The organism is Acetobacterium malicum subsp. dehalogenans DSM 11527 (assembly GCF_000472665.1).
Classification (GTDB): domain Bacteria; phylum Bacillota; class Clostridia; order Eubacteriales; family Eubacteriaceae; genus Acetobacterium; species Acetobacterium malicum.
Window position 1 is genome coordinate 57,672 of sequence record NZ_AXAC01000016.1, and the last position, 40,908, is coordinate 98,579.

45 protein-coding genes, 1 tRNA gene, 1 pseudogene and 1 riboswitch (1 of these 48 cut by a window edge) are annotated in these 40,908 nt (G+C 43.8%); of the genes and pseudogenes, 33 read left to right on the plus strand and 14 right to left on the minus strand.

The window, feature by feature from the left end; translation table 11 throughout:
* The 4 genes from A3KS_RS0107640 to A3KS_RS0107655 form a co-directional block, all read left to right on the plus strand.
* Window positions 1–106, plus strand: partial view of an L-fuculose-phosphate aldolase gene (locus A3KS_RS0107640; protein WP_026394418.1) — the final stretch only. It extends 563 nt beyond the left edge of the window; 106 of the gene's 669 nt are visible here — the last part of the coding sequence; its start codon lies beyond the left edge, outside the window; its stop codon occupies window positions 104–106.
* A 126-nt stretch (window positions 107–232) separates the two neighbouring features.
* Window positions 233–1,279, plus strand: coding sequence for a GGDEF domain-containing protein (locus A3KS_RS0107645; RefSeq protein ID WP_026394419.1), 1,047 nt, complete (start codon window positions 233–235; stop codon window positions 1,277–1,279).
* 23 nt (window positions 1,280–1,302) lie between these two features.
* A complete protein-coding gene (locus A3KS_RS0107650; RefSeq protein WP_026394420.1) occupies window positions 1,303–2,562 on the plus strand; it encodes a chloride channel protein in 1,260 nt (419 codons plus the stop codon).
* A 28-nt stretch (window positions 2,563–2,590) separates the two neighbouring features.
* Entirely contained in the window at window positions 2,591–3,823 is a 1,233-nt protein-coding gene (locus tag A3KS_RS0107655) for a chloride channel protein (protein WP_026394421.1), read from the plus strand.
* Window positions 3,824–3,991: 168 nt separating this feature from the next.
* On the opposite strand, the gene A3KS_RS0107660 is transcribed toward A3KS_RS0107655, so the two are convergent.
* Entirely contained in the window at window positions 3,992–4,537 is a 546-nt protein-coding gene (locus A3KS_RS0107660) for an HdeD family acid-resistance protein (RefSeq protein ID WP_026394422.1), read from the minus strand.
* 211 nt (window positions 4,538–4,748) lie between these two features.
* Between A3KS_RS0107660 and A3KS_RS0107665 the strand changes: the two genes are divergently transcribed.
* The 5 genes from A3KS_RS0107665 to A3KS_RS0107685 all read left to right on the plus strand — a co-directional run bounded on the left by A3KS_RS0107665 (window position 4,749) and on the right by A3KS_RS0107685 (window position 6,459).
* The gene (locus A3KS_RS0107665; protein WP_051355739.1) at window positions 4,749–5,168 is read left to right on the plus strand and encodes a DUF6325 family protein; all 420 of its coding nucleotides are present in this window, start codon (window positions 4,749–4,751) and stop codon (window positions 5,166–5,168) included.
* Window positions 5,169–5,465: an SHOCT domain-containing protein gene (locus A3KS_RS0107670; RefSeq protein WP_026394424.1), complete on the plus strand. Its 297-nt coding sequence runs from the start codon at window positions 5,169–5,171 to the stop codon at window positions 5,463–5,465.
* A 14-nt stretch (window positions 5,466–5,479) separates the two neighbouring features.
* Window positions 5,480–5,761 carry a hypothetical protein gene (locus A3KS_RS0107675; RefSeq protein ID WP_026394425.1) on the plus strand — a complete coding sequence of 94 codons (282 nt, stop codon included), beginning with the start codon at window positions 5,480–5,482 and terminating at the stop codon, window positions 5,759–5,761.
* Window positions 5,722–6,135 (plus strand): hypothetical protein, encoded by a 414-nt coding sequence (locus tag A3KS_RS0107680; RefSeq protein ID WP_026394426.1) that lies wholly within the window; start codon window positions 5,722–5,724, stop codon window positions 6,133–6,135. The genes A3KS_RS0107675 and A3KS_RS0107680 overlap by 40 nt, the downstream gene beginning before the upstream one ends.
* Before the next feature lie 78 nt (window positions 6,136–6,213).
* The gene (locus A3KS_RS0107685) at window positions 6,214–6,459 is read left to right on the plus strand and encodes a phospholipase D-like domain-containing protein (protein WP_026394427.1); all 246 of its coding nucleotides are present in this window, start codon (window positions 6,214–6,216) and stop codon (window positions 6,457–6,459) included.
* A gap of 154 nt (window positions 6,460–6,613) precedes the next feature.
* Here the strand turns inward: A3KS_RS0107685 and A3KS_RS0107690 are convergent, their stop codons facing one another.
* From A3KS_RS0107690 to A3KS_RS0107725, 8 genes are all read right to left on the minus strand, one after another.
* The gene (locus A3KS_RS0107690; protein WP_026394428.1) at window positions 6,614–7,654 is read right to left on the minus strand and encodes an ABC transporter substrate-binding protein; all 1,041 of its coding nucleotides are present in this window, start codon (window positions 7,652–7,654) and stop codon (window positions 6,614–6,616) included.
* A gap of 14 nt (window positions 7,655–7,668) precedes the next feature.
* Window positions 7,669–8,448, minus strand: coding sequence for an ABC transporter permease (locus tag A3KS_RS0107695; RefSeq protein WP_026394429.1), 780 nt, complete (start codon window positions 8,446–8,448; stop codon window positions 7,669–7,671).
* Window positions 8,445–9,290 (minus strand): ABC transporter permease, encoded by an 846-nt coding sequence (locus tag A3KS_RS0107700; RefSeq protein WP_026394430.1) that lies wholly within the window; start codon window positions 9,288–9,290, stop codon window positions 8,445–8,447. The genes A3KS_RS0107695 and A3KS_RS0107700 overlap by 4 nt, the downstream gene beginning before the upstream one ends.
* Window positions 9,277–10,341: an ABC transporter ATP-binding protein gene (locus tag A3KS_RS0107705; protein WP_026394431.1), complete on the minus strand. Its 1,065-nt coding sequence runs from the start codon at window positions 10,339–10,341 to the stop codon at window positions 9,277–9,279. Before A3KS_RS0107705 ends, A3KS_RS0107700 begins: the two co-directional genes overlap by 14 nt.
* Window positions 10,342–10,593: 252 nt before the next feature.
* Window positions 10,594–11,661, minus strand: coding sequence for an HD-GYP domain-containing protein (locus A3KS_RS20535; RefSeq protein ID WP_035355669.1), 1,068 nt, complete (start codon window positions 11,659–11,661; stop codon window positions 10,594–10,596).
* Window positions 11,662–11,825: 164 nt separating this feature from the next.
* A complete protein-coding gene (locus A3KS_RS0107715; protein ID WP_026394432.1) occupies window positions 11,826–12,542 on the minus strand; it encodes an ABC transporter ATP-binding protein in 717 nt (238 codons plus the stop codon).
* Window positions 12,526–13,233, minus strand: coding sequence for an ABC transporter permease (locus tag A3KS_RS0107720; protein ID WP_026394433.1), 708 nt, complete (start codon window positions 13,231–13,233; stop codon window positions 12,526–12,528). Before A3KS_RS0107720 ends, A3KS_RS0107715 begins: the two co-directional genes overlap by 17 nt.
* Before the next feature lie 60 nt (window positions 13,234–13,293).
* A complete protein-coding gene (locus tag A3KS_RS0107725) occupies window positions 13,294–14,151 on the minus strand; it encodes an ABC transporter substrate-binding protein (protein ID WP_026394434.1) in 858 nt (285 codons plus the stop codon).
* 104 nt (window positions 14,152–14,255) lie between these two features.
* A riboswitch (molybdenum cofactor riboswitch) is annotated at window positions 14,256–14,372 on the minus strand.
* 322 nt (window positions 14,373–14,694) lie between these two features.
* Here A3KS_RS0107725 and A3KS_RS0107730 point away from each other — a divergent pair.
* The 3 genes from A3KS_RS0107730 to A3KS_RS0107740 are packed head-to-tail and all read left to right on the plus strand — an operon-like array spanning window position 14,695 to window position 17,801.
* Window positions 14,695–14,934, plus strand: coding sequence for a (2Fe-2S) ferredoxin domain-containing protein (locus tag A3KS_RS0107730; protein ID WP_026394435.1), 240 nt, complete (start codon window positions 14,695–14,697; stop codon window positions 14,932–14,934).
* Complete coding sequence (locus A3KS_RS0107735) at window positions 14,935–16,638, plus strand: [Fe-Fe] hydrogenase large subunit C-terminal domain-containing protein (RefSeq protein ID WP_026394436.1); 1,704 nt, start codon at window positions 14,935–14,937, stop codon at window positions 16,636–16,638.
* Window positions 16,638–17,801, plus strand: coding sequence for a SpoIIE family protein phosphatase (locus A3KS_RS0107740; protein WP_026394437.1), 1,164 nt, complete (start codon window positions 16,638–16,640; stop codon window positions 17,799–17,801). Before A3KS_RS0107735 ends, A3KS_RS0107740 begins: the two co-directional genes overlap by 1 nt.
* Before the next feature lie 182 nt (window positions 17,802–17,983).
* Here A3KS_RS0107740 and A3KS_RS0107745 read toward each other — a convergent pair whose 3' ends face one another.
* Both A3KS_RS0107745 and upp read right to left on the minus strand, forming a co-directional pair.
* Window positions 17,984–19,321: an APC family permease gene (locus A3KS_RS0107745; RefSeq protein ID WP_026394438.1), complete on the minus strand. Its 1,338-nt coding sequence runs from the start codon at window positions 19,319–19,321 to the stop codon at window positions 17,984–17,986.
* Between the two features lie 86 nt (window positions 19,322–19,407).
* The gene (gene upp, locus A3KS_RS0107750) at window positions 19,408–20,037 is read right to left on the minus strand and encodes a uracil phosphoribosyltransferase (RefSeq protein WP_026394439.1); all 630 of its coding nucleotides are present in this window, start codon (window positions 20,035–20,037) and stop codon (window positions 19,408–19,410) included.
* Between the two features lie 168 nt (window positions 20,038–20,205).
* On the opposite strand from upp, the gene A3KS_RS0107755 reads away from it, so the two are divergent.
* Entirely contained in the window at window positions 20,206–20,454 is a 249-nt protein-coding gene (locus tag A3KS_RS0107755; protein ID WP_026394440.1) for a glutaredoxin domain-containing protein, read from the plus strand.
* Window positions 20,455–20,466: 12 nt separating this feature from the next.
* A complete protein-coding gene (locus A3KS_RS0107760; RefSeq protein ID WP_026394441.1) occupies window positions 20,467–20,688 on the plus strand; it encodes a YdbC family protein in 222 nt (73 codons plus the stop codon).
* Window positions 20,689–20,939: 251 nt separating this feature from the next.
* Here A3KS_RS0107760 and A3KS_RS0107765 read toward each other — a convergent pair whose 3' ends face one another.
* Window positions 20,940–21,443 (minus strand): MogA/MoaB family molybdenum cofactor biosynthesis protein, encoded by a 504-nt coding sequence (locus tag A3KS_RS0107765; RefSeq protein ID WP_026394442.1) that lies wholly within the window; start codon window positions 21,441–21,443, stop codon window positions 20,940–20,942.
* A gap of 9 nt (window positions 21,444–21,452) precedes the next feature.
* On the minus strand, window positions 21,453–22,127 hold the full coding sequence (locus A3KS_RS0107770) for a HesA/MoeB/ThiF family protein (protein ID WP_026394443.1): 675 nt from the start codon (window positions 22,125–22,127) through the stop codon (window positions 21,453–21,455).
* Between the two features lie 156 nt (window positions 22,128–22,283).
* On the opposite strand from A3KS_RS0107770, the gene A3KS_RS0107775 reads away from it, so the two are divergent.
* The 7 genes from A3KS_RS0107775 (at window position 22,284) to A3KS_RS0107805 (ending at window position 29,117) form a co-directional block, all read left to right on the plus strand.
* Window positions 22,284–23,507 carry a molybdopterin molybdotransferase MoeA gene (locus tag A3KS_RS0107775; protein WP_026394444.1) on the plus strand — a complete coding sequence of 408 codons (1,224 nt, stop codon included), beginning with the start codon at window positions 22,284–22,286 and terminating at the stop codon, window positions 23,505–23,507.
* Between the two features lie 43 nt (window positions 23,508–23,550).
* Window positions 23,551–25,491: a molybdopterin biosynthesis protein gene (locus tag A3KS_RS0107780; RefSeq protein ID WP_026394445.1), complete on the plus strand. Its 1,941-nt coding sequence runs from the start codon at window positions 23,551–23,553 to the stop codon at window positions 25,489–25,491.
* Window positions 25,492–25,519: 28 nt separating this feature from the next.
* Window positions 25,520–26,479, plus strand: coding sequence for a GTP 3',8-cyclase MoaA (gene moaA, locus A3KS_RS0107785; protein WP_026394446.1), 960 nt, complete (start codon window positions 25,520–25,522; stop codon window positions 26,477–26,479).
* 1 nt (window position 26,480) lies between these two features.
* Window positions 26,481–26,978, plus strand: a complete 498-nt coding sequence (moaC, locus tag A3KS_RS0107790; protein WP_026394447.1) for a cyclic pyranopterin monophosphate synthase MoaC — start codon at window positions 26,481–26,483, stop codon at window positions 26,976–26,978.
* A 19-nt stretch (window positions 26,979–26,997) separates the two neighbouring features.
* The gene (locus tag A3KS_RS0107795) at window positions 26,998–27,435 is read left to right on the plus strand and encodes an MOSC domain-containing protein (RefSeq protein ID WP_026394448.1); all 438 of its coding nucleotides are present in this window, start codon (window positions 26,998–27,000) and stop codon (window positions 27,433–27,435) included.
* Between the two features lie 229 nt (window positions 27,436–27,664).
* Window positions 27,665–27,853, plus strand: coding sequence for a hypothetical protein (locus A3KS_RS0107800; RefSeq protein WP_026394449.1), 189 nt, complete (start codon window positions 27,665–27,667; stop codon window positions 27,851–27,853).
* A gap of 22 nt (window positions 27,854–27,875) precedes the next feature.
* Window positions 27,876–29,117, plus strand: a complete 1,242-nt coding sequence (locus A3KS_RS0107805) for a serine hydroxymethyltransferase (RefSeq protein WP_026394450.1) — start codon at window positions 27,876–27,878, stop codon at window positions 29,115–29,117.
* A 183-nt stretch (window positions 29,118–29,300) separates the two neighbouring features.
* Here A3KS_RS0107805 and A3KS_RS0107810 read toward each other — a convergent pair whose 3' ends face one another.
* Entirely contained in the window at window positions 29,301–30,596 is a 1,296-nt protein-coding gene (locus tag A3KS_RS0107810) for an MFS transporter (protein ID WP_026394451.1), read from the minus strand.
* A 286-nt stretch (window positions 30,597–30,882) separates the two neighbouring features.
* Between A3KS_RS0107810 and mtpB the strand changes: the two genes are divergently transcribed.
* The 12 genes and pseudogenes from mtpB (at window position 30,883) to A3KS_RS0107870 (ending at window position 40,594) form a co-directional block, all read left to right on the plus strand.
* Window positions 30,883–32,340, plus strand: coding sequence for a proline betaine:corrinoid methyltransferase (mtpB, locus tag A3KS_RS0107820; protein WP_026394452.1), 1,458 nt, complete (start codon window positions 30,883–30,885; stop codon window positions 32,338–32,340).
* A gap of 166 nt (window positions 32,341–32,506) precedes the next feature.
* The gene (locus tag A3KS_RS0107825; RefSeq protein WP_026394453.1) at window positions 32,507–33,139 is read left to right on the plus strand and encodes a cobalamin B12-binding domain-containing protein; all 633 of its coding nucleotides are present in this window, start codon (window positions 32,507–32,509) and stop codon (window positions 33,137–33,139) included.
* Window positions 33,140–33,274: 135 nt separating this feature from the next.
* Window positions 33,275–34,078 carry a methyltetrahydrofolate cobalamin methyltransferase gene (locus A3KS_RS0107830; RefSeq protein WP_026394454.1) on the plus strand — a complete coding sequence of 268 codons (804 nt, stop codon included), beginning with the start codon at window positions 33,275–33,277 and terminating at the stop codon, window positions 34,076–34,078.
* A gap of 153 nt (window positions 34,079–34,231) precedes the next feature.
* Window positions 34,232–35,707 carry a glycine betaine uptake BCCT transporter gene (locus A3KS_RS0107835; RefSeq protein WP_026394455.1) on the plus strand — a complete coding sequence of 492 codons (1,476 nt, stop codon included), beginning with the start codon at window positions 34,232–34,234 and terminating at the stop codon, window positions 35,705–35,707.
* A 62-nt stretch (window positions 35,708–35,769) separates the two neighbouring features.
* Window positions 35,770–36,417 carry a DUF1638 domain-containing protein gene (locus tag A3KS_RS0107840; RefSeq protein ID WP_026394456.1) on the plus strand — a complete coding sequence of 216 codons (648 nt, stop codon included), beginning with the start codon at window positions 35,770–35,772 and terminating at the stop codon, window positions 36,415–36,417.
* Between the two features lie 264 nt (window positions 36,418–36,681).
* Window positions 36,682–38,055, plus strand: coding sequence for a trimethylamine methyltransferase family protein (locus A3KS_RS0107845; RefSeq protein WP_026394457.1), 1,374 nt, complete (start codon window positions 36,682–36,684; stop codon window positions 38,053–38,055).
* Window positions 38,039–38,719 carry a cobalamin B12-binding domain-containing protein gene (locus A3KS_RS0107850; RefSeq protein WP_026394458.1) on the plus strand — a complete coding sequence of 227 codons (681 nt, stop codon included), beginning with the start codon at window positions 38,039–38,041 and terminating at the stop codon, window positions 38,717–38,719. The genes A3KS_RS0107845 and A3KS_RS0107850 overlap by 17 nt, the downstream gene beginning before the upstream one ends.
* A 16-nt stretch (window positions 38,720–38,735) precedes the next feature.
* A pseudogene (locus tag A3KS_RS24270) lies at window positions 38,736–38,903 on the plus strand (GntR family transcriptional regulator); the annotation flags it as partial.
* 63 nt (window positions 38,904–38,966) lie between these two features.
* A complete protein-coding gene (locus A3KS_RS0107855; protein ID WP_026394459.1) occupies window positions 38,967–39,413 on the plus strand; it encodes a UTRA domain-containing protein in 447 nt (148 codons plus the stop codon).
* A gap of 22 nt (window positions 39,414–39,435) precedes the next feature.
* Window positions 39,436–40,119: a GntR family transcriptional regulator gene (locus tag A3KS_RS0107860; RefSeq protein ID WP_026394460.1), complete on the plus strand. Its 684-nt coding sequence runs from the start codon at window positions 39,436–39,438 to the stop codon at window positions 40,117–40,119.
* A gap of 13 nt (window positions 40,120–40,132) precedes the next feature.
* Window positions 40,133–40,405 (plus strand): DUF1294 domain-containing protein, encoded by a 273-nt coding sequence (locus A3KS_RS0107865; RefSeq protein ID WP_026394461.1) that lies wholly within the window; start codon window positions 40,133–40,135, stop codon window positions 40,403–40,405.
* A gap of 104 nt (window positions 40,406–40,509) precedes the next feature.
* A tRNA-Leu gene (locus tag A3KS_RS0107870) sits at window positions 40,510–40,594 on the plus strand.
* Window positions 40,595–40,908 lie beyond the last annotated feature (314 nt).

Genomic DNA, 40,908 nt, shown 5'->3' on the forward strand with positions numbered 1-40,908 from the left:
CATTGGTGATCCGGTGATTCTGGATGAAAAAGAAATGAAAAAAATGATTGTAAAGTTTGGCAGTTCCTACGGACAAAAAGCGTCACAGGACGAATTGGCAGATTAAGCAGTTCGGTCAACTTAATGAACAGACCGGTTTCTGGCAGTGCCTGCGAAACTAGGGTCTAATCATATCAAAAAGGCTTCGGATCGTTTGCGTCGCGGATCAGAATTCATTAGCGGGAGAGGGTTCATGGAAAGAATAAAAAAGATCGCCGATTTAAAGAAAAACTACTTTGAAAATAAAACGACATCTCCGGAAAGTAAGGTCGCATCACGGGTCAAAGTTGTCATTTGTCTGATTTTATACTTTACTGCCATTGTTCTTGAATTACGTTTGTCAGCGACAACGAGTATTGCCGGTGTTGTGGCACAGCTACAGGTGATGGTGTCGGTCTATCTGGTGGTCGCCATCAGAGACAAGGGTTATCAGATTGCAGTAGTGATCAATATTCTGGTAGCTTTGATCGTCGCATTCATTGTGGTTATTGGCGCCGGAAATCTGAGTGCCATACCGGGGGTAATCGTACCGATCTGCACGATAATTACGATCAGTATTATTACATTTTATGAAAAAGGGTTTGAAAGTAAGTTGATCGAAGCAACCGAACAGAAAAAGGAGCTTAGTAACCTATACGATGAACTGGCAAGTACGGAAAAGAAAATTTTACAGCAGAATGTCAAGCTGAAGGAACTTAACAGAAAAATGAAACAGCGTGAGGTCAGACTTAATTACCTTGCCTTTACCGATGTTTTAACCGGATTGCCAAACCGTGAAATGCTAATTAATAAGCTGGATTTTCTGGTAGATCGGTCGCCAGAGCAGTGCGAGCATTTTGCAGTGGTGTTTATTGATCTGGATAATTATAAAAAGATCAATGACTATAAAGGGCATTATATCGGCGATTTATTGATGAAAGCGATTGCTGATAGAATTAAGAAAATCGTCTTTCAACAGGATATGCTGGGACGTTTGGGTGGTGATGAATTTACGCTGATTATCCAACGTAATTTGACTGAACTGGAAATTTTTGAGTATGTCGAAAAAATCCGGACCGCATTGCTGGAGACCTTTGTAATTGAAAATATGGATTTGAATATCAGTGCCAGCTTCGGCGTTGCGCGCTATCCCCAGGATGGGATCAACGCCGCCGAACTGCTGAATTATTCAGATATCGCGATGTACAAGGCGAAAGAATTTGGAAAAAACCGGGTGCAATTCATCAATGAGCGGGTTTAAAGACCGACTGACAGGAGGACAACGTGGGGAGTAAGTTTAAAGAAACAGCCGTGATGACTTTATTTGTGGCGGTGCTGGGCGGAACCATCGGTGGGATAACCTGGGCACTGCTTTTCATCATGAATCTGGGGATCAATTTTTTATGGACGGATGTTAGAAATGCTGTGGATCTTACCCTCTATCCGGTAATTATCTGTGCCTGCGGTGGTCTGCTCATCGGGCTGTGGGAGCAGCGGTTTGGGCCCTATCCCCGGGAAATGGCGGAGATTTTGAAGGATGTTAAAAAGGGGGAACAGATTCCCTACAATAATTTACATATTATTGGCATATCAGCTCTGTTGCCGCTGATATTTGGGGGCAGTCTGGGGCCGGAAGCCGGCCTAACTGGCGTGATTGTCGGGTTATGTTTCTGGTTTTCGGACCGGTTTAAGTATGTTATTTCAGAAACTGATGAACTACCTCAGATCGGTATGGCTGCAACCATTGGTGTTATTTTCGGAGCACCGCTGTTTGCCTTTGTACAACAAATTGAAGATGAAAACAAACCGGCAGCAATTCCCAAAAATCTGAAAATGTTAATGTATTTTGTGGGGATCATTAGTGGTTATGGGGTATTAACCATACTACAGAACATTTTTGGTGGGAGGCTGGGTTTGGGACATTTTCCTGCCATTGAAAAAATATCGGGCACGGAATGGGCAGCAGCGATTCCTCTGGCACTTGTTGGGGTAGGAGCGGGCATGCTCTACTATCTGTTTATGAAGATGACCAAGGCCGCGGTTAAACCATTGGCGCAGAAGATCCTGACTCGGTGTATTCTCGGTGGTGTGATCCTTGGTGGGGTGGGAATTTTTCTGCCTTACACGATGTTTTCCGGCGAACACGAAATGGTTGAGGTGATGAACTCCTGGCCGAGCATGGGTTTTGCCATGTTGCTCCTAACTGGAATTGTCAAACTATTAATGGGCAATATCTGCCACGAAATGGGCTGGCGGGGCGGTAACATTTTTCCCACCATTTTTTCGGGGGTATCGATTGGTTATGCCTGTGCCTTGCTACTGCCCGTTGATCCGATCTTTTGTGTGGCGGTGGTGACTGCCGCCTTAACGGCGACAGTGATGCGAAAACCCCTGGCAGTGATTCTACTGCTATTGATTTGTTTTCCCATTAACGGCATTATTCCAATGACCATCGGTGCGGTGATCGGCGGTGCCATTCCGGTGCCTAAATGGATTGCGGTTGCGGAAAATCAGGAAAATGGGTTAATACAGCAACACCAATAAAAGTTACAGTAAAAAAGCGGAGGTGAATATGAGCCTTAAATTTAAAAAGAACCTGGTCATGATTCTGGTCGTCGGATTTTTAGGTGCGGTTATTGGCGGTGTTACCTGGCTGTTGCTTTTTTTATTAAACCTCGGCATTGACTTTCTCTGGTCATTCATCCCGGCAAGAATTGACCTTACCTTTTATCCGCTGATGATTTGTGCTCTTGGCGGTCTGCTGGTCGGTTTATGGGAAAAGCGCTTTGGACCCTATCCCAGAGAACTTTCGGAAATCATGGCAGAGATGAAAACGGGCCAAAAGATTCCCTATAATAATCTCCATATCATTGGTGTGGCGGCCTTGCTACCGCTGATTTTCGGGGGAAGTCTGGGGCCTGAAGCTGGGTTGTCAGGAATTATTGTGGGGTTATGTTTCTGGTTTTCTGACAAGTTGAAATTTACCCTGACGGAAGTTGAGGAAATTGCCGAAATCGGTATGGCAGCCACGATGGGGGTTATTTTCAATTCACCGCTGTTTGGATTTATCAATCAGATAGAGGATGATGACAGTATCAGTAGAATACCGAAGAATACCAGGATGCTATTATATTTTGTTGGTATTCTTGGTGGTTTTGGAGCATTCCGGTTTTTGTCTGACCATATTGGCGGGGGATCAGGCCTGGGAAATTTTCCCGCCATTGAAACCCTGGGAAACACGGAATGGACTCTGGTTATCCCCTTAGCTTTGGTTGGCAGTTTGCTGGGAATGCTTTATTTTGTTTTTAAGGGCCTGGTTAAACTGGCAATCCGGCCACTTAAGGACAAGGTAGTGGTCAAAGCTGTTTTGGCTGGGGTAATCCTTGGCGGTGTCGGAATGTTCTTACCCTATACCATGTTTTCCGGGGAACACCAGTTGTCTGAGCTGATGCATGGCTGGGAAAGTATTGGTGTGGCGCTGCTTCTTGTGACCGCCATTGTCAAGCTGCTGATTACCAATGTTTGTCTGGAAATGGGCTGGCGGGGCGGACATATTTTTCCGGTTATTTTTGCCGGGACAGCGATTGGTTACGCCTTTGCAATGATACTGCCGATTGATCCAATCTTCTGCGTAGCAGTGGTTACTGCTGCCCTCACGGGTGCGATTCTTCGAAAACCCTTGGCGGTGATCTTGTTACTGCTGATCATGTTTCCGATTAATGCGGTAATCCCCATGGCCATTGGGGCTGTTATTGGCGGAGCCATCCCGATTCCAGTATTTCCAGGGCTGGGAGAAAAAGAATGAGCGGCAAATCGGTAAGTGGAATTTTATCATAAAATTGGCGAAAAGCAAAACAATAACATAATCAAGGGATTAAACCAGATTTTAAGATAAATAAAAAACAAAAGATGTCTCAGACTCGAGACATCTTTTGTTTGCTTTAACAGAGTTTAAATGGTGGCAAGACGTTGTTTATTGTTCGCCAGGGTGGGATGACATGGTGGATGCGAAAAGAGCAATTCCGCCAACAATTAAATAGATTCCGGCAATGATCGAGAAGGCAAAAAGCATGACGTAGGGGTTAAAGAGAAAGAAAAATCCGAGCAGGGTATTGATGATCCCGGCTGCCAGTAGCCACCCGGTTCCGGAACCGCCCTGTTTTTTTAGTACGGACGAAGCGGTGATCTGATTAATACCGGTGAATAAGGTCATAAACGCCAGCATAAAGCCAAAGGTTTCAGCTCGGGAAAGAGCTGGGGCAAAAACCAGTAAAAAGCCAAGAATCACAGCCATGATGCCTGAAGTGAGACTCCAACCGTTTTTTACTTCACTCTTGGCGTAGTCATAGATAAGAAATACACCATAAACCATCAGACCGATGACAAAGATCCAGATCATCATATTCAAGAAAAATTGCGGAGCTACAAATACCCCAATGCCAAGCAGTACCATGATGATTGAAGCGGTAATGCCTACTCCTTTGTGACCCTTGGTAGCATTACCAATTACATTTTCCATTTTCAGACCTCCTGTTTAAAATTATTTCGGTGAACTGTTATCAGTTCTATTCTATAAATTCCCATTTTTAAAAGTATTAAACAAAATTATAAAAAATGCTAAATTGATATTCTTTTGGGTAGATAGATAACAGCTTGACATGATAAATAACGTGATGAAAATATCAAAATAGGTAGGATATATCATAAGAATATACGGAAGGGAGAAAAATATGCGTGGCCCAATTGATTACATTGTTTTGGAGTTTGAGGGAAACCACTTTAAAGGTGAGGTATTGAATGCCTTGACTGATGCTGTAAATAAAAGAATCATCAATGTACTGGATCTGGCATTGATTTACAAAGATCAAAACGGGAATGTCTCGGCACTTGAACTCAATAACCTGGGTGAAGAACTGGCCCGTTCGATAGAGGGGTTGCATCGGGAACGAGCTGGACTGATCAGCATTGAAGATACCGAAGAGGTCGGAGAGGTACTGGACCTGAATAATTCAGCCGGATTATTGATCATCGAGCATTTGTGGGCAAAAGATCTTAAGAAGGCATTGATCAATGCCAATGGCAAACTGGTTTCGGAAGGCCGAATCCATCCCGATGCGGCTGCAGAGTTAGATAAAGAGGAGGAAAATTAAATGGCTGGATTACTAAGAGGAATTGCCCGAACTGCAGTTATTTCCGGGACGGCCACAGCAGTATCAAACAATGTCAGCCGTCGTCAGGCTCAGCGGTTTGCTGAAAAAGATCAGCAGGCTTATGTCCAGCAGCAACAGGCCTATCAGCAGCAAGCTCCGCAACAGCAAAGCTATCAGGAAGATGTGGACTTTGACGAACAACTGGCGCAATTATCCAAACTGGGACAGTTGCGGGATCAGGGGATTCTAACTCCGCAGGAGTTTGAGGCCAAGAAGCGACAGATTTTAGGCGTTTAACGGAAACCAGCGCGATGTATAATTTTAGTGAACTGCTGATCCTTTTTACCGGTGTGCTTTTCCTGGTGGTGATATTCAGCTTTATTAATGAAAAAACGATAAAATTACCCTATGAAATCGGATTGGTTGTTTTTGGATTCGGATTCTGTCTGATCCTGATCTTATTGCAACAAATGCATGCATTGACGCTGCCGGAAGAATTGCTGGATTTGCTCAAACAATTCAATTTTAATGATTTTCTGGTTCACGGGGTTTTGTGTTTTATGATTTTGGGGGGGTTACCGACAATCTGTTAAATGGCATCCTGTTTCTACTGGTCGGTCTATTGTTTGTGGATATCCGGAATATGGAAGGATTTTCGACAATGGGAATTCTGGTAACAATCATTGGTGCGATTCTGATCAACACCATGGCTCGAGTCGTCGGTGTTTTTGGAAATATCGCCTTGGCAAAAAAATTGCCCCTTGATATGTCAAAATTCGGCTTTACTGTTTTTTTCACCTGGGCAGGTTTAAAAGGTGGCCTGTGTCTGGCTTTAGTGATGGGAACCGGAACTGTTCTTGCCTCGGATACCTATAACATTTTTCTGATTGCTACCTATGCCATCGTTTTGTTCACCACGGTATTCCAGGGACTCACAGTCGGGAAGGTCTATCAAAAACTCAAGTAAGAAAAACTGAGATTTAGAAATGGAGGTGAAAATGATTGGATTAAAAAGTATTATTAAAATTAATTCAAAATGACCGCCATGTTTCTCAATATCTGGGAATACGTCACAAAAGAACAAACGAAGTTGATGGATTATCGCAGTTTGACCTGGAATTATGAGTATGGAACATGGATTCATAATTCCGATACAGTGATGGATATCAAAGAAGATTTGTTAGACATTATTGAAGTAAGTCGCGAGGTTTTGTACTCGGACTGGAAGAAGTCGTATTTCTTAAAAAAAGTTAGTCAATCTATTTTAAGGATTGCGGCACCGTTGCTGTAAGGTGATTTTGGCAATAAATTAAATGCGCTGGAGGTTAAGTTGTTTAACTTTCCAGCGCATTTATTTTGTGGTCCGACATGGGTGTAATGTAAACATTACAAAGATGAGTGTGCGAACATTGTCACACTAAAAAATTTTACTGTGGTAAGCTACATTATTTAGATACGTTAATCTCGGTCCAAGCCCGGTTATAGATGTCCATCACATCACTGGGCAGATCCTTGAAGATCTCGCTACGGGTCAGATCTTCCTTGTCGATGTTAAAACCGGAATTGTTTGACCAGCTGGCATCAAGCAGGGCCAGAGCCGGGGTATTCGGTGAGGAATAACCCACATATTCGATATTCCGGGCAGCGATTTCCGGGGTCAACATGAAATTGATAAATTGTTCAGCCAGCTCCGGATTTTGAGCATTTTTGGGAATGACAAAATTGTCATAAAAAGCATTGGAGCCTTCCTTGGGAACGGCAAAATCGAGATTATCGGTTTCACTCATGATAATGGCCGCATCGCCAGAGTAGACCACGGCCATGGCGGCGTCGCCACTGGCCATCAGGCTTTTGACGTTATCGGTGACATAGGCCATGACCAGCGGCTTCTGGGCGATCAGAGCATCCCGGGCAGCATTGATATTGGCTTCGCTGGTTTCATTCATGGAGAAACCCAGTCGCTTCAAAGAGGCGCCCATGCTGTCGCGGATGCTGTCATACATCAGAATTTTGGAAGCGTATTTATCATTCCAGAGTAGATTCCAGCTATCCACCGGATCGGTGACCTGAGCGGTGTTATAGACAATCCCTAAAACCCCATAGAAATAGGGCACTGAGTATTGATTGCCCGGATCGAAGGGGAGATTCTGGGCCGAGGCATCAATGTTGGCCAGATTGGGGATATTGTCTTTAGCGATCGGCCGGAGCATGTCTTCGCTGATTAGTCGTTCAATCATATAGTCGGATGGGACCAGCACATCGTAGGTGTCCGATGAGTTCTTGACCTTGACATACATATCCTCGTTGGATGTAAAGGTTTCGTAATTGACCCGACAATTATACTCTTCTTCAAATTGGGCGATGACCTCAGGGTCCATATAATCGCCCCAGTTATAAACGGTGAGCTCAGCCCGATCATCGGAGCCGCAGCCGCCAGCCAGAAAAGGCAGACACAGTAACGACAAAATTAATACGATTTTTTTCATTGCATTCTCCTTTGTTATTGAATATGTTTGATCCCTTTTTCACTGCGGATGTTGATGAGGATCAATAAGACCATGATACACCCGAACATGATGGTTGACAAGGCGTTGATTTTGGGGTTGATGCCAGCCTTGGCCATCGAGTAGATGGTGATCGACAGGTTGCTGACGCCGTTGCCGGCAGTAAAGAAGCTGATCACAAAATCATCGATGGACAGGGTAAAGGCAATCAGAGCGCCAGAAGTGATACCGGGCAGAATTTCCGGAAACAGCACCTTCCAGAAAGCCTGCCGCGGGGTTGCACCCAGATCCAGAGCGGCCTCAAAAATATTTTCTGGCAGTCGGTTAAAGCGGGGCAGCACCGCCAGGATTACATAGGGAATACAAAAGGTGATGTGGGCAATAATGATGGTGGTTAACCCCATTTTCATGCCGGCAAAAATAAACAGTGACATCAGGGTGATCCCCATGACAATATCCGGCACCAGCACCGGGATGTTATTTAATAACAGATAGGGTCTTTTCAGCTTGGCTCGCATCCGGTAAATTCCCAGTGCCGAGATGGTTCCCACAATGGTGGAAACAGTGGTGGCCACCACGGCGATAATCAGGGTATAGTACAAAGCCTGAAGAATATAGCGATCCTGAAAAAGCATCACATACCATTTAAGGGTAAAGCCGGCCCAGGGCCCCATAATTTTCGAATCATTAAACGAATAAACAATCAGCACCAGAATGGGGGCGTATAAAAACAGCAGGATCAGGCCAAAGGCCAGGTTTCTGAAAATCTTTTTCATAGTAGCTGACCTCCGGTATCAAGTTCTTTCCCGGTGATCAGACGGGCGATACCAAGAACCAGAAAGATAATCGTCATCAGAACCATCGAAATGGCCGAGCCGAAGTTCCAGTTGTTGAGGGTTAAAAACTGCTGCTCAATCAGGTTTCCGACCAGCATATATTTTCCGCCGCCCAACAGGTTGGAAATAACAAAGGTACTCACTGCTGGCATAAAGACCATCATACAGCCGGAGACGATCCCGGGCAGACTGAGGGGTACCTTAATTTTTACAAACATCTGGAAATGGTTGGCACCCAGATCAGTGGCGGCCCGCAACAGATCCGGATCGATTTTTTTCAGGGCGGTGTAAATGGGTAGCAGCATATAGGGGAAAAAGTTGTAAACCATCCCCAGAATCACCGCTGACTGGGTGTACAATAGCGAAACATCGCGGAAGCCCAGCAGGCCCAGAAATTGTGAGATCAGACCGCTGCCACTGAGCAGCACCATCCAGGCGTAAGTTCGTAGCAGGAAATTGACCCACATTGGAATGATCATCAGGACAATCATCAGATTCTGGCGATGGCCGGGTAGGGACACGATCAGATTTCCCAGCGGATAGGCAATGATAAAACAAATCACCGTGGCGATAACGGCATATAAAAATGAGCGATACAGAAGTTCCAGATACACCGGGTCCATAAACTCCTGATAATTATCCAAGGTAAAGGTATAGACCCCGGCCTTAAAATCCGGATTGGATAAAAAGCTGAACCAGACCACCACCAGCAGCGGCACCGCAATAAAAATAAGCATCCACAGACCATAGGGATAGGCAATGTATTCCTTAAATGATTTCATGGTCTTGTTCCTTTTTCATAATATGAATATTATTGGGGTCAACCTGAATGCTGATCTGATCACCGGCGAAAAATTCCCGGGTGGTGTGAATCAGCCAGCTGATACCCTTGCAGTTCATGACGATTTCATAATGCATGCCCAGAAAGGTAACTGATTCGATGACACCATCCAGTAATCCGGCACCGGAGGGCAGAATTTCGATGTCCTCGGGCCGGATCACGGTGAGCACCGCTTCGTTTTCTTCAAATCCTTTGTCGACGCAGGGAAACTCGACATCCTGAAGCTTGACCAGACAGTCTTTAAGCATAATCGAGTCAAGAATATTGCTTTCGCCAATAAAATCAGCAGCAAAGGCGTTGCGGGGTTCGTTATAAATATCCACCGGCGATCCGATCTGCTGAATTCGGCCACGGTTCATAATAATGATGGTATCAGACATGGTCATCGCTTCTTCCTGGTCGTGGGTGACGTAAATAAAGGTGATACCGGTTTTTTTCTGGAGATTTTTCAGCTCCAGCTGCATGTTTTTGCGAAGCTTGAGATCCAGCGCGCCGAGAGGCTCGTCCAGCAGCAGTACCTGGGGATGATTGACCAACGCTCGGGCAATGGCGACCCGTTGCTGCTCGCCACCGCTTAAGGAATTGACATCCCGCTGTTCCTGGCCCTGGAGATTGACCATTCGCAGCATTTCCTGAACCAGGCTATCTATTTCAGCCTTGGATTTTTTTTGGATTTTCAACCCAAAGGCAACGTTATCATAAACATTTAAATGAGGAAACAGGGCATACTTCTGAAAAACCGTATTAATGGGCCGTTTGTTGGCCGGAATATTGAGCAGTGTCTTGCCTTCAAAGAGAATATCACCGCCATCCGGGGTTTCAAAACCGCCGATCATCCGTAGCAGGGTGGTTTTTCCACAGCCACTGGGGCCGAGAATAGTCAGGAATTCATTGGCGCGAATGTGAAAATTGATTTCATCGATGATGGTTTTATCCCCATAGAATTTGACCAGGTTTTTAACTTGAATAATTTTTTCGGTATTTTTTTTCAATTCATAAATCCTCCGTCTGTATCGATACGATAAATTTAAGCAAAAAAATCCCCAGGCTTTCCCCAGGGTTGATTAAGCGGTTCGTTGCTTATTGATAAGCTCTATTACAATTAAGTTTATTCTAACATGTAATGGCGCAGATGGCAATGAAATTAGGTTTGTGAACCGGGATTTTTAAATTGAGATAAAATCAGAGTGCTGTCCCATTCCCGGGAACAACACTCTGATCGTAGTTTGTTAAGTTGAGGATAGTTATAAAATGCTGGTAACCGTAATATTCAGGAATGCCCGGTCGCTGAGATTGAGTTCAAAGGGTTCGACGTCCTCGCCGTCTTTTTTAAAGATCCGAACCCTGGGACGCATCGAGAAGCTTTCATAGTTTTCAATGATAATTCCGGTTAACCGGTTGCTCAGTTCCACACAGGTACCAATCGGATAGGGGGCGATCTTGCGAATAAAGATATTCACCAGATCAGGATCAAATAAGGTATGGGATGCGCCCATAATGTATTCGATGACTTCTGAGGGGATGATCGCTTTGCGGTAGGGTCGGTCGGAGGTCATGGCATCATAGACGTCGGCAATGGCAATGATCCTTCCAAACAGGGAAATTTTCTCTTCTTTTAAATTACTGGGATAGCCGCCACCGCCGAATTTTTCGTGGTGGTCGAGAATCCCAATTCGGGCTGACATACTGATATTCGAAACTTTTTTAATGTAATCGTAACCCAGGGTGGAGTGGTTCTGCATTTCACAGGATTCGTCATCGGAGAGTACCCCTGCTTTGCAGAGAATATCTTTTTTGACAAATACTTTGCCAATATCGTGGAGAATGGCACCGATGCCCAGATCACACAATTGCTCCCGGCGCAGACCCAGAGCCGTTCCCAGAACAATCGAAAGGACCGCCACATTCACCGAATGGAAATAAGTGTAATCGTCAAAAACCTTCAGATCCACCATATTGATGACCATACTGCTGTTTTGCAGAATTTCATCAACAATGTTCTCGATTTGTTTTTGCATGTCATTAAAGGTATTCTTTTTTAATGCGCCTTTATTCTCGGTGGTAATAAAGACGTCCTTCACACATTTAACTGTTTCGGCCCGAACCCGGTCGTTTATGATATTAATGATTTGGATATCTTTGGTCAGATCATCTTCAACATATATGCCATTATAATTCAATTTTTTTATTCGTTCGATGTAATCCTCAGTAAGAACAGTATCTTTGGCAAGAATTAACTCGCCCCGTTCACCCCAAAGATTGTTTCCTAACATCATTCCTTCACGCAGGCAAAATGTTGGTACATATCTCATGGTTTTCCTCCCAATATAATGACCCTTTATAAAGTCTGGACTAAGTAATTATTATAACTATAAGAACCCCGTTTATGCAATCAAAATTTCCCGGGAAGGCTGATAAAAAATGGTTTTGAAACAGATTTTTAAGTTTGCAGGCGTTTAGTTGAAACAATAAAACCCTAAAATCGATTGAATGAGATGAATTCATCGATGGTTGGATGAGTGGCGGCCATGATTTTTTCTGGCGTATCAGAAAACAGGCAGGATCCCTGATCCAGAAAAGTCAGATGGGTACAGATTCGAAAAGCCTGACTGAGATTATGGGTGATGATGATAATGGTCAGCCCCTCTTCACGATTTCTTTTTTTGAGTGCCGCTTCAATAATCTGGATGCTTTTGGGATCGATATTTGCCGTTGGTTCGTCTAAAAAAAGAACCCGGGGCGAAAAGGACAGAGCCCGGGCCAGGGCTGTTTTTTGCGATTCACCACCGGAAAGACGCCGGGCACTCTGATTTTTGATATCGGTGATTTCGAACTCCTCCAGCAACTGTGATACGGTTTGATGGATGTCGTTTTGTTCACGCTTGCGGATTTTTAACGGATAAGCAATATTTTCATAAACGGATCGGGAGAAAAGAGTGGGGGTATGGGTGGAATAGGTCATTTCGGAAAAAATATCCTGACATAAGGGCTGGCCATTGTAAAGCACATCCCCGGCGGTCGGAGTAATGAGGCCGGCCATTATTTTCATCAGGGTGGTTTTTCCGGAACCGTTGGGACCAATAATGCCATGAATTTTTTCGGACTCAAAAAGCAGCTCACGGTAGTCGCCGGTCAGGTTGAGGACGGTTTTTTCTTGATATGTTTTGACAATATTTCTAGTCTCGATATTCATTATGATCCCCTATGATAAAATGGTATAAAACCGAATTGGTAATAAATGATATGGTCATCAGGATAAGTCCCATGGCAATGGAGACACTGTATTGGCCCATATTGTTATTCATGGCGATGAAGGTGGTCATCACCCGGGTGAAGCCCCGGATATTGCCGCCGACTATCATGACGGCGCCGACTTCAGATATGGCCCGGCCAAAACCGGTGACCAGGGCGATCATAATGACGCCTTTCAATTCCAGCACCAGCAAGATCAGAATATTCCACCGCTGAGCGCCCAATGTTTTGCCCGTTTGCACCACCTCATAGCCGCTGGTGCTGGCATTGTTAAAGACAATGCCCATAATAACCGGGGTCACCAGAATGGTTTGGGCTATGATCATAGCGGTGGGGGTATACATCAGCTGCAATTGACCGAAAGGTCCGGAGCGGGCTAAAAAGAGGGCGGTAAACAAACCGATGATAACCGGTGGAAATGACATAAAGGTATACAGAAAACGGGACACCACTTTCTTGCCCCTGAAATTGTTGATTCCCAGCAAAATACCAAGGGGAACACCAATTAGGGTGCCGTAAAGAGTGGATGAAAAAGATACAAAAAGAGATAATAACACGATTTGAATGATTTCAGGGTCAAAGGAAAAAATAAGCCGAAAAGCTTCAACAAAACCATTGAGTATGTAATCCATTGATTTCTCCATAATGAGATCCTGGAAGAAGGCAATTCTCCCAGGATCGCGGTTGAGTTTTTATTTTTGGGCGGCGTTCGGGGTAAACAGTGGATCCCCATTAATTTCGTAGGCACCGATCAGTTCCTGAGTTTCAGGTGAGATGATCCAATCGACAAAGGCCTGAGCGCCTTCGGCATTAATCTGGTCATTGATAGTCGGTGACACGGCAATAACCCCATAAGGATTACTCAGCATCTTATCACCTTCGCAGACAATCTCCAGATTAGCCATGGTATCTTTCATGTTGGCGTAGGTTGCTCGGTCAGCCAGGGTATAACCTAGTTTTTCGTTGGTGACGGTCAGGGTTTCGCCCATTCCGGTTCCGGTTTTAATGTACCAGTCGCCGGCAGGGGTAATACTGGCAGCCTTCCAGATTTCCAGTTCTTTGGTGTTGGTGCCGGATTTATCATCCCGGGAGACAAAGGTTGATGGAACAGCGGCAATCGCCGTAAATGCTTTGGCAGCATCAGCAGCTGCGGTTGTTTTTACTTTGGCCGGGTCTTCTTTTGGTCCCAGTACCACAAAGTCGTTGTACATGACATCAAAACGTTCCACGCCATAACCATCTTTGATAAATTGATCTTCCTGAGATCGGGCATGGACCAGAAGCACGTCGGCTTCTCCAGCCTTTCCCATTTCCATAGCTTTACCGGTTCCCACAGCGACAACCTTAACGGCAATGCCGGTCTGCGCTTCGAAATCTGGTAAAATCACTTCCAGCAAACCGCTATCCTGAGTGCTGGTGGTGGTGGCAAGAATGATCTCCCCGTTGGAACCGGGCTCTAAATCTTTCTTTGCCGGGGTGCAGCCCAAAGCGCTGAGGGCAATGGTGCAGACAAACAAAACAATAACCAATACTGACAATTTCTTTTTCATTTTCTTCCTCCTAAAATAATAGATTAAAGAGAAATCTCTTTAATAACATAGTAGTGAGGCGATTCAAAAAAACAAAATGACTGTTTAAAAAAACAGTCAGAAAATTCTATGAATTCCACCATCCTTTACACATTGGAAAGCACAGTCATTTCTAACTGTACTCTATCGATTGAAAAACCATAGAAAACCGTAGGCTCATCAATTCGGATTGTATTGTTTTCATTGAGAAAACATTATTCAATTATTCTGATTTTAGCAAAGATTACCGGCTTCGTCAAGGTCGAAGCCTGATTTGTTCATGAATCTCCCGATATTTGAATAAAATTTAGCTGAATCAAAATTGGCGGAGAAAAAGTATCCGTAAGCGCTGGGAAAACCGGTGATTGTGGATAAAAAATGAACGTTTTTTTATCCTTATTTTAATATACTTTTATTTTAGGCCTTTTACCATGACATTTTTGCCCAGCCGTTGACAGACAAAAAATCTGATGATACCATGAATCAACCAGACTTATGAAGAATATTTTTAAAAAGGAATATGTGATGAAGACAATAAGAATATGTGTTGGCAGTTCATGTCATGTGAATGGATCGTATAAGGTGGTCAAAGCACTAAATCAGATCATTGATCAGCGGGAGCTGGGGGACGAAGTGGAATTGGTGGGATCATTTTGTATGGGGAAATGCACCGAAGGTGTGGCCGTAGAATGTGATGATATCATCTACGCCGTTTCAGTTGAAAATGTCGAAGAGATTTTCGAAAAAATATTGGGGGGAAAATAATTGAGTATTATCAATTTTTCAAAAAATAAATGCCGTAATTGCTATAAGTGTATCCGGAATTGTCCAGTGAAAGCCATTAAATTGAAGGACAAACACGCCCAGATTATTCAGTCTATGTGTATTGGCTGTGGGGTCTGTATTGCAACCTGTCCCCATAATGCCAAAGAAATACATAGTGATGTCAATACCATTAAGGAATGGCTGAAAACGGAGCAAGTGGTGTTAAGTTTGTCAGCAGTATTCCCGACAGCTTATTATCTGGAGCATCCCCGACAATATTTGGGGATTCTTCGTGAACTGGGTTTTACGATTATTGAGGAAACCTCCATCGGTGCTGAGGTGGTGGCCAAAGCCTACGCCGATGAATATCGCAGTGATAAGAAGTTTATTATTTCGTCATCCTGCGCTGCCATTAAAAATCTGATTGAAATCTATTATCCTCAGTATCTTTCGTCTCTGAGCCGCCAGGTTTCGCCGATGATTGCCCATGGTAAGATGCTTCGGGAAAAATATCCGGATGCCAAAATCGTTTACGCAGGCTCCTGCCTGGCTAAAAAAATGGAAGTTCATGATAAAGATGTCCGTGGTATCATCGATGGGGTGTTAACCTTTGATGAAATTGATTCCTGGATTAAAGAAGAGCACATCATTCCCAGTAAAATGCCGATGGAAGAATTTAATGCCATTGGTACCAACACTGGACGGCTCTATCCGATTACGGGTGGTCTGGCTAAAAACAGTGTCGAGAATCTGGACGGCAGCCGGAAAATTCTGCGGATCGACGGAGTTAAGGATTGCATGGAGTTTTTGGATGAAATCCACCAGCTGGACAAGAAATACTGGATTGAAATGAATGCCTGCGAAGAGGGCTGTGTTAATGGACCGGGTAATATTCACAGCCCGTTGTCAAAATATGAAAAGGTAGAAATGCTGCAGACCTATATTGATCTGAACAGTAAAAAGGAGCCCTCCGCTGATATTACCCAGATGGATACGAAGCGCTCTTTCCACAAGCGGCCGGTTCATCATCTGGGCGAAGTGCCCGAGGAAGAACTGGAAAAAATCTTAAACCAGATGTCCAAGTTTACTGAACGGGATGAGCTCAATTGCGGTACCTGCGGCTATGAAACATGCCGGGATAAAGCGAGAGCTGTATATTGGAATATGGCGGAAATGGATATGTGCCTGCCGCTGATTACCAGCAAAACCGAAGCCATCTCCAATCTGATTATTACCACGACCCCCAATGCCATTGCGGTGCTCGATAAAAAATTCCGGATCATCGAGTTTAATGCTGCCGCCGAACGCCTCTTTAATATGAAAAAAGAAGATGTGATGCGTTATAATTTTGTCGATGCCCTGGATTATAACCCCTTCCGAAAACTGGATCATGACCGCGGGAATACCTATACCGGAAAAGGTCATTATGAAAAAGAAAACCGTACGTTTATGGAAATCTTAACCTATATTCCAGAACAGGAACTGTATATGGGGATCTTTATTGATATCACCCGGCAGGAAAAACAGGAGCAGGACATGCTGAATATCCAGGAAGAAACCCTGAAAATGGCCCAACGGGTTATTGATAAGCAAATGCGGGTTGCCCATGAAATCGCCGGCTTACTGGGTGAAACTACGGCTGAAACCAAGGTGACGCTGACCAAGCTTCAGAAAGTCGTGACCAGTCGGGAGGTTGAGCTTTAATGCCTTTATTTATGGATATCGCCAGCGATAGCGTCAACAAGGTTCATGAAGAGCTTTGTGGCGATAACGTGGAAGTGCGAATTAATGATGAAAGCGTCATTGTAGTGCTGGCTGACGGCATGGGTAGTGGGGTCAAAGCCAATATTCTGGCAACCCTGACCTCCACCATTGCGGCCACCATGCTGGAAGAAAAAATGGGGATCATGGATGTGCTGGAAACCCTGGAAGCGACCCTGCCAAAATGCAGTGTCCGCCATATGGCCTACTCCACCTTTACCATTGTTCAGGTGTTCAGGAACCGGATGGCCTATATTCTGGAATTTGATAATCCGCCGCTGGTGTTTATCCGGGATGGTGAGATTATTGAATTGGAGCGGAAGGAAATCGAATTTCAGGGGAAATCGGTTTATGAGACCACCAAGGAAATCGAAAAAGGCGACATCATGGCTTTTTTCAGTGACGGCGTAATACATGCCGGGATTGGCCATTTGTTAAATTTTGGCTGGCAATGGGAAGAGGCAGCGGATTACATTTTGGCCCGATCCTACGAAAATAAAAAGGCCAAGGATATTTCGATGGCGCTGGTGGACACCTGTTATAACCTCTATGGCGAAGAACCCGGAGATGATACCACCGTTGCCGTGATCAAGGTGGAAGAACGAAAATATGTCACCATCTTTTCCGGACCACCACTGGATCAGGAAAAGGATGCCGAAATTAAACGGCTGCTGGAACGGGCCCGGGGCAAGAAAATTGTTTGCGGCGGGACGGCGGCCAATATTGTCGCTCGGGAATTTGGAGAAGAAGTTAAGGTTGATTTTTCCACCATGTCGGATCGGGTGCCGCCGATTGCCACCATCAAAGGGATCGACCTGGTGACCGAAGGGGTTCTGACCCTTCAGGAAACCCTGCGGATTTGTGACGACTATATGAATAATCGCTGTGGCCGGGAAATCTTTCAGGAAAAAAACGGCGCCGCGATGCTGGCCAATATTTTGATGAATGAATGCACCACCATTGATCTGATCATGGGGAATTCCATTAATCCCGCCCATCAGAACCCAGACTTTCCCGAGGAACTGACAACCAAGTGGCGGGTGACTCAGAAACTCATCGATATGCTGCGCAGTATCAATAAAGAAGTTAACATCATCTATGTTTGATTTAAACACGATAAGTTAATGACAATAATTCAAATAAGCGATTCAAGCAAAAAAGAGAAGCGGAACACCCCGGTGAGGGTGCTCCGCTTCTAAATAATATGCTTTGAGGAGAAAAGCTATATAACTTATTTACCCCAATTTTTTAAATTAACACAAATAAATAAAAAAAATATTTTTTTTATTTATTTGTGATTTTTTGCTAAGACGCTAAAATGGTAGTAGGCATATCCGGCGCCAAAAACAACGGCGCAGATTGCAAAGTAAAGTCCAAACAAGGGATTCTGAATTCCGCCGGAGAAAATAATCAGCGAACCGAGAGAAGCCAGAATCGGACAGATCAGACCTCTGAAGACGCTTTTGATTTCCTTCTTTTTCCATAAGACGAAGACCTTGTAATATAGACCCAGATACAGCAGATAACTGGTCACAATGGCGATTTCGGAAATATCGGAATTAGGGAACAGGGTGTATTTCTGGGAAAAATAATGGATCGTTAACCAGAAACTGACAATTAACAGTGCCAAAACCGCTGAATTGACCGGAAAATCAAATCGCGACGAGATCGTCGTCATAGCCCCGGATTTGGGGATCATCTGATCCAGTCCTAAAGCATAGGGCATCCGGATCATCGCCATTACCAGGCCATTCAGGGTCCCCAGCACCGAGATAAAAACAAACAGCATCAGTATTTTCGCGCCGCTGGGACCAAAAATCATATTGGCCGCAAAATCAAGATGGGCATCGCCGGTGTTCATAATTTCGGTGGGACCGACCAGATTGGAAATACCCACAAAATAAATGATGTAGAGAACCAGAATAATCAGTGGACTGATGACCAGTGCCAGCGGCAGATTCCGTTTACTGTTTTTAATCTCATAGGCCACCGAAGTGGAAATGATCCAGCCGTCAAATGAAAAGGCGATCGGTGCAATGGCAGCAATCCAGCCGGTTGAACCGATTTCGGAAACCGCTGCGCTGGTAAAATGTTCTCCGGTACCGCCGAATATCAGGCCGGCAAAACCGATGATCACCAGCGGAATCAGTTTGATGACCATCGCGGCACTCTGGAAATGACCGCCGATTTTGGCTGAAAAAATATTGGTGGCATAAAGTACCAGAAAACAGCCGATCCCCGCCAGGATCTGAATTTCCAGCGTTTGGTCCACATTAAAGAGGATACAGAAGTAGATGCCGGAAACCCAGGCCAAGATGGCGGTGATGGTGGGTAAATAAATAAAAGTCTGAAACCAGCCATAGGCCGAACCCATGCTGGGGCTGATAAATTCTTTGGCATAAGAAAGCACGCCACCAGGCCGATCGGTCCGGGCGGCCAGTTCGGCAATGGTTAAACAGCCAAAGACAATACTGATCGCCGCGATGACAAAGACCAGAATTCCTAAAACAACGCTACCACCAGTGGCGACAAGAATATTATCGCTTTTGAAAAAAATACCAGAACCGATAACGACGCCAACAATTAGAGCGATGGCGGTAAATAAGTTGTATCGTGACTGTTGCATGGCAACCTCCAGGGTTTGGATTTCCGGCAATTAAGCAAAAGACTTGGTGTGAATTCTTTTAAATTGCCTGAAAATAATATTGGGATTTATTTGGTACCAAAAAGTCGGTCGCCGGCATCGCCTAAACCAGGCACAATGTAAGCGTGGTCGTTTAAGTGATCATCAATGGCAGCACAAAAAATGGGAATTTCGGGATAAGCGGTGGTAACGGCTTTAATACCCTCCGGGCAGGCCAGAATATGAACCACCTTGATATTGGGGCAATGGGCTTCTTTTAAAAGGCGAATGGTATGAATTACCGAAACCCCGGTAGCGAGCATCGGATCGACAATAATGGCTTCTCTTTCGGCAATGTCAGAAGGTAACTTTTTGTAATATTCGACAGCCTGAAGGGTTTCGGGGTCTCGGTACAAGCCGATGTGGCCAATTTTGGCCTTGGGGATAATATTGGTAAAACCTTCCACCATTCCTAAACCTGCCCGCAGAATAGGGACAATAACGACATCTTTTTCGGCCAGAACTTTTTGTGTGGTTTTGCAGATGGGGGTCTCAATGTCAATTTCTTTAAGCGGAAAATGTTTGGTAACTTCCCAGGCCATCAGACTGGACAGTTCCTTTACCAGTTCTCTAAACTCCCGGGAAGGGGTTTCCATCTTACGAAGGTGGGTTAATTTGTGCATGACAAGTGGGTGATCCACTATTGTTACATTTTGCATGGTAATCTCCTTTTATTGTTTATTAGATTAATAATACGATAATTGAGTGAATAATTCTACAATTATTTAAGAATTATTTGTTGACACTTGGGAAATAAGGGTTAAAATGAAATAATACGATTAAATATAAGTGTTGAAGAAATTAAAAAAAAGGAAGGTGACCTAAAAATGAAGGAAATTAAATTATATACTTGGGCCCACTGTCCATATTGCCGAGCCGCCAAACAACTTCTGGACGACAAGGGGTTAAAGTATACGGAAATTGATATCTACAATGACGCTCAGACTCGTCGCCAACTGCAGGATCAGACAAGTCATTATACGGTGCCTTTTGTCTTTATAGGAGAGACATTTGTTGGTGGTTTTTCGGAACTTAAAGAAATTGAGTTTAGCGGTAAACTCGACGAGTTATTATAAGGTGAGGTTAAGATGGCAGCAATAACATTTAAGGTGGTAGAAGAAATCGGTGTTCTCAGCGAATTACCCAGTGGATGGCAGAAAGAACTGAATCTGGTGAGCTGGAATGAACGGGATCCTAAGTATGATATTCGGGATTGGAATGTTGACCATGAAAAAATGCGTAAAGGCATCACATTGACCGTTGATGAGTTGGTTCAATTGCGTGATATTCTTAACGGGATGGAACTTTAGAAAAAAGATGCAGTAAAACCTGGTATGAGGAATACTACCGTACCGACCAATTGTTAATCTGTTGTCCGCTCCGATGCGTACAACATGATGTAACAATTGTCGGTACTGGGTTGTCTGTTAATCTGAACACAAAGCGTATCTCTCCTTTTGGTGAGATACGCTTTTTTGCGTGAAGGCAACGAGCCAATCGCGAGCTTGCTTGTAGTTGGCGACCGCCCACGAACCAAAGATGGAGCAGAACGGAATCGTGGTTATTTAATGGGTTCGGCGCAATTGGCGGAACCGCTGCTCAGGAGCATGTCGAGACCGTGGTCCAGGGCTGGTAGAATAGCTTCGAGGTTTTCCTTGACCGCTTTGGGGCTACCGGGGAGGTTGATGATCAGGGTTTGCTTGCGGATGCCGGCGGCACTGCGGCTGAGCATCGCTTTGGGAGTGATCTGCAGGCTGTGGTAACGCATTGCTTCGGGGATACCCGGGGTCATTCGGTCACAAACGGCAATGGTGGCCTCCGGGGTCCAGTCCCGCCCGGAAAAGCCGGTGCCGCCGGTGGTTAGAATCAGATCCAGCTGGTCGTCGTCAGCCCAGGTCATCAGGGCGTTTTTAATGGTGTCCAGATCATCCGGCAGGATAATCGTTTTGACTACCTCATAAAGTTTGGTTACGGCCAGCATCGTCGCGATCATCGGACCGCTCTTGTCTTCCCGTTGGCCCTTTGAGCCCAGATCGCTTAAGGTCATTATTCCAGTTCGATACATGATTTCCTCCTAAATATTAAATGTAAAAAAATCGTTGGCTAGTAAATCGATATATAAAAGTTTGTTCCGCAAGATGTCTTCTTTGCCGGTAAGGACTTTTAAGGCTTCGGAAACTTGCAGCGAAGCAGCCAGGGCCGGGGTAAAGGATGGGTTACCCAGAGCCTTGGAATCGTACTCTTTTTCGCCGGCATAGAGACGGGACAGGGTATCGTCTTCCGGAAAAACGGTGGTGACCTGGGCAAACCAGCCGCCGATCGCGCCGTGGATCAGAGGAATGTCTTTTTCCTTACACAGAGACTGCAAGGTGAGCCGGGCAGGCACATTATCCAAGGCATCCACCACCAGATCAGCCTCACCAATCAGGGCAGACCCGTTTTCATCGTCCAGAAAATCGTGATAATAGGTCGTCGTCACTTCTTTATTAATCAACTTAACCCGGGCTGCCGCAGCCTTGGCCTTGGGGGTGCCGAGATTTTTTTCGGTGGAAAAAATCTGCCGATTCTGGTTGGAATCCTCAAAAACATCGCCGTCAATCAAAATCAGAGCGCCAATCCCGACTCGGGCCAGCATTTCGATTATATAGCCACCCAAACCGCCGCAGCCGACTACGCAAACCGTGGCATGTTGGATGCGTTCAAATTCTTCCTCGGAAAAAGCCGGAAAATTCCGTTCATAACGTGACATCGCGCCACCTCCTTGTATCCCAAACTAACAATTAACTCCAGTATAACAATTTTTAACGAATAATTAAAGTCTTGAATTGATATTGTTTTTTCTGGCAATAATCGTTAGAATAGAAAGTAGATAAAAATGACAAAATTTGGTCGGTAAGGAGAAAAAATGGAGTTACTGAAGGTAAAAACCATTGATGAAATGAAAAAAATCATCAATGAAACATTTAAGGACCTAACTTTAGAGAATGAAACCATTGAGATCAGCCATGGATTGGGCCGGGTATTATCCTCGGATATCGTTTCGACCATGGATGTCCCGCATTTTGATCGCTCAGTGGTGGATGGTTATGCGGTGAAGCTAACCGACGTTCAGGGTGCGTCCAATGCCATACCGGGCTTTTTAAGAATAACCGGAGAAGTCCAGATGGGCAAAGAAACCACCGAGAGCCTTCATCAGGGTGAAACCCTCTATGTTCCAACCGGGGGGATGGTGCCATCTGGTACCGAAGCCATGATCATGATTGAATATACCGAAAAACTGGGAACAAAAGATCTGGCGATTTATACCAATGCTGGAGCCAATGAAAATATGATGCGGATTGGTGATGATATCAGAAACGGGGAACTGGTTTTTTCCCGGGGTCATCTGTTAAGACCTCAGGACATCGGCGTTTTATCGGCTTTGGGTTACCAGCACATTGAGGTTTATAAACGTCCTCGACTCAGCATTATTTCCACCGGAGATGAAATCATCCGGCCAGGCGAAACGCCTAAGCCCGGAGAAGTGATTGACATCAACACGCCGGCCTTGGCAGCGGTGGCCAAACGTTTGGGGGCTGAGGTCATCTCGACCTCCTACGCCAGAGATGACCGTGAGGAGATTCGCTCAGCTGTGGTGAAAGGGATAGAAAACGGCGATATGGTTATTCTATCCGGCGGCAGTTCGATGGGTGAAAAGGATTATACTGTCCAGGTCATTGATGGGCTGGGACAGGTGCTGCTCCATGGTCTGGCCGTTAAACCGGGAAAACCGACGATATTGGGAACCGTTTCGCAAAAACCAGTAATCGGCTTGCCCGGTCAGCCGGCTGCGGCTATTATGGTGCTGATGATCGTGCTGCAGGAATTTATGAAGCGCTACTATGGTCAGGATGTTTTCAAATATCAGACCGTCCAGGGGATACTGATGGAAAATATCCATGCCGCGCCAGGTCGGCGGACCTTTCAGACGGTGTCCATCAGCAAAACCGAAAATGGCATCGAAGTCCGGCCAAGCCATGGTAAATCGGGGATGATTACGCTCTTATCCTATTCCGACGGATACATTGAAATCACTGAAAACGAAGAAGGAAAAAACACCGGGGACCAGGTTGAAGTGACCCTGTTTTAGAAAGCTCATGGTCTAATTACTTGCATCAGAACTGGAGGGAAGAATGAATACCGAAAATACAGGAAAAAAAGATGAACGGAATTTATATTTAAAAAATGAAGATCTGGATGTGGCAGTAGCCAAGTATCTGGCCTTATTGTCCTTTACCGAAGCTCAGGAAAAAGGCCGTTTATTACCAGTAATCGAAGCTCAGGGATGGGTGACGAAAGAACCAGTTTTTGCGAAAATTTCATCACCTTATTATAATGCCTCCGCCATGGATGGAATCTGTGTTGAAGCGATGGCGATGATCGGCGTGGATGAACGTCATCCCCGAACCCTGACAAAAGGAACCGATTTTAATTTTGTGGATACCGGCGATGTGATTGCCGATCCCTACAATGCCGTGGTAATGATCGAAGATGTGATCATTAAAAGTGATGACGAAATCAGTATCAACAATCCGGTTTCGCTGTGGCAGAATGTCCGTCCCATTGGCGAAGACATCGTCGCCGGAGAACTGATAATCCCGGCCTATCATCAGGTTCGCCCAATCGATCTGGGTGCCCTTCTGGCTGGCGGTATCACTGAGCTTGAAGTGATGGACAAACCCCGGGTCGGGATTATTCCCACTGGTACTGAACTGGTGGAAGCCGGAGCGGCCATGGCGGTGGGAAAAATTGTCGATTCCAATACCCATATGTTTGTCGGGCTGGTGCAAGAATACGGCGGGGTAGCCAAGCGCTATCAAACCGTTCGGGATGACTACGAACTGATCAAAAGCGCCATCATCAAAGCTGTGGATGAAAACGATATGGTCCTGATTTCGGCCGGTTCCTCGGCCGGAACCGAAGATTACACCCGCAAACTGATTGAAGAACTGGGTGAAGTGGTGGTTCACGGCGTGGCCATTAAACCGGGCAAACCGGTGGTTTTGGGAATCGTTCAGGGAAAACCGGTGATCGGCATTCCCGGCTATCCGGTTTCTGCCTACTTCGTCTTTGAGAGCTTTGTCAAGCCGGTAATGCTGGCCTTTAACCATCAGACCTTTACGGAAGGGGTTACCATTAAAGCAGTGCTGTCCAAGCGGTTGATGTCGTCGCTTAAATATCTGGAGTTTGTGCGAATGAAATGTGGTCGGGTCAACCAGCGCTTTGTGGCAACACCACTGGATCGCGGTGCAGGGGTCACAATGTCGCTGGTTAATGCCGACGGTATTTTGAAGATTCCCAAAAATGTCGAAGGCTATGAAGCCGGGGAAGAGGTTGAGCTGATTCTGATGCGGCCCCGGGAAGAAATTGAAAATACCCTCGTTTCGATTGGCAGTCACGATGTATTGATGGATATGGTTGCCAATATTATCCATAAAAACAAGCAACTGGTGAACCTGTCTTCGGCCCATGTGGGCAGTTTAGGGGGGATTATGGCAATCAAAAAAGGCGAATGCCATATCGCCCCGATCCATTTGCTGGATGAGGAGACCGGGACATATAATCTGACTTATTTAAAACGCTATCTGGCTGATGAAGCGGTGGTGCTGATCAAAGGGGTCAAACGAACCCAGGGGATGATCATCCCCAAAGGCAATCCCCAAAATATTCAGGGCATTGCCGATCTGGTTCGACCCGAGATTCGCTTTGTTAATCGCCAGCGGGGCTCGGGAACCCGGGTGCTATTGGATTATTTACTGAAAACCGCCCAGCTTGATACCAATCAGGTTTTGGGGTATAGTCGGGAAATGAATACCCATATGATGGTAGCTTCGGCGGTGAAATCCGGTTCCTGCGATGTCGGGATTGGGGTTTTATCGGCGGCCAATATGATGGCGTTGGATTTTATCCCGATCGGCGAGGAAGCCTACGATTTTGTTATTCTAAAAGAGAATCTCGATGATCCCCGGGTACAGATATTTATCAAGGTGCTAAAATCCCAGGAATTTAAAGAGGCCCTGAAGCGGCTGGGAGGATATGAACTGGAACAACCGGGAGAAATAGTTGAACCCTAGACATCACGAGGGAGAAAGCAGGAAACAGATGAAGGATCATTATGGAAGAAAAATAAATTACATGCGTATCTCCATCACCGATTTATGCAATTTAAGATGTGTCTACTGTATGCCGGAAGAGGGGATTGAAAAACATCCCCATCAGAAGAATCTGTCTTTTGAAGAAATTCTGGAGCTGATTAAAGCTGGGGTGAGCCTGGGTGTCAACAAGATTCGGTTAACCGGTGGGGAACCGCTGGTACGCCATGGGATTGTCGATTTGGTCAGACAGATCGGTGAGATTCCGGGGATCGAGGATCTCACCATGACTACCAATGGGATTCTCTTGCCTAAATATGCCAAAGATTTAAAAGCCGCCGGCTTAAATCGGGTCAATATCAGTCTCGACACCTTTGATCCGGTCAAATTTAATGAGATTACCCGGTGGGGCCATCTGGAAGATGTTTTTGCGGGGATTGCTGCGGCCAAAGCCGTGGGGATGCATCCGATTAAAATCAACACCGTGCTGATCAAGGACTTCAATGACAATGAAATTGAAACCTTTGTCAATTACACCAGAGACGAAGCGGTTTATGTGCGGTTCATTGAACTGATGCCGCTGGGTGAATCCAGCGGTTTTGCGGAAAACAAATACCTGTCCAATGATGAGGTGTTAAAACGAATGCCGGCTTTAACCCCATTGCTAATGCCCGACAAAACCGGACCGGCGGAATATTATCAGCTACCTGGAGCCAAGGGCCGAGTGGGACTGATCAATCCCATTAGCAAGCATTTCTGTAGCGAGTGCAACCGCATCCGGGTCACCACCGATGGCAAGATCAAACCCTGTCTCCATTCGGACTATGAGATTGACCTGGTCGCGCTGCATCAATCCGGGATGACCTATCAAGAAATTCTCTTGCAGGCGATTAATGAAAAACCGGAAAAACATCATATTAATGAAGATGAAAAACAGTTACTAAGAAATATGAACGAAATTGGAGGATGATATGGACGAAGAAGTTTTAGAATTCACCCATTTTAATGAGGCAGGCCGCAGTAAAATGGTGGATGTCAGCGATAAAAAAAGTACTGAGCGGGTAGCTGTTGCCAAAGGCGCCATCACCATGAAAAAAGAGACCCTGCAAAAAGTAATTGCCGGACAGATGAAAAAAGGAGACGTTCTGGGAGTTGCTCAGATTGCCGGAATTATGGGTGTTAAGCGGACCGCGGATCTGATCCCGATGTGCCATAATATTTTTATCTCGGGCAGCGATATTGACTTTGAAATCGATGAGGCGAATTCCCGGATTTTAATCGCAGCGACGGTTAAAAATACTGGTCAGACCGGTGTGGAAATGGAAGCCTTAACGGCGGTTTCAGTGGCCGCACTGACCATCTATGACATGTGTAAAGCGGTGGACAAAGAAATGACTATCGAAGCAATCTATCTGGCTAAAAAAACCGGTGGTAAATCCGGCGAGTTTATTAATCCCAAACATCAATAAAATTAACAGGAGAAATGTAATGAGTGGAAAAGTAATTGCAATTAATATCAGTGAGAAAAAAGGCGTCATGAAAAAACCGATTCCGACCGGGAATTTTATTGAAAATTTTGGTCTCGAGGGCGATGCGCACGCCGGAAAATGGCATCGGCAGGTCAGTCTGTTAGGACAGGAGAGTATCGATAAAATGATCGCCATGGGGGCGGCGGGTCTATGCGCTGGAAATTTTGCCGAAAACATTACGACCGAAGGAATCTGTGTCTATGAATTGCCGGTGGGGACGAAGCTAAGAATCGGCGAAACCCTTCAGGAAGTTACCCAGATCGGTAAAGAATGTCATGCTGGATGCGAAATAGCCCAACAGGTTGGCGATTGTGTGATGCCACGTGAAGGAATCTTTACGATGATTCTGGAAGGCGGTATCATCAAAGCTGGTGACACCATCGAAGTTGTGGAATAAATCAGACAAAAATAAATTGATTCTGGTCGGATTTGGAGACAGATGCCGGGAGATTTTCGGCAGTGTAGACATCTGATCGAAATATAGCTTAAATTTTTCCAGAGATAAAACAAATCACAAAAAAATGATTGAATGTGTATTGCATTATCAGAATTTAGTGTTACAATAGTAAATGTTATTGCCGTACAAGTGTCTTTCAAATGAAGACAGTCGCCTAATGGAGGACAATATGAATGAATTTATAAATAGTATGGCCGGTGTGGCCTGGAGTATCATCCCGATATTACTGATCTTTTTTTTGATGTCAGGCATCATGTTTGTTTTTTATTTCAAAGTGAAAATTGAAGAAATATCGATCTATTTAAAAAGTATTGCCGCTTCCCTCGAAAGGCTTTCAAATCGGCGAAATGACTATTAGAAAGAGTTTTATGGAGGAATTTATGTTTTTTGAAAAAGTAAAAGTTGCAGATCCTGAGATTTACGAACTCATGGAAAAGGAATTGCACCGGCAACAAAGTCATTTAGAGCTCATCGCCTCTGAAAACTTCGTGTCAGACGCAGTGATGATTGCTATGGGAAGCCATTTAACTAATAAATACGCTGAAGGTACCCCGGGACACCGCTTCTATGGCGGTTGTGTTCATGTTGATACCATCGAGCAGGTTGCCATTGATCGGGCCAAGGCCTTATTTGGTGCCGAACACGCCAATGTTCAGCCTCATTCCGGTGCTCAGGCCAATACGGCCGTATATATGGGAATTTTAGAACCTGGCGATACCGTTTTAGGGATGCGCCTGGATCAGGGTGGGCATCTGACTCATGGTAGCCCGGCCAATCTTTCGGGAAAATACTATAATTTTATCTCTTATGGGGTGGATCAGGTAACAGAAACCATCGATTATGATGAAATAGAAAAACTGATCAAAGAACATCAGCCCAAATTGGTGGTAGTGGGTGCCAGTTCATACCCGCGTGCCATCGACTTTGAACGCATTTCAAAGATGACCAAGGCCGCTGGTTGTTATCTGATGGTGGATATGGCCCATATTGCTGGTCTGGTGGCCGCTGGACAACACCAAAGTCCGGTGCCCTATGCTGACTTTGTTACGACCACTACTCACAAAACCTTGCGAGGCCCAAGAGGGGGGATTATTCTATGTAAAAAGGAATATGCCAAACTCATTGATAAGGGTGTCTTCCCAGGTACTCAGGGCGGTCCGCTGGAGCATATGATCGCCGCCAAGGCGGTAGCCTTCAGAGAGGCCGCAACGCCAGAGTTTAAGGCATACCAGGAACAGGTTGTTAAAAATGCCAAAGTATTGGCAGCTGCTCTTGAAAAACGGGGATTTCGGATTGTATCCGGCGGAACCGACAATCATTTGATGCTGTTAGATGTCAGCAAGGTGGGTCTGACTGGAAAAGAAGCGGATGAAACCCTGGGAAAAGTCAATATCACCGCCAATAAAAATGCCATTCCTTATGACAAAGAAAGTCCTTTTGTCACCAGTGGAATCCGGGTAGGTACCCCGGCCATTACCACCCGAGGTCTGGTTGAAGCCGATATGGAAGTGGTAGCCGATGCCATTGAAGCGGCACTGATTAAAAAAGACATGGAACTGGCGCTTGAAAAAGTCGCCTTTTTAACAGAAAAATATCCTTTATATCCAGGCTTGATGGGATAAACTGGTACATACAAAAAAGTGTCTGACAGATAAATAATCTGTCAGACACTTTTTTTATACAGAGAAAAAGCTGTGTGGTGTGAAGGTTTAAGACGTTTAAGAGATCGATAGAAATAATACCGTCACACGCTAGCTAGAATACATTGATCTGAAAAACTGAATGCTACTGGATGCTATGTAATATTAAATCTGAGAGATACTAGCTGCCGGTGTAGCTTCTGATTCCGCCACTTCCAACTTTTTTAAATCGTTCGTTCGTTTTACCAACAACATCGCTGAACCAATACCGAGGATGGCACAAACAATTAATAGGATGAAAATCTGATTAAAACCAGCAGCAATATCACCGGCGGCTTTGGCATCATCCAACCATTTACCGCAAATCAGGCCGTAGAATACATCCGGGATAAAAGCGATAAACGAAATAATACCTGTAGCCATTCCGGTCATACCAACGGGGATACCAGCCTGATCCATAATTGACCAGTAGGTAGATTTCATGATGTTTGCGATAAATGCAATCACCAGGGTCAGGATAATACTAATGGCGATAACCTTGGCAGAGAAGAGCAAGGCAACCAAGGCGGCGGAGATGGCCCCAAAAGCGATAATAAAGCCCTTGCCTTTGTAAGTGAACTTATCCATGAAAAAGCCGCCGATCACGCCAGCCAACAGCACAATGATGTAGCTTCTAAAAATTCCAATGGCACTGGCTGTTGTTGTCGAGATGTTTAGCACCTGTACCGTATAGGTTGTCATGTAGGCGTTGCCGATTGCCCAGGTGAGATAGGCAAACATAATCACGAGGATTGAGATCCAGACGCCTTTGTTTTTTAGGACATCCATTACACTATATTTCGTTTCGTTAACAGCGACCTGTGCTTCGTGTTTGATGTCTGTTTTAGGAAGAAAGACTAGGGCCAGAACAAAAAACAGGGCACAGACGCCGGCACCAAATAAGAAAAGAACTTTCATACCGGCAGCAGGGGTAGCGGCCAGACCGACAATAGCCAGAAATGCAAAACCCATCAGGGTTTGAATAACGCCCCGCAAGGCTTCGCTTCCGCCGAACATCTTACTCTGGTTGTCTTCGTTAGCCAAATTTCTGATCCCCTTGAGGTAGGCAGACCACAGCGTGGCAATACCGAAAAATCCGTAAAGAAAATGAATAATCAGCAGGGCTGTAAAGTTAGTGGTCATCGCAAAGGCGAACGTTAACACAGCATAAGCGGCCAGGGTAGTGGAAATCATCGACCGCATTGAGAAGCGGTCGGCCATCCAGCCGCCGATGGGATAGCAAAAAGTATAGGTTAAATTCAATGCCGAAGCCAGAATTCCGATTTGCGTATTGCTAAGTTGATACGCGGCCGCAAATTGATCATAAAATGTAAATCGTAAAAACGGCAACTGGTACGCCAAAGCGACGGTTGCACTAAGAACCAAAAATACCATTGCATTTCTAAATCCAAAATTTTTCATAAATATCCTCCTAAACATGAGTGCGAAATACATGTCTATTGCAAGGAGTATAACATGATACTTGTAAACGGTCAACAACTATTTTTATTTACAGCAATTGAGGAATTTCGAGCGAAAGTAATCGTAATAAGTGTGCAGAATAGGATATTTCTTAATTAGACATATTAAATGTAGACGATTAAAATAGCAAATTTAGTTGAAAAATCGCTTGACAACGGATTCCGGAGCATGATATATTTGTCTTGCGAAATACATGTATTAATTAAAAAACTGGAGGCTATTTCAAATGTATATTAACAGACGTTTTTATGAAAAATATGTATCTACCCGTGATGTAGAGTTGTTACATGAGTATTCACTAAAGGTTTTACAAGAAGTTGGGGTTTCATTTGCCAGTGAAGAGGCACTTGAGATTTTTAAAAATCATGGTGCGACGGTTGAAGGCAATATCGTAAAAATTAGTGAAGCGCTTTTAAACAAAGCGTTAGAAACAGCACCCAAATCATTCGCGGTAACGACCAACGCCGGCGAAACTCCAATTGGTGAGCGTTTCAAACCTAAGACAGTTGGCTGCTATGGTCCATCAAAATTCCTTTTTGAAGATGATACTTATAGAATGGCATTATTGCCAGATGTCGTTAAATTTTTAAAACTGATGCACACCAGTGATGTTACCGACTTTGTCAATAATTCAGCCTATGACACGCCAGATTTAGATAAAACCGTAGATAATTTTTATTTGCCACAAGTGGCCTTGTGTTTAAAATATTCAGACAGACCAACTTACGGAAACGTTGCTAATAGTCTGAATGTTAAAAAACAGAGCTTAAAGGATGCCGCCAAAGAGATTGCCAACATGTATAAAGAGTTCTATGATATCTGGGATCGACCTGTATTATTAACCAATTGTTGTGCGCTCTCACCAATGGGTTATTCTTATGAGGTACTTGATAACATCATGGGTCTTGTTGAAGAAGGACAACCAGTTACAATCATTACCTGTTCAATGACGAATCTCACCGCACCAGCTGCGTTGATGGGTTCGGTAATCCAGGACAATGCGACGATCCTTGCAGGCATCGTTTTGACACAGTTGATTAACCCTGGCGTTGGTGTTATTTACGGAACCGTCTCTTCACCTACTGACATGCGAAAAACTGCGATTGCCATCGGATCGCCCGAAGCCCAATTGATTCAAATGTCAACTTTAGCTTTGGGTCGTTACTATGGGCTGCCGGTCAGAACCGGAGTCAGCGGGTCAGATTCTCTCAAGCCTGATTATCAGGCGGGTGTTGAGACAATGACGACGTTAATGACTACATATCTGGGAAAATCCGACTTTGCCTTGAACAATGCTGGTATCCTTCAGTCTTATGCGGTCGGCAGTTATGAAAAATTTGTCCTTGATGAAGAAGTAAATCGGATCTTAATGCGATTAAACAAGGGGATTGACATCTCTGATACCAAGGCCAGTAAGGTCTTTGAAGAGATCAAGAAAGCCGGTCCGTTAGGAAATTATCTATCCGGCAGAACACCAAAGGAATACCGCGATGAGCATCATTTATCGGCAATTTTCAATAAAACTGCTGGCGATCCGACGCAGATATTTGAAGAAGTTGGTGATATCAGAGAACGGGCTTCCAAACAGGTTGAAGCGAGATTAGCTAGCTACAAAGCCCCTGATTTAACAAAAAAACAACAGGAAATTCTCAATCGTTACCTGCCGGAAAGTGAAAAATTCTAAGTAATAATTGTTCCTTGACGGATGGTTGAGAAACTTGGATCATGAACTGAATTTTTAAACAGAAAAGCGCATTGATGATAAATTTCAATGTGTTGATCGGATAACATTCAAAAAAATAAGTGTCGGTTTAAATATAATGAAAATAAGAAAAGGAATGGTAAAAGATATGCTGGATTTAAAAGAATTAACGCAGGCTGTTGGAGATTTGGAAGAAGAAGTAGTGATGGATTTGTTGAATGAATTTGTTAAGTCAAATCCGACTGAACCAGAAGCGCAGGAGGCCATTGCTGCCTGCCAGGCTGGCATGGCAATCGTTGGTGATCTGTTTGAAAAAGGAGAATATTTTGTTGGTGATCTTATTTTTGCCGGTGAGTTATTAACGGAATCAATCAATCTCTTAAAACCAGTTTTGGGCAGTGGTGAAACAGCGATTGCCGGAACCATTGTAATCGGGACCGTTCATGGTGATTTGCATGATATTGGCAAGAATATTTTTAAAAGTATGTCGGAGGCAGCCGGTTTTGAAGTGGTGGATCTGGGAATCGACGTGGCTCCGGAACTATTTGTTCAAACTGCAAAAGAAAATGAAGGCTGCATTATTGGTATGAGTGGTGTCTTAACCTTGGCGATCGATTCGATGAAAGAGACCGTTGAAGCGATTAAAACAGCGGGCATTGATGCAAAGATTATAATCGGCGGAAATCCTGTAACCAAAGAATCATGTGAAATGGTTGGAGCCGATCAGTATACAACAAATGCTGCTGAAGGGGTTAAAATTTGTCAAGGTTGGGTGGCATAAATAACCCGATTAAGATAATAACATATCATCATCGAATAATTCGGTAACGGTAAAAATAAATCATCAAAAAATCAAATACATAGAAGACGAGTAGATCCATACTTGTCTTCTATGTATAATTTAAGGAGACAAAGTATGATCATAATTGGAGAAAAAATAAACGGAACAATTCCGTCAGTTAAAGAGGCCATCGAAAGAAGAGATGCTGATTTTATTGCAAAACTGGCGATTAAGCAAACGGAGGCCGGTGCCAATTTTATCGATGTATGTGCTAGTACTGCACCGGAGTATGAAATTGAAACGTTGAAATGGTTGATGGAAGTGGTTCAGGATGCAACGGACACACCACTGGGCATCGACAGTCCCAATCCTAAGGTAATTGAAGCGGTCTTTAAGTATGCGAACAAACCCGGCCTGATCAACTCAATTTCAGAAGAAGGAGATAAATGCGAGGTTTTACTGCCTCTGTTAGAAGGGAATAGCTGGGAAGTTGTCGGCTTGACCTGTGATAACCATGGTATCCCCAGTGATCTTGAAACGAAATTGAAAATCACAGAAATCATGGTTGAAAAGGCAGCAAAATTCGGAATTACGCCAGACCGGATCCATATTGATCCCTGCGTGATGGCATTGTCAACCGAGAATAACTCGATGTTAAACTTTGCCCAGGAAATTAAAAAAATTAAAGAACTATACCCGACTATTCATGTCACTGGTGCCATCAGCAATATGTCTTTTGGTTTGCCGGTACGATCGCTCCTGAATAAAACATGTATGGCCTTTGCCATTCAGGCAGGTATGGATTCAGCTGTGTTAGATCCACTAAACCGGGATATGATGGGGACAATAATTGCAACCTATGCACTACTGGGACAAGATAAGCATTGCCGAAAATATAGTAAAGCCTATCGGCAGGGACAGATTGGACCGGTCAAATAAACTTCTTCAACACTTCAGGTAGCTTGACGTAGTTTCATTATCACAAATCGATATTGAGAAATGAAACTATGACGAGCTATTGATAAAACAAGATTGAATAACTGGCACGAAGGATTTGAATGCGTTTTAAGATTCTGGTGAGAGGATAACATTATGGTATTTTATATTTCGCTTGTTTTTTTAGTAATATTCTTGTTGTTTGGATTCATGTTTCCCGACCGTTTATTAACATTTACCAATCTTTTGTTTGGGGGGATCACCAACAATCTGGGGTGGCTTTACCTGATCTCAGTTTTAGGAATATTGATTTTTTGTCTTTATCTGGCCTTCGGCAAATATGGTAATGTACGTTTAGGAAATGACCATGATCGACCAGAGTATTCGAACTTTTCCTGGTTTGCGATGTTATTCAGTGCCGGAATGGGGATTGGACTGGTGTTTTGGGGTGTTGCTGAACCCGTATTTCATTATCTGCAGCCGCCTCTGGGGATTGAAGCAGAAACGACAGAATCAGCGACAATGGCATTTCAGTATGCCTTTTTGCATTGGGGTTTTCATCCCTGGGCAATTTACGCCATTGTCGGATTAGCCCTGGCTTACGCAACGTTTCGAAAAAAACAGCCTTGCTTGATCAGTTCTACATTACGGCCATTGCTTGGTGAAAAGGTGAAGGGGCCACTTGGCAAAATGGTCGATATTCTATCGCTAGTTTTAACGGTAATTGGTGTTTCAACGTCTTTGGGACTGGGTGCATTACAGGCAAATGCGGGGTTGGCGACACTTTTTGATATTCCCAATAATATTAATGTTCAAATCATTATCATAATTGTTATTAGCATCTTATTTTTAATTTCTTCATTGTCCGGGTTGGATCGGGGAATAAAAATACTAAGCAATACTAATATTGTTCTTGCCGTGGTCTTGATGTTGTTTGTGCTTTTTACTGGACCAACAGTTTTTATCATTAATACTTTTTTTGTCAGTTTAAGCGGTTATGTACAAAATATTCTGACTATGAGTTTAGCGTTGACACCGTTTGAAAATGACCCCTGGCTGGGGAACTGGACGATTTTTTATTGGGCCTGGTGGATGTCCTGGGGGCCTTTTGTGGGGACCTTCATTGCCCGAATTTCAAAAGGACGAACGGTTAGAGAATTTATTCTCGGGGTGATTATTCTTCCGGCTATTTTTTGTTGTATCTGGTTTGCTGTCTTTGGCGGCACGGCGCTGCATTTTGAAATCTTTGAGGGACTTCATGTTGCCGATGCGATTACCGAAGACGTTGCGGTGGGCCTATTTGTAACCTTGTCATACCTGCCTTTTGGTAAGGTTATCTCCTTTATGGCTACCGTTTTAATCGTCACTTTTTTTGTGACATCGGCCGATTCAGCAAACTTTGTCATCGCGATGTTCTCCCGAAATGGCGATTTAAATCCGGATAAAAAGATTAAAGTGATTTGGGGTGTGGTGTTATCGTCAATGGCCATTGTTTTACTTTTAAGCGGGGGCTTGGTGGCAATCAGAAATGTTGCCATCATTATGGCGTTGCCATTTGTATTGGTCATCATCATGATTTGTGTTTCAATCTATAAAGCATTTAAGAATGAAAGCATCAATAAAGACAATTAAAAAATGTAAACGAGGCAAACCGAAGAGCGTGGATTTGAGTAATGAAAGGAATGGTTGTAAAAATGAAAAGAGTTATGATTGGGTGTAGTGTTTTAAAAAAGGAAGTCGAAGCGAGGCTTAAGTGCTCAGATATTGAATACCGGTGGCTTAAAGAGCATCTTCACAACACCCCGGATCTCCTCCATCTCGAAATACAAGCGGCCATCGATGGGGAAGCAGATGCCGATATCATCTATCTCAGTTATGGACTGTGCGGAAAAGCATTGGTTGATATTAAGGCAAGATCCTGTCCAGTGGTGATGCCCAGAGTCGATGACTGTATTGCCATGATTTTGAATGATCGGTCCGATCTCGGAAGTTTACGCTGTTCATCTTACTTTGTCTCCCAGGGCTGGTTGTGGGGCGAAGATGGGATCGGCTATGAGCATGATCGGGTAAAAGAAAAATATGGTGAAAAGCGGGCCTTGCGAATTGCCAGAGCGATGTTTAAAAATTACCAGTATTTGTTGTTTATCCGCACCGGGGTGGAAACAGCGGAAGATAAACAAAAATGTTTGTCTATGGCTGAAAAATTAGGACTGAAGGTCAATGAAACTAGCGGAAATATTCATTTACTGGATGAAATGATAAGAGACAGCAAGGATGATCGGTTTATCCGATTAGCACCAGGCGAAGTAATCACTGAAGAGATGTTTTGGTCTGCCGATTAACAATTGGCCGGAACGGCAGTTTATTGACAACCTCACAAACCGTATTCGCTACGGTTTGTTTCATTTTATGGTAGAAAGACGTGTTTGAAATGTATAGCTCAGGATGCAACGCAGAAAGCCCTATGTAATATCGCTGCAGACAAAGGTAATATTCAGAAAAATTGAGAGCGATAATTATCATAATGAAACGGTAAACAAATCGAGGTTATTATGATATAATCTTAAAACGTATCAAAACTGAGGGGATAGCAGGGGGCAGTGATCATGAAATTAACGCTTAGTATTTCGAAAAAGGAATGTGATCTTATCCACGAACAGTCGCTGAAACTATTACAAACCATGGGGATAACAATTTTTTCGAAAGAAGCACTGGAAGTTTTCAAAAAAGCGGGTGCCAGGGTGCAGGAGAATCAGGTTTTTATTGATGCCGATTTGGTAGAGGAAAGCCTTAAAATGGTGCCACATGCATTCCCGATTTATTCAAATACTAAGCGTGTAGTGGTTGGAAAGGGTAAATTATGTTCACTACCACCGTATGGGGGAACGTATGTTTCCAGAAATGAACACATTGCTTTAGGCACTCGCAACGATTACCTGAATTTCACAAAACTCAATCAGCTTAATGAATATATCAGTATGGCTTGTCCCTACACCTTGGAACCTTTCGATATTCCGTTAGAGCAACGAAATATTTATCGGATGGCGATGATTCTAAAATACTCTGATAAACCGAGTCTTTCCATTGTCGGTAGCAGGGAAGAGTCACGTAAATGTATTGAAATGGTCCGACGTTATTATGGAATTACCAACAAACCGGTAGTTCTTGGGAATGTGAATGTGTCAGCACCCATGATTATGGGACTTTCGACCACAGAAGCAATCACTGTCCACTGTGAAGAAAATCAACCTTTGATGATCGCCTGTGGCAGCGGTTTAAGCGGATTAACGGCACCTCCAACACCAGGTGGCAATTTTCTGCTGGCAAACGCCGGAATTTTAGCCGGGATTGTGTTTGCGCAAATCCAAAGCCCTGGACTGCCAATCATATATGGTCTGCCATTGTTTGGAGTTGATCCATTCAAGGCCGAAACATCGGTGGGGAGTCCCGCAACCGCTCTATTTACCCTGGCAGCCAAAGGGATGGCTGAATATTATCAAATCCCGTTTCGGGCCGGCGGAACTTTCACGGACTCAAAATATTTGGATTATCAAAGCGGTTTTGAAAGTGGCATCAACCTGTTGTCTTGCCTGCTCGCTGAAGTCGATTGTCTGATGCATAGCTTTGGGATGGAGGATGCGCTTAAAACCATAAATTACAATAAATATGTTTTGGATGAATACATGTACCTGAGTCTTAAAGACTTTGTCAAGGGCATGGAAATTAATGATGTGACGATCATGACGGATGAAATTCTGAAAGTCGGATCAACCGGTAATTATATATCGTCACGGAATCTTAAATTAATCCGAAAGCAATATCCTAAACATGGTTTTGGAGAAGGAAAAACAAAAGCTGAGGTATTGAAAAAGACTGATGATGAAATAAACCGGCGTTTGAATAATTATGAATTTCCAGCTCCGACCAAAGATCAAATTAAAATATTAAGAGGTTATTTACCAGATGAATACATCGATTAAAAACGCCGTCAATGTTTCTACCTTAGAAAGTATTGTGGAGGCAATGAAAAAAATTGAGGAAAAAAAAGTCCTTAAACTTGTAAATTATGCAATTCGTGAAGGCGCTGCTCAAGCACAGATCATTGAGGCGATTCAGCGGGGGTTGGATCAGATTGGCCATTTTTTTGAAGAAGGAAAATATGGGGTCACGGATTTAATGATGGCAGGCATTATTTTTGAAGAGGTTCTAAAGCTGCCAAGCTTAAAGCTGATTAATGAGGAATCAGAAGAGCCGATCGGCAGAATTCTGCTTTGTACCATCGAACGGGATTTGCATGATATTGGGAAATCAATTTTCAAGAGTGCAGCGTTAATGTCAAATTTTGAAATAATCGATATGGGCATTAATGTCACGGCTCAGGAGATTTTAAATGAAACCATCAACCGTAAACCGGACATCATTGCAATCAGCTCAATTTTAGCAGAAGGGGTCCGATATATTAAAGAAGTGAATGAAAAGCTTGTGACCGCTGGGATCAGGGATCAGGTTAAAATAATTGTCGGTGGACTTTCAACCCATCGTCAGGCGATCGAATATACGGGCGTGGATGCCTTTGCCAATGATGTCTATGAAGGTGTCAAACAATGCAAAATATGGGTAAACGAAGGAGGAGAGGCTAATTAATCACAAATATGAAGATATTGCAGATAATATTAAATATAAAATTCAGAAAAATTTTTATCCGATTAATTCTTCGATCCCCCCGGAAAACACCCTGGCTGATGAGTATGGGGTCAGTCGGATCACCATTCGCAACGCAATTTCAAAATTAATTGATGAAGGTTATATTTATTCAATCCCGGGAAAAGGAAATTTTGTTCTCGAAAAGAATAATGATAAGTATCTCATATCATTAAAAACGGACAAGCTTTTGAAAAAACCATATCAACGGGTTGAACTTTTAGGATCAGAAATTATCAGACCAACCATTGACCTGGTTTACCACCTGAGAATAGCACCAGATGCTCGGGTTGTTTACATCCGTTGGGTGTTGCTTGACGACGAAAAACCGATTGCTTATGATATGCAGTACATCCCTTATTTTCCGGGAATTACGGTTTGGAATGATAATTTTGAATATACCAGTTTCAGTGAAATACTGTCCCAGAAAAATAAGCTCTTTCAAATGCAGGGAAGAATGAATATTTCAGGTATTAATTGCGAAAGGGAAATTGCGGAGATATTAAAAATACCAGTAGGAACGCCAGTTATGCAGATCACGCAAAAGATTCTGGATGATAATGAACCAATGGGTTACCGTCAGTTGTTTATTAAAAGAGAATGGTGCTGCATTCGGGGTACTTCTCACCGGGAATAAAGAATGAGGATTGTGAATAAAAGTGAAAATATACGAACGGATTGAGAATGATATTCTCTTAGATATTAAAAGTGGGTTACTTAAACCAAACGAAAAATTGCCGACAAATCAGGAGCTGGCAGAAAAATATCAGACCAGCGGTGTAACGGTACGCAAAAGTTTAGCAGCACTTGTCAATAAAGGATATTTGGTTTCGATTGAGCGCGTGGGAACATTTGTTAAAGAGCGTGAGAAGGATCTTTTTTTAGTTAATTTTTCGCTGGAAGGTAATATCAATGAAGAAATAACGGATATCGAGACCGAAGATATTCTTATTTCGATGACAAAAATAAAGGGTGAGAAACGTGAATTAAAAACACTGGAAATCAGAAGAATGTACTTTTCTGATTCAATGCCGGTTGGCTATAGTATCGATGCATTGTTCTTAAAAGGTCGCTATCTTACGGAAGGTATTGAAAAAAAAGCAGAAAAAAATATCGCCATCATGGATCAGATCTTAAATAGTTATGAAGTGAAAAAAACAATGGAAGTGACAATGGATTATCCCAATAAATATATTTCAAACCGGCTGTTAATTAACGAAAATATGCCGATTTTTTGCATCAACATCTATTTTTCAACAGTGGACGATTATCCCATCGGAAAAAGAACCATATATGTATTAGGGGAGAATATTACATTAAATGGAAAATCATTTTACAAATAGGAAGTAGTTTTTAATGAATTATTTTATTAGTTATCTGGTTGCGGTGAATCTGATCACCTTTATTTTTTTCTGGAATGACAAAAGACGTTCAAAAAAGGAGGCCTGGCGTATTCCGGAAAAAACCCTGATTGGTCTGTGTCTGGTTGGCGGGTCAATTGGCGGTTTTCTGGGGATGCGGGTTTTTCATCATAAAACAAAACATTTTTTATTTGCCTGGGGAATTCCGATTATTTTGATTCTCCAGATCGGTTTGGGGCTGTTATTCTTTTTTAAAGTATTGAATTAGAAGAAATAGATAAAAAATCGCTGAAATCTAAAAAAAAGTTTAGAGCAGGCCTTGACAATACACTCAAAAGAGTGTATTCTATAGTGGTATTCAAAATGATTTATGCGAGAGTGTTGGAACTGGCAGACAAGCACGTTTCAGAGGCGTGTGTCGCAAGGCGTACGGGTTCGACTCCCGTCTCTCGCACCATTTAGAATTTACAAAAACGGCATGAGATTGCCGTTTTTTTTATGGTTTGCGAGGCATGTTGCCGAGCTAATGGTCTGAAAGAAGACCTGTCACCTGGCTAATTGGGAAGACAAGCTGTAAGCAAGGGCGTTTCCGGCGACGGAAGGGTCTGAAGGAAGCTGATGGCGGTTGTTGGAACGGAACGCAAGTGAACCAGTGATGGTATATATGAAGGATAACCTTTCCAAAAGTGGGGACGTCCGAAAATTAGCTGAGTCATATATATTGAGATGGTCGTTTTAACAACAAGCGGAGCAACTTAACCTCGGAAGTAC

Excerpts from the sequence above, each read along its gene's own strand:
- A3KS_RS0107645 (WP_026394419.1), top strand. The coding sequence starts at position 233 with ATGGAAAGAATAAAAAAGATCGCCGATTTAAAGAAAAACTACTTTGAA.
- A3KS_RS0107655 (WP_026394421.1), top strand. The coding sequence starts at position 2,591 with ATGAGCCTTAAATTTAAAAAGAACCTGGTCATGATTCTGGTCGTCGGA.
- A3KS_RS0107660 (WP_026394422.1), bottom strand. The coding sequence starts at position 4,537 with ATGGAAAATGTAATTGGTAATGCTACCAAGGGTCACAAAGGAGTAGGC.
- A3KS_RS0107665 (WP_051355739.1), top strand. The coding sequence starts at position 4,749 with ATGCGTGGCCCAATTGATTACATTGTTTTGGAGTTTGAGGGAAACCAC.
- A3KS_RS0107670 (WP_026394424.1), top strand. The coding sequence starts at position 5,169 with ATGGCTGGATTACTAAGAGGAATTGCCCGAACTGCAGTTATTTCCGGG.
- A3KS_RS0107675 (WP_026394425.1), top strand. The coding sequence starts at position 5,480 with ATGTATAATTTTAGTGAACTGCTGATCCTTTTTACCGGTGTGCTTTTC.
- A3KS_RS0107685 (WP_026394427.1), top strand. The coding sequence starts at position 6,214 with ATGTTTCTCAATATCTGGGAATACGTCACAAAAGAACAAACGAAGTTG.
- A3KS_RS0107690 (WP_026394428.1), bottom strand. The coding sequence starts at position 7,654 with ATGAAAAAAATCGTATTAATTTTGTCGTTACTGTGTCTGCCTTTTCTG.
- A3KS_RS0107695 (WP_026394429.1), bottom strand. The coding sequence starts at position 8,448 with ATGAAAAAGATTTTCAGAAACCTGGCCTTTGGCCTGATCCTGCTGTTT.
- A3KS_RS0107700 (WP_026394430.1), bottom strand. The coding sequence starts at position 9,290 with ATGAAATCATTTAAGGAATACATTGCCTATCCCTATGGTCTGTGGATG.
- A3KS_RS20535 (WP_035355669.1), bottom strand. The coding sequence starts at position 11,661 with ATGAGATATGTACCAACATTTTGCCTGCGTGAAGGAATGATGTTAGGA.
- A3KS_RS0107715 (WP_026394432.1), bottom strand. The coding sequence starts at position 12,542 with ATGAATATCGAGACTAGAAATATTGTCAAAACATATCAAGAAAAAACC.
- A3KS_RS0107720 (WP_026394433.1), bottom strand. The coding sequence starts at position 13,233 with ATGGATTACATACTCAATGGTTTTGTTGAAGCTTTTCGGCTTATTTTT.
- A3KS_RS0107725 (WP_026394434.1), bottom strand. The coding sequence starts at position 14,151 with ATGAAAAAGAAATTGTCAGTATTGGTTATTGTTTTGTTTGTCTGCACC.
- A3KS_RS0107730 (WP_026394435.1), top strand. The coding sequence starts at position 14,695 with ATGAAGACAATAAGAATATGTGTTGGCAGTTCATGTCATGTGAATGGA.
- A3KS_RS0107740 (WP_026394437.1), top strand. The coding sequence starts at position 16,638 with ATGCCTTTATTTATGGATATCGCCAGCGATAGCGTCAACAAGGTTCAT.
- A3KS_RS0107745 (WP_026394438.1), bottom strand. The coding sequence starts at position 19,321 with ATGCAACAGTCACGATACAACTTATTTACCGCCATCGCTCTAATTGTT.
- upp (WP_026394439.1), bottom strand. The coding sequence starts at position 20,037 with ATGCAAAATGTAACAATAGTGGATCACCCACTTGTCATGCACAAATTA.
- A3KS_RS0107755 (WP_026394440.1), top strand. The coding sequence starts at position 20,206 with ATGAAGGAAATTAAATTATATACTTGGGCCCACTGTCCATATTGCCGA.
- A3KS_RS0107760 (WP_026394441.1), top strand. The coding sequence starts at position 20,467 with ATGGCAGCAATAACATTTAAGGTGGTAGAAGAAATCGGTGTTCTCAGC.
- A3KS_RS0107765 (WP_026394442.1), bottom strand. The coding sequence starts at position 21,443 with ATGTATCGAACTGGAATAATGACCTTAAGCGATCTGGGCTCAAAGGGC.
- A3KS_RS0107770 (WP_026394443.1), bottom strand. The coding sequence starts at position 22,127 with ATGTCACGTTATGAACGGAATTTTCCGGCTTTTTCCGAGGAAGAATTT.
- A3KS_RS0107775 (WP_026394444.1), top strand. The coding sequence starts at position 22,284 with ATGGAGTTACTGAAGGTAAAAACCATTGATGAAATGAAAAAAATCATC.
- A3KS_RS0107780 (WP_026394445.1), top strand. The coding sequence starts at position 23,551 with ATGAATACCGAAAATACAGGAAAAAAAGATGAACGGAATTTATATTTA.
- moaA (WP_026394446.1), top strand. The coding sequence starts at position 25,520 with ATGAAGGATCATTATGGAAGAAAAATAAATTACATGCGTATCTCCATC.
- moaC (WP_026394447.1), top strand. The coding sequence starts at position 26,481 with ATGGACGAAGAAGTTTTAGAATTCACCCATTTTAATGAGGCAGGCCGC.
- A3KS_RS0107795 (WP_026394448.1), top strand. The coding sequence starts at position 26,998 with ATGAGTGGAAAAGTAATTGCAATTAATATCAGTGAGAAAAAAGGCGTC.
- A3KS_RS0107800 (WP_026394449.1), top strand. The coding sequence starts at position 27,665 with ATGAATGAATTTATAAATAGTATGGCCGGTGTGGCCTGGAGTATCATC.
- A3KS_RS0107805 (WP_026394450.1), top strand. The coding sequence starts at position 27,876 with ATGTTTTTTGAAAAAGTAAAAGTTGCAGATCCTGAGATTTACGAACTC.
- A3KS_RS0107810 (WP_026394451.1), bottom strand. The coding sequence starts at position 30,596 with ATGAAAAATTTTGGATTTAGAAATGCAATGGTATTTTTGGTTCTTAGT.
- mtpB (WP_026394452.1), top strand. The coding sequence starts at position 30,883 with ATGTATATTAACAGACGTTTTTATGAAAAATATGTATCTACCCGTGAT.
- A3KS_RS0107825 (WP_026394453.1), top strand. The coding sequence starts at position 32,507 with ATGCTGGATTTAAAAGAATTAACGCAGGCTGTTGGAGATTTGGAAGAA.
- A3KS_RS0107830 (WP_026394454.1), top strand. The coding sequence starts at position 33,275 with ATGATCATAATTGGAGAAAAAATAAACGGAACAATTCCGTCAGTTAAA.
- A3KS_RS0107835 (WP_026394455.1), top strand. The coding sequence starts at position 34,232 with ATGGTATTTTATATTTCGCTTGTTTTTTTAGTAATATTCTTGTTGTTT.
- A3KS_RS0107840 (WP_026394456.1), top strand. The coding sequence starts at position 35,770 with ATGAAAAGAGTTATGATTGGGTGTAGTGTTTTAAAAAAGGAAGTCGAA.
- A3KS_RS0107845 (WP_026394457.1), top strand. The coding sequence starts at position 36,682 with ATGAAATTAACGCTTAGTATTTCGAAAAAGGAATGTGATCTTATCCAC.
- A3KS_RS0107850 (WP_026394458.1), top strand. The coding sequence starts at position 38,039 with ATGAATACATCGATTAAAAACGCCGTCAATGTTTCTACCTTAGAAAGT.
- A3KS_RS0107865 (WP_026394461.1), top strand. The coding sequence starts at position 40,133 with ATGAATTATTTTATTAGTTATCTGGTTGCGGTGAATCTGATCACCTTT.